Annotated in this window: 47 protein-coding genes and 6 pseudogenes (1 of these 53 cut by a window edge); 28 read left to right on the forward strand and 25 right to left on the reverse strand. The window is 74.6% G+C overall.

Annotated elements, in window-relative coordinates; all coding sequences use genetic code 11:
- Window positions 1-125 precede the first annotated feature (125 nt).
- The gene (locus ACFWMZ_RS22135) at window positions 126-359 is read left to right on the forward strand and encodes a general stress protein (RefSeq protein ID WP_383203625.1); all 234 of its coding nucleotides are present in this window, start codon (window positions 126-128) and stop codon (window positions 357-359) included.
- Window positions 360-566: 207 nt separating this feature from the next.
- The gene (locus ACFWMZ_RS22140) at window positions 567-758 is read left to right on the forward strand and encodes a hypothetical protein (RefSeq protein ID WP_383172068.1); all 192 of its coding nucleotides are present in this window, start codon (window positions 567-569) and stop codon (window positions 756-758) included.
- A 263-nt stretch (window positions 759-1,021) separates the two neighbouring features.
- Here ACFWMZ_RS22140 and ACFWMZ_RS22145 read toward each other — a convergent pair whose 3' ends face one another.
- The 6 genes from ACFWMZ_RS22145 to ACFWMZ_RS22170 form a co-directional block, all read right to left on the reverse strand.
- Entirely contained in the window at window positions 1,022-1,927 is a 906-nt protein-coding gene (locus ACFWMZ_RS22145) for an MBL fold metallo-hydrolase (RefSeq protein ID WP_383203628.1), read from the reverse strand.
- Window positions 1,928-2,089: 162 nt separating this feature from the next.
- A complete protein-coding gene (locus tag ACFWMZ_RS22150) occupies window positions 2,090-2,245 on the reverse strand; it encodes a hypothetical protein (protein WP_383203631.1) in 156 nt (51 codons plus the stop codon).
- A gap of 466 nt (window positions 2,246-2,711) precedes the next feature.
- Entirely contained in the window at window positions 2,712-3,938 is a 1,227-nt protein-coding gene (locus ACFWMZ_RS22155) for a hypothetical protein (protein WP_383203634.1), read from the reverse strand.
- Between the two features lie 282 nt (window positions 3,939-4,220).
- Window positions 4,221-5,576, reverse strand: coding sequence for a radical SAM protein (locus tag ACFWMZ_RS22160; protein ID WP_383172060.1), 1,356 nt, complete (start codon window positions 5,574-5,576; stop codon window positions 4,221-4,223).
- Window positions 5,577-5,737: 161 nt separating this feature from the next.
- On the reverse strand, window positions 5,738-6,397 hold the full coding sequence (locus ACFWMZ_RS22165; protein ID WP_383172058.1) for a response regulator: 660 nt from the start codon (window positions 6,395-6,397) through the stop codon (window positions 5,738-5,740).
- 2 nt (window positions 6,398-6,399) lie between these two features.
- Window positions 6,400-7,440, reverse strand: coding sequence for a HAMP domain-containing sensor histidine kinase (locus tag ACFWMZ_RS22170; protein ID WP_383203680.1), 1,041 nt, complete (start codon window positions 7,438-7,440; stop codon window positions 6,400-6,402).
- Between the two features lie 527 nt (window positions 7,441-7,967).
- On the opposite strand from ACFWMZ_RS22170, the gene ACFWMZ_RS22175 reads away from it, so the two are divergent.
- The 7 genes and pseudogenes from ACFWMZ_RS22175 to ACFWMZ_RS22205 all read left to right on the forward strand — a co-directional run bounded on the left by ACFWMZ_RS22175 (window position 7,968) and on the right by ACFWMZ_RS22205 (window position 14,394).
- Window positions 7,968-8,258, forward strand: coding sequence for a DUF3040 domain-containing protein (locus ACFWMZ_RS22175; protein ID WP_383172056.1), 291 nt, complete (start codon window positions 7,968-7,970; stop codon window positions 8,256-8,258).
- A 708-nt stretch (window positions 8,259-8,966) separates the two neighbouring features.
- Window positions 8,967-9,452 (forward strand): cation:proton antiporter regulatory subunit, encoded by a 486-nt coding sequence (locus ACFWMZ_RS22180; protein WP_383172054.1) that lies wholly within the window; start codon window positions 8,967-8,969, stop codon window positions 9,450-9,452.
- A gap of 6 nt (window positions 9,453-9,458) precedes the next feature.
- Entirely contained in the window at window positions 9,459-10,760 is a 1,302-nt protein-coding gene (locus tag ACFWMZ_RS22185) for a cation:proton antiporter (RefSeq protein ID WP_383203637.1), read from the forward strand.
- 163 nt (window positions 10,761-10,923) lie between these two features.
- Window positions 10,924-11,128, forward strand: a pseudogene (locus tag ACFWMZ_RS22190) (D-Ala-D-Ala carboxypeptidase family metallohydrolase); the annotation flags it as partial.
- 329 nt (window positions 11,129-11,457) lie between these two features.
- Window positions 11,458-11,973, forward strand: a complete 516-nt coding sequence (locus ACFWMZ_RS22195; RefSeq protein ID WP_383172050.1) for a lytic polysaccharide monooxygenase auxiliary activity family 9 protein — start codon at window positions 11,458-11,460, stop codon at window positions 11,971-11,973.
- A gap of 262 nt (window positions 11,974-12,235) precedes the next feature.
- Window positions 12,236-12,958, forward strand: a complete 723-nt coding sequence (locus tag ACFWMZ_RS22200) for a chitinase (protein ID WP_383172048.1) — start codon at window positions 12,236-12,238, stop codon at window positions 12,956-12,958.
- A gap of 256 nt (window positions 12,959-13,214) precedes the next feature.
- Window positions 13,215-14,394: pseudogene (locus tag ACFWMZ_RS22205) on the forward strand (cytochrome P450).
- A gap of 31 nt (window positions 14,395-14,425) precedes the next feature.
- Here the strand turns inward: ACFWMZ_RS22205 and ACFWMZ_RS22210 are convergent.
- Window positions 14,426-15,328 carry an alpha/beta fold hydrolase gene (locus ACFWMZ_RS22210; protein WP_383172046.1) on the reverse strand — a complete coding sequence of 301 codons (903 nt, stop codon included), beginning with the start codon at window positions 15,326-15,328 and terminating at the stop codon, window positions 14,426-14,428.
- Between the two features lie 334 nt (window positions 15,329-15,662).
- Window positions 15,663-16,140: pseudogene (locus ACFWMZ_RS22215) on the reverse strand (rhodanese-like domain-containing protein).
- 341 nt (window positions 16,141-16,481) lie between these two features.
- Here ACFWMZ_RS22215 and ACFWMZ_RS22220 point away from each other — a divergent pair.
- From ACFWMZ_RS22220 to ACFWMZ_RS22230, 3 genes are all read left to right on the forward strand, one after another.
- On the forward strand, window positions 16,482-16,877 hold the full coding sequence (locus ACFWMZ_RS22220) for a hypothetical protein (protein ID WP_383172044.1): 396 nt from the start codon (window positions 16,482-16,484) through the stop codon (window positions 16,875-16,877).
- Window positions 16,878-16,973: 96 nt separating this feature from the next.
- Window positions 16,974-19,004 carry an FAD-dependent oxidoreductase gene (locus ACFWMZ_RS22225; protein ID WP_383203640.1) on the forward strand — a complete coding sequence of 677 codons (2,031 nt, stop codon included), beginning with the start codon at window positions 16,974-16,976 and terminating at the stop codon, window positions 19,002-19,004.
- 89 nt (window positions 19,005-19,093) lie between these two features.
- The gene (locus ACFWMZ_RS22230; RefSeq protein ID WP_383203643.1) at window positions 19,094-19,666 is read left to right on the forward strand and encodes a PadR family transcriptional regulator; all 573 of its coding nucleotides are present in this window, start codon (window positions 19,094-19,096) and stop codon (window positions 19,664-19,666) included.
- 7 nt (window positions 19,667-19,673) lie between these two features.
- Here the strand turns inward: ACFWMZ_RS22230 and ACFWMZ_RS22235 are convergent, their stop codons facing one another.
- From ACFWMZ_RS22235 to ACFWMZ_RS22245, 3 genes are all read right to left on the reverse strand, one after another.
- Window positions 19,674-19,898, reverse strand: a complete 225-nt coding sequence (locus ACFWMZ_RS22235; RefSeq protein WP_383203646.1) for a hypothetical protein — start codon at window positions 19,896-19,898, stop codon at window positions 19,674-19,676.
- Window positions 19,899-20,244: 346 nt separating this feature from the next.
- Window positions 20,245-21,138, reverse strand: coding sequence for a fibronectin type III domain-containing protein (locus tag ACFWMZ_RS22240; RefSeq protein WP_383172348.1), 894 nt, complete (start codon window positions 21,136-21,138; stop codon window positions 20,245-20,247).
- Between the two features lie 334 nt (window positions 21,139-21,472).
- On the reverse strand, window positions 21,473-21,853 hold the full coding sequence (locus ACFWMZ_RS22245) for a hypothetical protein (protein WP_383172038.1): 381 nt from the start codon (window positions 21,851-21,853) through the stop codon (window positions 21,473-21,475).
- Between the two features lie 457 nt (window positions 21,854-22,310).
- On the opposite strand from ACFWMZ_RS22245, the gene ACFWMZ_RS22250 reads away from it, so the two are divergent.
- Window positions 22,311-22,649 (forward strand): RNHCP domain-containing protein, encoded by a 339-nt coding sequence (locus ACFWMZ_RS22250; protein ID WP_383172347.1) that lies wholly within the window; start codon window positions 22,311-22,313, stop codon window positions 22,647-22,649.
- A gap of 11 nt (window positions 22,650-22,660) precedes the next feature.
- On the forward strand, window positions 22,661-23,095 hold the full coding sequence (locus tag ACFWMZ_RS22255; protein WP_383172036.1) for an RNHCP domain-containing protein: 435 nt from the start codon (window positions 22,661-22,663) through the stop codon (window positions 23,093-23,095).
- A 33-nt stretch (window positions 23,096-23,128) separates the two neighbouring features.
- On the opposite strand, the gene ACFWMZ_RS22260 is transcribed toward ACFWMZ_RS22255, so the two are convergent.
- The 6 genes from ACFWMZ_RS22260 to ACFWMZ_RS22285 form a co-directional block, all read right to left on the reverse strand.
- Window positions 23,129-24,151 carry a P1 family peptidase gene (locus ACFWMZ_RS22260; RefSeq protein WP_383172034.1) on the reverse strand — a complete coding sequence of 341 codons (1,023 nt, stop codon included), beginning with the start codon at window positions 24,149-24,151 and terminating at the stop codon, window positions 23,129-23,131.
- Between the two features lie 74 nt (window positions 24,152-24,225).
- Window positions 24,226-25,188, reverse strand: coding sequence for a prolyl aminopeptidase (pip, locus tag ACFWMZ_RS22265; protein ID WP_383172032.1), 963 nt, complete (start codon window positions 25,186-25,188; stop codon window positions 24,226-24,228).
- Window positions 25,189-25,270: 82 nt separating this feature from the next.
- Window positions 25,271-26,290 (reverse strand): hypothetical protein, encoded by a 1,020-nt coding sequence (locus tag ACFWMZ_RS22270; RefSeq protein WP_383172030.1) that lies wholly within the window; start codon window positions 26,288-26,290, stop codon window positions 25,271-25,273.
- 632 nt (window positions 26,291-26,922) lie between these two features.
- A complete protein-coding gene (locus tag ACFWMZ_RS22275) occupies window positions 26,923-27,720 on the reverse strand; it encodes an NAD(P)-dependent oxidoreductase (RefSeq protein WP_383172028.1) in 798 nt (265 codons plus the stop codon).
- A gap of 115 nt (window positions 27,721-27,835) precedes the next feature.
- Window positions 27,836-28,414 (reverse strand): TetR family transcriptional regulator, encoded by a 579-nt coding sequence (locus ACFWMZ_RS22280; RefSeq protein ID WP_383203649.1) that lies wholly within the window; start codon window positions 28,412-28,414, stop codon window positions 27,836-27,838.
- Between the two features lie 222 nt (window positions 28,415-28,636).
- Window positions 28,637-29,647, reverse strand: a complete 1,011-nt coding sequence (locus ACFWMZ_RS22285) for a zinc-binding dehydrogenase (protein ID WP_383203651.1) — start codon at window positions 29,645-29,647, stop codon at window positions 28,637-28,639.
- Window positions 29,648-29,864: 217 nt separating this feature from the next.
- Between ACFWMZ_RS22285 and ACFWMZ_RS22290 the strand changes: the two genes are divergently transcribed.
- Together ACFWMZ_RS22290 and ACFWMZ_RS22295 are read left to right on the forward strand one after the other, a co-directional pair.
- Window positions 29,865-30,509 (forward strand): VanZ family protein, encoded by a 645-nt coding sequence (locus ACFWMZ_RS22290; protein ID WP_383203683.1) that lies wholly within the window; start codon window positions 29,865-29,867, stop codon window positions 30,507-30,509.
- A 60-nt stretch (window positions 30,510-30,569) separates the two neighbouring features.
- Window positions 30,570-31,127: a PrsW family glutamic-type intramembrane protease gene (locus tag ACFWMZ_RS22295; RefSeq protein WP_383182544.1), complete on the forward strand. Its 558-nt coding sequence runs from the start codon at window positions 30,570-30,572 to the stop codon at window positions 31,125-31,127.
- A gap of 45 nt (window positions 31,128-31,172) precedes the next feature.
- On the opposite strand, the gene ACFWMZ_RS22300 is transcribed toward ACFWMZ_RS22295, so the two are convergent.
- Both ACFWMZ_RS22300 and ACFWMZ_RS22305 read right to left on the reverse strand, forming a co-directional pair.
- Window positions 31,173-32,000: an endonuclease I family protein gene (locus tag ACFWMZ_RS22300; protein WP_383182542.1), complete on the reverse strand. Its 828-nt coding sequence runs from the start codon at window positions 31,998-32,000 to the stop codon at window positions 31,173-31,175.
- A gap of 189 nt (window positions 32,001-32,189) precedes the next feature.
- Window positions 32,190-32,678 (reverse strand): annotated as a pseudogene (locus ACFWMZ_RS22305) (nitroreductase family protein); the annotation flags it as partial.
- 126 nt (window positions 32,679-32,804) lie between these two features.
- Between ACFWMZ_RS22305 and ACFWMZ_RS22310 the strand changes: the two are divergent.
- A complete protein-coding gene (locus ACFWMZ_RS22310) occupies window positions 32,805-33,995 on the forward strand; it encodes a methyltransferase (protein ID WP_383182540.1) in 1,191 nt (396 codons plus the stop codon).
- Between the two features lie 30 nt (window positions 33,996-34,025).
- Here the strand turns inward: ACFWMZ_RS22310 and ACFWMZ_RS22315 are convergent, their stop codons facing one another.
- A complete protein-coding gene (locus ACFWMZ_RS22315) occupies window positions 34,026-35,834 on the reverse strand; it encodes a serine hydrolase (protein ID WP_383203654.1) in 1,809 nt (602 codons plus the stop codon).
- A 324-nt stretch (window positions 35,835-36,158) separates the two neighbouring features.
- Here ACFWMZ_RS22315 and ACFWMZ_RS22320 point away from each other — a divergent pair, with 324 nt between their 5' ends.
- From ACFWMZ_RS22320 to ACFWMZ_RS22340, 5 genes are all read left to right on the forward strand, one after another.
- On the forward strand, window positions 36,159-37,046 hold the full coding sequence (locus ACFWMZ_RS22320) for a universal stress protein (RefSeq protein ID WP_383182536.1): 888 nt from the start codon (window positions 36,159-36,161) through the stop codon (window positions 37,044-37,046).
- Window positions 37,047-37,129: 83 nt separating this feature from the next.
- Entirely contained in the window at window positions 37,130-38,623 is a 1,494-nt protein-coding gene (locus tag ACFWMZ_RS22325; RefSeq protein ID WP_383203657.1) for a fatty acyl-CoA synthetase, read from the forward strand.
- 132 nt (window positions 38,624-38,755) lie between these two features.
- Window positions 38,756-39,706, forward strand: coding sequence for a universal stress protein (locus ACFWMZ_RS22330; RefSeq protein WP_383203660.1), 951 nt, complete (start codon window positions 38,756-38,758; stop codon window positions 39,704-39,706).
- 49 nt (window positions 39,707-39,755) lie between these two features.
- Window positions 39,756-40,154, forward strand: a complete 399-nt coding sequence (locus tag ACFWMZ_RS22335) for an ACT domain-containing protein (RefSeq protein ID WP_383203662.1) — start codon at window positions 39,756-39,758, stop codon at window positions 40,152-40,154.
- A gap of 61 nt (window positions 40,155-40,215) precedes the next feature.
- Entirely contained in the window at window positions 40,216-40,716 is a 501-nt protein-coding gene (locus ACFWMZ_RS22340; protein ID WP_383182527.1) for a hypothetical protein, read from the forward strand.
- Window positions 40,717-40,786: 70 nt separating this feature from the next.
- Here ACFWMZ_RS22340 and ACFWMZ_RS22345 read toward each other — a convergent pair whose 3' ends face one another.
- Together ACFWMZ_RS22345 and ACFWMZ_RS22350 are read right to left on the reverse strand one after the other, a co-directional pair.
- Entirely contained in the window at window positions 40,787-42,712 is a 1,926-nt protein-coding gene (locus ACFWMZ_RS22345) for an N-acetylmuramoyl-L-alanine amidase (protein WP_383203686.1), read from the reverse strand.
- 392 nt (window positions 42,713-43,104) lie between these two features.
- A complete protein-coding gene (locus ACFWMZ_RS22350; protein WP_383203665.1) occupies window positions 43,105-44,262 on the reverse strand; it encodes an aminoglycoside phosphotransferase family protein in 1,158 nt (385 codons plus the stop codon).
- A gap of 234 nt (window positions 44,263-44,496) precedes the next feature.
- Here ACFWMZ_RS22350 and ACFWMZ_RS22355 point away from each other — a divergent pair, with 234 nt between their 5' ends.
- The gene (locus ACFWMZ_RS22355) at window positions 44,497-45,978 is read left to right on the forward strand and encodes a hypothetical protein (RefSeq protein ID WP_383182523.1); all 1,482 of its coding nucleotides are present in this window, start codon (window positions 44,497-44,499) and stop codon (window positions 45,976-45,978) included.
- Between the two features lie 134 nt (window positions 45,979-46,112).
- Here the strand turns inward: ACFWMZ_RS22355 and ACFWMZ_RS22360 are convergent, their stop codons facing one another.
- Entirely contained in the window at window positions 46,113-47,414 is a 1,302-nt protein-coding gene (locus ACFWMZ_RS22360; RefSeq protein WP_383203668.1) for a PAS domain-containing protein, read from the reverse strand.
- Window positions 47,415-47,685: 271 nt separating this feature from the next.
- Here ACFWMZ_RS22360 and ACFWMZ_RS22365 point away from each other — a divergent pair.
- The 3 genes and pseudogenes from ACFWMZ_RS22365 (at window position 47,686) to ACFWMZ_RS22375 (ending at window position 50,708) form a co-directional block, all read left to right on the forward strand.
- Window positions 47,686-48,631: pseudogene (locus ACFWMZ_RS22365) on the forward strand (LysR family transcriptional regulator).
- Between the two features lie 397 nt (window positions 48,632-49,028).
- Window positions 49,029-49,430, forward strand: a pseudogene (locus tag ACFWMZ_RS22370) (GAF domain-containing protein); the annotation flags it as partial.
- A 507-nt stretch (window positions 49,431-49,937) separates the two neighbouring features.
- Complete coding sequence (locus ACFWMZ_RS22375; RefSeq protein ID WP_383203689.1) at window positions 49,938-50,708, forward strand: PucR family transcriptional regulator; 771 nt, start codon at window positions 49,938-49,940, stop codon at window positions 50,706-50,708.
- A 36-nt stretch (window positions 50,709-50,744) separates the two neighbouring features.
- Here the strand turns inward: ACFWMZ_RS22375 and ACFWMZ_RS22380 are convergent, their stop codons facing one another.
- A complete protein-coding gene (locus ACFWMZ_RS22380; protein WP_383182517.1) occupies window positions 50,745-52,121 on the reverse strand; it encodes an FAD-binding oxidoreductase in 1,377 nt (458 codons plus the stop codon).
- Between the two features lie 144 nt (window positions 52,122-52,265).
- The gene (locus tag ACFWMZ_RS22385) at window positions 52,266-53,831 is read right to left on the reverse strand and encodes a peptidoglycan-binding protein (RefSeq protein ID WP_383182515.1); all 1,566 of its coding nucleotides are present in this window, start codon (window positions 53,829-53,831) and stop codon (window positions 52,266-52,268) included.
- A 508-nt stretch (window positions 53,832-54,339) separates the two neighbouring features.
- On the opposite strand from ACFWMZ_RS22385, the gene ACFWMZ_RS22390 reads away from it, so the two are divergent.
- Window positions 54,340-55,515, forward strand: a complete 1,176-nt coding sequence (locus ACFWMZ_RS22390; protein WP_383203671.1) for a DUF1996 domain-containing protein — start codon at window positions 54,340-54,342, stop codon at window positions 55,513-55,515.
- Between the two features lie 181 nt (window positions 55,516-55,696).
- On the forward strand, window positions 55,697-56,860 hold the 5' portion of the coding sequence (locus ACFWMZ_RS22395) for a discoidin domain-containing protein (RefSeq protein WP_383203674.1). Its footprint extends 624 nt past the window's final position; the window shows 1,164 of its 1,788 coding nt (coding positions 1-1,164); its start codon is at window positions 55,697-55,699; its stop codon lies off the right edge, out of view.

Raw genomic sequence — 56,860 nt, forward strand, 5'->3', positions numbered from 1 at the left:
ACCTCCGTGCGGTGAAGACTCGACACCTCCACCACACCGGAGGTCTTCGCCATGATCAAGACCCGTCGGCGTTAACAATGCTCGTGGTCAATACAACTAGAGCGACCTGAGGGGAAGGAGCAGTCATGGCTGCGTCCGACAACTCCGGAAACTTCACCAACGACTCGCAGCGCGCTTCGGAGGCCGGCCAGAAGGGCGGCCACGAGAGCGGCGGGAACTTCGCCAACGACTCGCAGCGCGCTTCGGAGGCCGGCCAGAAGGGCGGCCACGAGAGCGGTGGCAACTTCGCCAACGACCCGCAGCGCGCTTCCGAGGCCGACCAGAAGGGCGGTCACGAGAGCGGTGGCGGACATCAGTAGATGTTTCAGGTCGGGTCACCCGGTTGATCCAGCGCAAGAGGGTCCCTCTCTCCCGGAGAGAGGGACCCTCTTGTGGTGCTCGTGTCGGCAGGTCGCGCCGGTCCCGGAAGCCTGTCGTCCGTCGCTGAGTCGGGTCTGCCGAAGAGAGGGGCGAAGCCGGAGGAGAGCTGGGTGGTGATCTGGTTCAGCTCTCCGCCGGAGACCGTTGTGAGGCGTCAGTTCGGTGGAGGGGGCTTCGAGCAGGTCGCCGACCTGCGGGTCGGAAAGAGCCGGGGCCACGTCTGGCCGTCGATGACGGGCAGCCTTCTCACCCGGTGCCCGGTCATCGTGGTCATGATCCCCTCGGTGTCGTCGTCGGCGCCGAGGATGACGGCCTCGCCCTGGGCGCGCCCGCAGTGACGGCGGAGGGGTCCTTGCCCGCGCCGAGCACCTTGACCGCGATGTCGCGCTCGGTGAGCATCCCCTTCGGCTTGTTGTCGCTGCCGCAGATGGCAGGGCACCCACAAACGAAGCCCGCAACGGCGCCTACGCGAATATGGCGACGGCGGCGCCCCAGCCGACCTGGACGCCCGGTCATGCCCGGCGGCGAAAGACCCGCCGCGACAGTCGCCCCGCGCTTGGCGCACCGCGCTCACCGGGCAGGGGGCGGGTGTTCGAGCGCGTCACCACTCGTCCTGGCGCGGGGCGGCGGGCGACGTGGCGCCGGTTGCGTCCAGCAGCACCTGCTCGCCACGCCGGCACCGTACAACCCGGTCGCCGAGACCGTGGTCGTCGGCCGCGGCCAAGAAGTCGCCTAGCGGAGAGCGCATCACTGCGTACTCCTCGTAGTGCACGGGCAGAACCTTGCGCAGCCCCAGAGCTCGGACCATGTCCACGCCTTGGCGTGCGTCCATCGTGACCAGCACTCCTCCGGGCAACGTCGTCCCACCGAGGTGGAGAACGGCCAGATGGACCTCCGGGCAGCGTCGGGCGATCTCGTGAACGCCGGGGAACATCACCGTGTCTCCGGTGATGTACAGACGGACAGCAGGCTCGCGGCCCACCGCGCCGAATTCCCAGAGGCTGCCCATGACCGGCGGCAGCACCACTTGGGCCATGGCGGGGCCGTGGCGGCCGGGAAGGGCTGTCACCCGTACAAGGCTCCCCTCGCGGACGACCGTCTCGGACTGCCAGCTCCGCAACCCCACCGCACGGGAGAAACCGTGCAGACCTTGCAGCCGCCGGGAAGCGTGCGGGGTGGTGAGAATCGGCAGGTCCTTGGCCAGCCCCCGCCGCGCCCGCCGGTCCCAGTGGTCCCCGTGCAGATGGGAGAGGACCACAGCGTCGAGGTCGGGCAGTTCGCTCAGCTCCAGGGCCGGGTCGAGAAGCCGTCGGGAGGAGAGCCCGTTGCCCAGATAGGCCCTCTCGCCCCGGTGCAGGAAGTTGGGGTCGGTGAGAAGCTTCAACGAGCCGTACTCGATGAGCAGGGTCGCGTTACCGATGAAAGTGATCCGCACCGGTCCGTGATCAGGCAGGTCGGGGGTCAATCGTCTCGCCTCGCTCACCAGCGGCTTTGCACGCTCGTACAACGGCCGCGCCACCGTCCGCCGCCGCGGAGGCGCGGCAGCACTCGGAGGACGCGGCCTCCCCCTCCGACTTCGGCGGACCGTGGGCCGGGTCGGCCTTGGTCGGTACCACCGACGCGACCGGCTCCGCCGGCGACGGGGCCACGGTGGCAACACGCCGTGTCCTCACCGGTCGTCAACCTCGTCGTCCCTGTCCCCTTCCGCCTGGGAGGGCGTCGTCCGCGCCGGCTGCTCGCCGCCGTGTCCCGCGGAGTCTCCCGCCCCCCGCGTTTCCTCCTCGTCCCGCTCGCCTTCCGCCTGGCTCGGAGTGGTGTCGCTCATGGAGGCCGTTCCTCTCGTTCGGCGCGCCCTACGTTCCTTCCACCGTGCGCCCGAACCAGCCTCGACGCGAGCCGGGAGACCCGGCGCCGGGTTCGCCTTGGGGGTCAGCCGGCCCCTCGCGTCCACCGGCCGCCGGGACGCCAGCTCCCGCCACCGGCCTCGGAGCCACGGCTGCAGGAGGTGCACAGCTCGGTGTACGGGACCGTCGCCCCCGCTCCGGAGCCCCGGCCGGCGCCTGAGGCCGGGCCGAGAAGCCGAACCCTCAAGAGGGCCCCCTCCAGCCCGGAGAGCGGCCCAAGCCCGTTGTGCCGCACATTGCGCGCCGCGGCACCCACCGACAGGCCCGCGTCATCCCCTCAGGCCGAGGCGCCACCCACTCCCGCGCCTCACCAGGACCCGCCCGAGACGGACCAACCACCGACCCGTCGGCCGGAGTACTGCGAGCCTGCTTGCGCGAATCTCCGACTCAGGTCTGGCCCGGTTGTTGTTCGGCGCGGTCTTCGGCGGCCGCGCGTCGGTCCTGGCGTTCGCGTTCGCGGTCGCTGTAGGCGGCCCGTCGTACGGTCTCCTCGTCGGCGAGGCCGGAGCCGAGAGCGCCGGCGAGCGTCCCGAGACAGGCGGCCAGCCAGGCCAGGGTGGCGAAGTCGGACAGCCCCGCCGGGTGGCCGAGCGTACTGGACAGGTAGCTGGTCGGAATGACGACGCAGGCGCCCAGGAACGTGGCCGCGAACAGCAACATGAACATGATCGCCACGCCGCTGGCGATGGTGAGCAGGGTCGCCGCGTTGTACAGCCGGGAGAAGCGGCGCGTCCGCGCGTCGGCCGAGCGTTCCCACAGGCCGTTGGTCAGTACCAGCCAGGCGGTCATGGCGCTCGTCGAGAGCACCGTGACGAGCGCCAGGCGGGCGATGCTGGAGGCGTCGGAGAGCTGCCAGATGCTCGAATAGAAGATGCCGAAGGCGGCACCGGCCAGGGCACCGGCCAGCGCGGGTGACAGGGACGGCACCAAGCGCCACGGGCGGTTGGCGCGGACCATGCCCGCGAGCAGCCGGGCCCGTCCGCGCCGCTCCGGCAGTGCGTAGTGCAGGCCGGCGCCCCCGAGGTCGACGTTGGTCTCGACGATCTGCCCGGCGTCCCGCTTCCCCTCCTCTTGCTGCTCGCGCTCGTCGACCGTGCGGTAGCCGCGGGGAAGAGCCGCGCGACGCCAAGCCCCGGCGGGCAGGTCACCGGTGTCCGGGCTCGCCGCGGGCGCGAAGTAGGTGGTGATCAGATGGGCCAGCAGTCTCCGCGTCTTCCGGCGGACGCCGAAGGCGCCCAGCGCGGTCAGCGAGACAAGGGCTACGGAGTGCGCGGGCACGCAGTCGGCCAGAATGGGCTGGGTCCCCACCCGGCGAGGCAGCTCGGTCAGTACGACCGCCGCGTCCCAATGGCGACGCCGCTGTTCACGGGCGACCTCAAGGAGCCGAAGGTTTCCCGAGGCGTCCAGCGGCAGCACGTGGCCGACGACCTCCACCCGCCACCCCGCACCGGACGAGCCGTCCCCGCTCGCGCACCGGGGCAACACCTCGGGCAAGTCCTCCGCCACGTCGTGTGCCACATCCTCGGCCACACCCGGCTCGGCGATCAGTCCGATCACCCGCTCACCGGACCTGGCGCACGGGTCCCGCGGGGTGCGCGCCTCCTCCTCGCTCATGCCACCGCCTCGCAAGATTCGGCTCCTTACTGCCTGACCATTGCACGCCTGACCATTGCACGCCTGACCATCGAACCTCGCATAGCAACGGTTCGTTGCCGCAGCGCGGCAAAACGCCGGCCGCCGCGCCCCGGGAGCTCCGACAGCCGCCGCGGCACCGTCGGATTCGCACCCCGCAGCGCACTGCCGATCCGGCCCCCGCCCAGTCGTTCATGACGGGCGACCCTGCCGTCGGCCGGGCCCGGGGCCACCGCGAGTGGCGGCGCCGGGCCCGCTCCGGTGTCAGGTCTTGCGCCCTGACACCGGCTCGGGCGCCTCGGAGCCGGGGCGGAGGCTGTCCATGAAGGAGCTGACCGAGAAGACCGCCCGGCCCGCGCCCGCCGGACCGTAACCGGGCGGGGAGGAGAGGCCGAACTCCTCCATCGTCGCCCGGTAGGAGTCGAGCAGCCGGATGTGGTACTCCAGCGGCGCGCCCAGCGGCTGCGCCTTGCCCAGCGGGGTGGTGGGCTCGGGGCACCAGGTGGTGAAGCGCGGGGTGATGCCGCGCGACATGAAGTACCGCAGCCCCTCGGTGGTCGAGTCGATCGCCTCGGAGACGTCGGTGAAGCCGAACGGCTCCGCCATCTCCACGCCTGCCACGAAGTTGGGGATGACGTTGCGCGCGCCGAAGACCTCCGCCGAGTCCAGGATGCGGCGGTGCCATTCGTCCCGGCCGACGTAGCGCTCCTTGCCCGGGCAGTACAGCTCGAAGAGCCGGCGGTCCCACACCTCGTAGTTCGGGTGGTAGATCCGCACGCCGTAGTCGTAGAAGCGCTGCACGTCCTCCTTGGGCAGCGCCTGGGCGACGACCTTGCCGATCCAGCGGCCGGGGAAGCGGTCCTCGATGGCCTTGGCGTACTGCCCGTAGAAGTCCGCCTCGTCCTTCCCCTGCACCTGCGAGGTGATCGACCCGCCGGTCAGCGTGTACGCCGTCGAGGCGCGGGCGGTGTCGTACCTGTCGATGATCTCCAGCGCCTCCAGCACCTCCTCGACCGGCTTGACCCCGGTGTAGGGGCGGCCCGCCGCCTTGTGCTGGCGCCAGTTGTGGTTGATGTCGCAGTACTGGCACTCCTCCTTGGCGCCGAAGTACTGGCAGACCCGGAAGACCGTCAGGTAGACGAGGTAGCCCCACTGGATGGTGGGCGCCACCTCCATCACCGACTTGCCGTTGGCCAGCGTGTGCCGGTAGTAGTCCGGCATCGGCGGCAGGCCCACGTCGGCGATCCGGCGCCCGTCCAGGTACAGGCCCAGCACGCCGTCCGCGTCCGCCGCCACCCGGTACGGAGAGGCCGGGTTGACGCGGACCGAGACGACGGTGCGCCGCAGGTCGTAGGGGCCGCCGGTGAGGACGATCTCCTCGGGCGGGCGGCGCAGCGCGGCCTCGCCCAGCTCGGGAAGGGTGCCGTGGTCGAAGGAGAAGATGAAGTACGACTTCGGCTTGACCTCGCCGCCCTCGTTGTCGCTGAGCGCGGACGGGTCGAACGCCATACCACCGCGGAGCAGGTCCTCCTTGATGACCGCTTCCCGTGGCACGTGCGGATACCGCTCCATGAGCTGCTCGACCAGCTCGGTGCGTCGGGTCTCGGTCGGGCTCGTCATGCCAAGGCTCCTCGGGTCGGACGGATCGGGCGGCGGGTCGGGCGGGTACCCGGACCCACGGTAATGCGGACGTATCACCTCCGGATCGGCCGGGGGGCGTATCCGGCACCAGTCCCTGGGCGGGGTGGCGTCCGGAGGCCGCGGCGTACGGAGGGCGGGCGTCAGGGCTCGATCAGGCCCGCTCTGATCGCGTACCGGGTCAGCTCCAGCCGGTCGCGCAGGCCCAGCTTGTGCAGGAGGTTGGCGCGGTGGCGCTCCACCGTCTTGACGCTGATCACCAGCATGTCGGCGATCTCCTTCGACGAATGGCCCTCGGCGACGAGCTTCAGGATCTCCTCCTCGCGGTCGGTGATGGCCTTCGGCGGCAGCTCCCCGCCGTCCTTGGCCCGCTCCAGGTAGTTGCGGATCAGCGCGGTGATCGCCCCGGGATAGAGGAACGGCTCGTCGCGCATGGCCGCCCGGCACGCCTCCACCAGGTCCCGGTCGGCCACCGACTTCAGCACGTACCCCGCCGCGCCCGCCTTCAGCGCCTCGAAGAAATACTGCTCGTTGTCGTACATGGTGAGGATGAGGATGCGCAGCTGCGGCTGGAGGCGGGAGAGCTCACGGGCCGCCTGGAGACCGGTCAGCCGGGGCATGGCGATGTCCAGGATGGCCAGGTCGGGCTGTTCGGCGCGGGCCAGTTCGATGGCCTCGGCGCCGTCCCCGGCCTCGCCGACCACGGTCAGGTCGGGCTCGCTGTCGAGGATCAGCCGCACCCCCCGGCGGACCAGCGCGTGGTCGTCGGCGAGCAGAATGCGGGTCTTCGGTGACTCGGACATGATCAGGGGCTTCCGTCGCTTCCGTCGGGGCGTGCGGGGCTGGTCGGGTCGGCGGCGGCGGCCGCGGGGGCCCGCGTCCGGTCCGGCCCGGCGGGCGCCGGCAGGCCGGTGGGGACGGACAGCCGGATCTCCGTGCCGCCGCCCGGCGGGCGCCCGACCTGGAGACCGGCGCCGATCAGCAGGGCGCGCTCGCGCATCCCGCGCAGCCCGGCGCCCTCGGGGCTGTCACCCACGCCCCGGCCGTCGTCGCGGATGCGCAGCTCCACCCCGCGCCGGGTCCTGGCGAGCCGCAGCTCCAGCCGGGAGGCCGCGGCGTGCCGGACGGTGTTGGTGAACGCCTCCTGGGCGACCCGGTAGACCACCAGCTCGGCCTCCTGCCCCAGCTGCGGCAGGTCGGGCTCCAGGTGGTGCCTGATGACCAGCCCGTCCGGCGTGGGTGTCTCGGTGGTCAGCGACTTCAGGGCGCTGACCAGGCCCAGCTCCTCCAGGACCCCGGGCCGCAGCCGGCGGGCGATGCGCCGGATCTCGTCCAGGCTGCCCCGGGTGATCTCCTGCACCGTCAGCAGCTCGTCGCGGACCGGCCCCGGGGCCTGGTCGGCCACCCGCTTCAGCTCCAGCAGCACGGCGGTGAGGGTCTGGCCCACCTCGTCGTGGAGTTCCTGGGCGATCCGGCGCCGCTCGCCCTCCTGCGCGGAGAGGGCACGGGCGCTCGACGCGGCGCGTTCCGCCTCCAGCCGGTCGAGCATGGTGTTGAAGGTACGGATCAGGTCGGCGATCTCGCCGTGCCCGACCACCTCGGTGCGGGGGACCGGGCGCAGCAGGTCGATCGTGGTCATCGCCCGGGTCACCCGCTGGAGCGGCGCCAGGCCGATCCGCAGCATCGCCGCGTTGGCGGTGAGCATGAAGGCGATCCCGCCGGTGAGGATCAGCGCCTCGGTGAGCAGCACCGGGGTGGAGATGGTGATGGGGCCCAGCAGCAGGAGCGCGGCCGCCGCCACCAGGACCGCCGCGTTCAGCAGGAAGATCCGCCAGAACAGCGACAGGACCGCCTCGCGGCCCTCGTTCCTGTCATGCGTCACGTCGCTCGCACCCTTCCGTTCGTGCCCCCACTATCGCCGGTCCACGCCCCGGCCGGGCCACGGGCCCCCACGCGTGCCGCCGGGCCGGCGGTGCGGCCTGCCGCGTGGACGCCGGCCCCCGCCACGGTGAGTGGTGGCACCCACGCACCCGGGGCGCCACCCGCCCCGACTGCACGTTGCGGACCCGTGGATATGGGTGCCGGACCCGATGGCCGCCGGAGCCCCCGCCGACGATCATGGAATCCGGACCGGAACCCTCTCGACCGGGACCGGTCCGGAACCACCGGAATCGCTCCGGCAGGGCGGTGACGGCCCACCCGGCGGCCACGAGGACCGGACGTGCGAGTGACGGCGCACGGGCCGGACCAGGACGGCCGTACGGAGGCGGGCGGCGCGGGCGGGCGCCGTCGGCGGTCCACGGACCGGGGTGGCGCACGGACGCGAGAGCCGGGCGGCGGAGCGGCCCGCGAGGAAGCGGGGGAGGAGTACCGATGGCACACGGCATGGCCCACGACGCGCAACTGCGCGCACTGGAGGACGGTCTGCGCGCCCAGGACCCCCGTTTCAGCGAGGCGATGGACGCCGGAGAGCCCTGCACACCCCGTGAGTACCGCCGGGGACGCGCCTGGCTGCTCCTCCTGGCGGGACTGACCGCCCTCGGCGTGGGCATCGGGATCGGGCACGGCCTGCTGCTCGCCACCGGGCTGGTCGTGGCGGGCATCGCGGCCCACCTCTTCGACCCCGACCGACCGCGCCCGCGCGGCCTGTTCAGCCCCCGCTGACCTGAGCCGGCCGGGGCTCAGCCCTGGCCCCGCGCAAGCGGGGCGCACGGGACGGCCCCCGGCCGACGGCTGGGGGAGCGGGGCGTACGCAGGCCGTGGCGGCCCGAGGGCCGGACCCGGGCGGCCGGGTGACGGGCCGTCGGCCGGTCTGCGGCCGGGTGCCCCACTCGGGGCATTTCCCCATCGAGTTTCTCCCGTATTATCCGCATGTATTTCCTTTGCGCATTTTTCCTTGCGCTACAATCCTTTACCGAGTCGTTGCGCACCGTTGAGCGGGCAATTGCTCACTCCACAAGGGCCCCTTTTCTCCAGGGAAATGCGCGCCCCGTTCCACAGCACGGCGAGGGGGGACCATGAGGTGCGCCAGTCACCGCCTCACGTCGCCGCCCGTCGCCGCCGACGCGCCCTGTGCCCCGTGTCCTCCCAGGTCACACCGGGTCGACAACGCGCCGCGCGACAGCGTCCCGGATCGCTGCGGCGGCCCGGCGCGCGTATCCCGTTATTGACACAGCGTCGCCTCTGACCGCGCGCGCCGCCCGGTGCGCCAGGTCCCCCGAACCCGGACCCGGTCCGGCGAATTCGGGGCTGACGTGTTCTGACCCCCGCGGGTGATACACAATCCCCTTCGGAAACCGCCGTCGCACCGCCCTGCCCGGACGCGCCGACGGAATCCGCGTTCCGTCACCCGCGCCTCATCTGGAGCCCGCCATGGAGCCCACCGCCCACACCCGCCGCACCGCCCTGCCCGGCGTCGGTACCCGCTACGACCTGGAGACGGAGGCGGGCCGTCACCTCTCCGTCGTCGTCCACCACGACGGCCGCCGCATCCTCGCGTTCCACGACCCCGAGGACGACGACAACTGCCGCGACGCCGCCCCGCTCGAACCCCACGAGGCGGCCGCGCTCGTACCGCTGCTCACCCCCGGCCCTGTCGCCCACCTCCAGCACCACATGGAGATCGACCTGGTCACCGAGCACATCCCCGTCACCAAGCGCTCTCCGTACGCGGGCCGCACCCTCGGCGACACGCAGGCCCGCACCCGGACCGGGGCCTCCATCGTCGCCGTGCTGCGCCGCACCGCCGCCGTGCCCTCGCCGACCCCCGACTTCCGCTTCGCGATCGGCGACAGCCTCGTCGTCGTCGGGACCCGCGAAGGTGTGGACGCCGTCGCCGAACTGATCACCGGAGGATAGAAGCCCGTGCACAACACCACTGCCATGCTCATCGAACTCGGGGCGATCATCCTCGCTCTCGGGATCCTCGGACGCCTCGCGGGGCGGGTGGGCTTCTCTCCGATCCCCCTCTACCTCCTGGCCGGACTCGCCTTCGGCCACGGGGGGATCCTCCCGCTCCAGGCCAGCGAGGAGTTCGTCGCCACCGGGGCGGAGATCGGGGTGATCCTGCTCCTGCTCCTGCTGGGGCTGGAATACAGCGCCTCGGAGCTGGTCACCAACCTGAAGACGCAGTACCCGTCCGGCGCGGTCGACTTCGCCCTCAACGCGCTGCCCGGCGCCGCCGCCGCGCTCCTGCTCGGCTGGGGCCCCGTCGCCGCCGTCGCCCTCGCCGGGGTCACCTGGATCTCCTCCTCGGGCGTCATCGCCAAGGTCCTCGGCGACCTCGGCAGGCTCGGCAACCGTGAGACCCCGGTGATCCTCGGCGTCCTGGTCATCGAGGACCTGGCGATGGCGGTCTACCTGCCGATCCTCACCGCCCTGCTGGCCGGTGTCAGCTTCGCCGGCGGCAGCGTCACCCTGCTCATCTCACTCGGCACGGTCGGCGCCGTCCTGTACGTCGCCCTGCGGCACGGCCGCCTGATCAGCCGCGCGGTCTCCTCCGACAACGCCGAGATGCTGCTTCTCGTGGTGCTCGGCCTGACGCTGCTGGTCGCCGGTATCGCCCAGGAGCTCCAGGTCTCCGCCGCCGTCGGCGCCTTCCTCGTCGGCATCGCCCTCTCCGGTGAGGTCGCCGAGGGTGCGAGCAGCCTCCTCACCCCGCTGCGCGACCTGTTCGCCGCCGTCTTCTTCGTCTTCTTCGGCCTGAGCACCGACCCGGCCGCGATCCCGCCGGTCATCGTGCCCGCGCTGATCCTCGCCGTCGTCACCACCCTCACCAAGATCGGCACCGGCTACTACGCCGCCCGCCGGGCCGGTATCAAGCCCGCAGGACGCTGGCGGGCCGGCGGCACCCTGGTCGCACGCGGCGAGTTCTCCATCGTCATCGCCGGTCTCGCCGTCGGCGTCGAGCCGCGCATCGGCCCGCTCGCCACCGCGTACGTGCTGATCCTGGTCATCGTCGGCCCGCTCGCCGCCCGCTGGACCGAGCCGATCGCCCGCCGGTTCTCGCCCGCCCGCAAGGCCGGAGCTCCGCTCCCGGCCCCGGCGGCACCCGTCGAGGCGGCCGCGCAGGAGGCTCCCGCCGACCGCGCGGACGCCGCCGAGTCCGACGGCACCGCGGGCCGGCCTTCCGAAGCCGCCCCGGACGCCGCCCGTACCAGCGGCTGACACCCCGGCGTACGGCGCCGCACCTCTCGGGCCCGGCCTGCCCCGCGCAGGCCGGGCCCGCGGCGTTGCTCCGTGGGCCTGCGGTGGGCCCATCCGGGCCCCGGCCTCGTGACGGATCACCCCGGTGTCGTCACGCTCAAGCCCAACTTTCGCCCGGGCGCGCAACGCCGCCGCCGGCGGGGCGAGCGACAGCCGCCACCTTTACGGCGACTCCGCCGACCTGGGCGTGAGCCCGCCCTCCCTGTGCACCCTCGCCACGCAGGCCCCCCACCACGGCTTCAACGGCATCCTCGGCCCGGGCCACCCCGGCCACACCCCACGTCGGCCACCGTTCCTCCCGCTTCTGGTCGGACGCCACCTGCAGCGTCCGACCGCGCTTTCGGCCCCGGCCCGCTCCCCAGCCGCACCCACGGCGGGGCCGGGCGGCGGGCCCGTCGCGTTCCCGGGCCGAACCGGTGGCCGCCGACGGGGGAGAGGCGCTCGTTCCGCATCGCCCTTGACGCGTACGTGACGGCCTGTATGGTCTAGTCCAAGTGGTGAATTCCCCTCCGCCGGGGGCCAGTTGGCCCCTGCCTGCAAAAGGGAATTCCCACCGGCCTTGCACTTCCAGGTCCCCACACCCGTCGCCGGAGAAGCGCGCCAGGGATTCCCCCACGAATCAGGTGCGCCCAACCGGACGAAGTGAAGGAGTTTCTTCATGCGTGGTCTCAAGAAGCGCGCCGCATTCGTCGGCGCGATCGTCGCCCCCGCCCTCGCGCTCAGCCTCCCGGCCGGAACGGCCAGCGCCCACGGCTACATCTCCGACCCGCCGAGCCGCCAGGCCCAGTGCGCCGCCGGAACGGTGAGCTGTGGTGACATCACCTACGAGCCCCAGTCGGTGGAAGGCCCCAAGGGCCTCACCTCGTGCAGCGGCGGCAACTCCCGCTTCTCGGAGCTCGACGACGACTCCAAGGGCTGGACGGTCACCCCGGTCTCCTCCAACACCACCTTCCAGTGGACGCTGACCGCGCAGCACGCCACCACCACCTGGCAGTACTTCGTGGGCGGCGAGAAGATCGCCGAGGTCGACGACGGCGGCGCCAAGCCCGGAGCCACCGTCACCCACCAGGTGGACTTCGGCGGCCTGAAGGGCCAGCAGAAGGTGCTCGCCGTGTGGAACGTCGCCGACACCGCGCAGGCCTTCTACGCCTGCATCGACGTCAACGTCAGCTGACGTGCGCAGCCCCGGTCACCCGTGCCGCACGGCCGGGGGCCGGGGCTCCTCGGGACCGGGGACCCCATGGGCGTACGCGGCGGGCGGACACGCGCCGTCCGCCGCGGTGGGGCACCCGCACCGTCCGCAGGTCCGTACGCCCGAGGGCGTACCCACGGCCCGCCCGGCCCCTCCTCGCCGCGGCCGGCTCTCCTCTCCCCCCGCTTGATCCCCCGGGCCGCCGCCGATGGCGCGGCGGCGGCCGGACCAAGGAGTGACCCCCATGCGTACCCGCCTCATCGGGCTGCTGACCGCGGCCGCCTCCGCGCTGACGCTCTCCGTCCTCGCCCTCGGGCCCACCGCGCAGGCGGAGCCCCGCGCGGCCGACGACTTCGTCGTCAGCGAGGCGCAGTTCGACTCGATGTTCCCCAACCGGAACTCCTTCTACAGCTACTCCGGTCTGACCGACGCGCTCAGCGCCTACCCGGACTTCACCGGCTCCGGCAGCGACACCGTGCGCAAGCAGGAGGCCGCGGCGTTCCTCGCCAACGTCAGCCACGAGACCGGCGGGCTCGTCCACATCGTCGAGCAGAACGAGGCGAACTACCCGCACTACTGCGACAGCACCCAGCCCTACGGCTGCCCGGCCGGCAACGACAAGTACTACGGGCGCGGCCCGGTCCAGCTCAGCTGGAACTTCAACTACAAGGCCGCGGGCGACGCCCTCGGAATCGATCTCCTGAACAATCCCGATCTCGTCCAGAATGACGCATCCGTCGCCTGGAAAACCGGACTCTGGTACTGGAACACCCAGTCCGGACCCGGCTCCATGACGCCGCACGACGCCATGGTGAACGGCGCCGGATTCGGCGAGACCATTCGCGCGATCAACGGCAGCCTGGAATGCGACGGCGGAAATCCCGGCCAGGTCCAGAGCCGTATCGACCTCTACGAGAGCTTCACCGACGTCCTCGGTGTCGAGCCCGGCGACAACCTGAGCTGCTGACCCCGTAAGGCGACGCTCCGTCACGGCCCGCCCGGTGTCCACCGACACCGGGCGGGCCGCCGCGCGTCCGGGGGTGGGACCTCCCGAAGCGCTGACGGGCGGTTCGCGCCCGCGTAGGGTGGTGCCCCCTCGACCGTCCCTCGGCCGACGCAGCGCCACGGCCGGCCCGGACGGCGCCCGGCCGGACGAGACGCACACGGTGGCCACCGACCCCACTTTCCGACAGGACGGCGCCCCGGCCCCCGAGCCCTACCGGATGAGGCCCGGGGCGGCTGCCCGCACGCCGACAACGCCGCGCTCCTCGCCCGGGGGGCCGTGGTACCTGCCGGGGGAGATCGCGGGCGTGGCCGTCCTCGGCCACGAGGAGCTGCGTGCCTTCCTCGCCCACCCCGAGGTCGCCAAGGATCCCCGCCACTTCACCGACCTCCAGGAAGGGCGGGTGCCCGACGGCTGGCCGCTGCGCACCTTCGCCACCGTCCCCGGCATGACCACGGCCGACGGCGCCGACCACCGCCGGCTGCGCGGACCGGTCGCCGCCGCCTTCACCCCGCCCCGCGTCGAGGTGCTGCGCCCCCGGATCGTCGCGCTGACCGACAGCCTGCTCGACGCGGTGGAGGCGGCGGCCAAGGCCGACGGCACCGCCGACCTGCGACGCCACTTCGCCCCGCCCCTGCCGATGGCCGTCATCGGAGCACTCCTCGGCGCCGACCCGGCACACCACGCCCGGCTGCACGCCCTCTCCGAGCGCGTGGTCGCCACCGGTGCCGGACCCGAGGAGACCCTCGCCGCCAACCGCGAACTCCTCGCGCTGCTCGGCGAGGTCGTCGCCGCCCGGACCGCCGACCCCGGCGACGACCTCACCAGCGCCCTGATCGCCGCCCGGGACGAAGGCGGCGGACGGCTGGACTCCGCCGAACTCCTCGGCATCCTGCTCCTGATGGTCGTCGCGGGCCATGAGACCACCCTCAACCTCGTCACCAACGCCGTCCGCGCCCTCTGCACCCACCGCGACCAGCTCGACCTCGTCCTCGGCGGGCGGGCCACCTGGGCGCAGGCCGTCGAGGAGACCCTGCGCTGGGACAGCCCGGTCAGCGCCTTCCCGTTCCGCTACGCCACCAGGGAGTTCACCCTCGGGCCGACGGTGATCCCCGCCGGTGCTCGCCGGGTACGCCGCGGCCGGCCGCGACCCCGCCGCGCACGGCCCGGACGCCGACCGCTTCGACGTCACCCGCACCGGCCCCCGCCACCTCTCGGTCGGCCACGGCCCCCACTACTGCCTCGGCGCGCCTTTGGCCAGGCTGGAGGCGACCGTCGCCCTGGAGCGCCTCTTCGCCCGGTTTCCCACGCTGGCGCTCGCCGAGCCGGACGAGGCGCTGCCGCCCATCGCCGGGTTCGTCGGCAACAGCGTCCGGAGCCTGCCCGTCCGGCTGCGCTGAGGCGGGCGGCGAAGCCACGCTCTCGGGGCCCTCAGGCTCCCGCGCGCGCGGTGTGCTCCTCGATCGCGCGGGCCAGCGGGAGCCAGACGGCCGGGGGCAGGGCATGGCCGAGATCCGGGATCTCCTCCAGCCGGGCGCCGCCGACCACCTGGCTCAGGTGGGCGGCGTGCTCGGGCGGGTACACCGGGTCGGCCGGGGCCGAGAGCACCAGGAACGGCACCTCGTTGCGGGCCAGTTCGTCCGTGCGCACCAGATGGGACTGGTCGGCCAGGGCGTGGGCCTGGCTGGCACCGCTGTGGCCCGTGTGGCGGATGACGCGTTGCTCCTGGTCGCGGAAGAATGCCTCGTCGAAGGGGATCCGGTCGCCGTTGAGCAGCTTCCAGTGGCGCAGCCGGTGCTCGATCTCGGCCTCCTCGTCCCGCTCCTCGAAAGGCCGGGACCACTCCTCCAGGAGCCGCGGGTCGACGGGTGGCAGGTCGGCGGGAGAGACCCGCGTCCCGTCCGGCCTGGTCCAGGGCGCCTCGCTGGCCGCACAGGTGCCGAAGACGGTGGCGCTCAGCAGGCGGTCCGGGTGGTCGGCGGCCAGCAACTGGACCAGGATCCCGCCCAGCGACATGCCGATCGCGTGCGCCCGCTCCACCCCGAGGCCGTCGAGGACCGCCACCGCGTCCCGCGCCAGGTCGGCCACCGCGTACGGCTGCTCGGCGTAGGACCAGGTCGACCGGCCGGTGTCCCGGTGGTCGTAGCGGATCACCCGGTGGCGCTGGGCCAGACCGTGCACGAGGGGGTCGGGCCAGGCGAGCCCCGAACTGGCTGCGCCCATCACCAGAAGGAGGGCGGGCGCGTCCGGTTCACCGTGCTCCTCCACCCAGAGGCGGACCCCCGGCGCGGTCTCGACCCAGTGGCTGCGGGCGGCCGGTGCTGTCGGTGTCATACGTACTCCCTGGGTCGGCTGAACGGAGCGTTGCCCCCGATGGCAAGCGCAACGATACGTATCGTCTCGCCTGGCTCGGAACCTGTCAAGGGCACGCGAAAGGCCCGCCCCCAGTGGGGCGGGCCACGAAACGGTGCTCGGCGACGGCCCCGCCCGCGCCACCCCGCGGACGAACGCGATCCCCAGAGCCTGGCCGGCGATGAAGGCCGTCCGTGACCGGCACGGTCGAGACGGTCAGAAGCCAAAACCCGGCCCGGCCAGCGCTTGAGGCCGTCTTGGGCCGCCACGGTCGAGCCGTGGCGCAGCCGAACCCCGGGGCGGGCGAGGGGACCGGTCAGCCGCGCAGGCCCTCGCGAGCCGCGTCCAGACCCCCGGGCCCCGGCCGGTTGAAGGGCAGCCTGCCCAGCAGTGCCGCTATCCCGCAGGTGTTGCCGAGGCCGGAGTGGACGAGACCGGCCGCCACCCCGGCCGACAGCAGCCGGCCCTCGGAGCGCGGCGTCCCGGGCCGAGCCCGAGCAGGACCAGGGGTCCGGCGGCGAGGCGGACCTGCCGGTCCATCGCCCACGTCGCGCGCCGGAGCGGGCCCGGACTCCACCGGCAGCCCGGCGGCGGTCCAGCCGCTGGTGCCACCCTCGACGCCGGTCGCCGCTGTCCCGGCGACGGCGGCCGGCGGCGCACGCCACGAACAGCTCGCGCCGCCCGGCGGCGTCGGCCAGTTCGGGCGGCAGTGCCGGAACGCTGTCGAGCGGCAGGTTCACCGCACCGGGCAGGTGCCCGGCCGCGAACTCGCCCGGCGCCCGGACGTCGAGCACGAGCGTCTTCGACGCCTCACGGGCGGGGAGGCCCGGCGGGGGAGATGATCACGGGAGCCTCCTCCTGGAGCATGGTGGGGAAGGTGCGCGCGGGCGGGCAGAGTCTCGCCCTCCCGGCGGAAGCGCCGGACGCCCTCCGGAAGCGGAGCGGGCGCCCTCCTGGCGGAGAGGCCGGCCGGAACGGAACTCTCCTATACCCCCCCCCGTATGAAGGGGGCGCGGCTCTCCCTCCGGGCCCACCTGCCCCGGGCCGCCCCGCCCGCCACCCCTTCCGGGTGTCGGGCCTGCGCCCCTCTCCGTGCCGCGCCCGGCGAGGGCGCCCCGGCCACTAGCCTTGCGGCATGAGTGAGATGAGCGAGAACCCCCGCCGGTACACCGTCGTCCTGAAGCCGCAGCTCGCCGACGCCGAAGGGCATCCGGAACACGGCTCCCCGATCCGTGAGGCCCGCGTCGAGGCCACGGGCGACCTCGGCGCCAGCGGCTACCCGCGCTACGCGGGCTCCGGCGTCGAGGCCGACATCGACCCCGAGACCGGCGCCGTCGAGGCCATCACCGTCGACGACGGCGAACTCCCCCTCGGCTACGTGGCGCAACTCCGTGACGAACGTGACGGGAGTGAAGGGGGTGAAGAAGGTGGTGAGGGCCGGCGCGGTGCCTCCGGCGAGCCCGGGCGATTCGGGTTCGAGACCCCCGGAGACCAGGGCGAGAGCGGTGACACCGGCGCCCACCGCGCATAGCGCGTGACCGCCGCCACTCCCTTCTGCAACTAGTTGCACAACGGGGCGGCCGTCCTTTAGAACTGTCCGTACGACATCGCCGTACGGAGGGCCGCCATGAGCAGCGCCAGTGACTACCCGCATCTGCTGAACCCGCTCGACCTCGGGTTCACCACCCTGCGCAACCGCGTCCTCATGGGCTCCATGCACACCGGCCTTGAGGAGGCCCCCGGCGGCCTGGAGCGGATGGCGGAGTTCTACGCGGCCCGCGCCCGCGGCGGCGTCGGCCTCATCGTCACCGGCGGCATCGCCCCCAACGACCGGGGCCGCTCCGCCGAGGGCGGCGCCCGGCTCACCACCGGGGCCGAGGCCGCCGAACACCGTGTGATCACCGACGCCGTCCACCGCGAGGGCGGGAAGATCGCCCTCCAGATCCTCCACTTCGGCCGCTACGCCTACCACCAGGACCTCGTCGCCCCCAGCGCCCTCCAGGCCCCCATCAACCCCTTCGTCCCGCACGCCCTCACCGACGAGGAGGTCGAGGAGACCATCGAGGACTTCGTCCGGGCCGCCGACCTCGCCCGCTCCGCCGGGTACGACGGCGTCGAGATCATGGGCTCCGAGGGCTACCTCATCAACGAGTTCATCGCCGCCCGCACCAACCACCGCGAGGACCGCTGGGGCGGCTCCTACGAGAACCGCGTCCGCTTCCCCCTGGAGATCGTCCGCCGGGTCCGCGAGCGCGTCGGCGACGACTTCATCCTCGTCTACCGCCTCTCCATGCTCGACCTGGTCCCCGGTGGTTCCTCGCTGGAGGAGGTCGTCACCCTCGCCAAGCTGGTCGAGGAGGCCGGCGCCACCCTCATCAACACCGGCATCGGCTGGCACGAGGCCCGCGTCCCCACCATCGCCACCCAGGTCCCGCGCGCCGCCTTCACCTGGGTCACCCGCAGGCTGATGGGCGCGGTCACGGTCCCGCTCGTCACGGGCAACCGCGTCAACACCCCCGAGACCGCCGAGGAACTCCTCGCCGAGGGGCGCGCCGACATGGTCTCCATGGCCCGGCCCTTCCTCGCCGACCCCGACTTCGTCGCCAAGGCCGCGCGCGGCCGCGCCGACACCATCAACACCTGCATCGGCTGCAACCAGGCCTGCCTCGACCACACCTTCAGCGGCCGGATCAGCAGCTGCCTGGTCAACCCGCGCGCCTGCCACGAGACCGAACTGGTGCTCGCCCCGACCCGGCTGCGCAAACGGATCGCCGTCGTCGGCGCCGGACCCGCCGGGCTCGCCTGCGCCGTCTCCGCCGCCGAGCGCGGCCATGCCGTCACCCTCCTCGACGCCGCCGAGGAGATAGGCGGCCAGCTCGACGTCGCCCGCCGCGTCCCCGGCAAGGAGGAGTTCGAGGAGACCGTCCGCTACTTCCGCGTCCAGCTCGCCGAGCACGGCGTCGACGTCCGGCTCGGCAAGCCCGTCACCGCCGCCGACCTGCCCGAGGACGCGTACGACGAGGTGGTCCTCGCCACCGGCGTCACCCCGCGCGTCCCCGCCATCCCCGGCGTGGACCACCCGGCCGTCGTCGGCTACCTCGACGTGCTGCGCGGTCAGGTCCCCGTCGGCCGCCGCGTCGCCGTGATCGGCGCGGGCGGCATCGGCTTCGACGTCGCCGCCCACCTCACCGACAGCGGCGACGGCGCCTCCCGTGACGCCGCCACGTACTTCCGCCACTGGGGCGTCGACACGGAGTACGCCACCCCCGGCGGTCTGCGCGACCCCGAACTCCCCGTCACCGAGCGGACCGTCCACCTCATCCAGCGCAAGACCGGCAAGGTCGGCGCGGGGCTCGGCAGGACCACCGGGTGGATCCACCGCACCGAACTCCGCCACCGGGGCGTCACCACCGTCGCCGGGGCGGCCTACGACCGCATCGACGACGAGGGCCTGCACCTCACCGTCGACGGCGAGCGGCGGACCCTCCCGGTCGACACCGTCGTCCTCTGCGCCGGCCAGGAACCCCGCCGCGACCTGTACGAGGAGCTGTGCGCGGCGGGCCGCACCCCGCATCTGATCGGCGGCGCCGACGTCGCCGCCGAACTCGACGCCAAACGCGCCATCAAGCAGGGCACCGAACTGGCGGCAACACTCTGACCTGCGGCGTCCGCCCGCTCCCGGGCCGCCTGCCGGGCGCGGGCGGCCGTCCGGCCGGGACGGCCTCGCGTACTCCCTAGAATTGGCCCATGTCCCTGCCGCACGCGATCCTCACGGCCCTGCTCGAACGGCCCTCCTCGGGACTGGAGCTGACCCGCCGCTTCGACAAGTCGATCGGCTACTTCTGGTCCGCCACCCACCAGCAGATCTACCGTGAGCTCGGCCGTCTGGAGCGCGAGGGACTCATCCGCGCCCTTCCCTCCGAGAAACCCACCCGGGGCCGCCGCAAGGAGTACGAGGTGCTCCCGGCGGGCGGCGACGAACTGGCCCGCTGGGCGGCCGAACCCCAGGACCCCCGCACCGTCCGCGACCCGCTGCTGCTGAAACTGCGCGCCGCCGCCGTGGTCGGCGGGGTCGGGCTGGAGGAGGAGCTGCGCCGTCATCTGGCGCTGCACCGGGCGCAGCTCGCCGAGTACGACGCGATCGAGCGCCGCGACTTCCCGCCCGCGCTGGACCGGGCGCGCGAGGACCGGCTGCGCCACATCGTCCTGCGTGCCGGGATCGAGCTGGAGACCTTCTGGACGACGTGGCTCACCGAGGCGCTGGACGAACTCGCCGGCGCGCCGGAGGAGGCCGGACCCGCGGGCGCCGCCGCACCCTGACGCCCGCTCACTCCCGCGCGTCCGCCGTTCCCCGCCGCCACAGCCACCACGCGCCGCCCAGCGCCGCCGCCACCAGGGCTCCGCCGCCCACGGTGGTGACCGTGCCCCACTCCTCGACCCCCCCGCCGATCCCGCCCCGGACCCCGTGCGAGGGCAGCGGGGAGGCCGGGACGTGCGGGACGGCCGAGGCCTCCGCCGACGCCGATGCGGAGGCCGAGGGCGCCGGACCCATCGTCGAGGAGGTCGTGGCTGCGAGCCGTCCTCCCCGTCGGCCTCGCCCGGCGCGGACCAGGCCGGTGGCGGAGGGGCCGCCACGGCGACGGCCTGCGGAACCACCGCGAGCGCGGTCGCCAGGGCGGCCGTCACCGCCAGAGGCGCCGAGGGCCGGACGGGGGCGGCGGGGGAGGGGCATCGCGGACGACTCCCGGAGGCGCGGCACCGGGCGGGGCGCCCGACGCGCCGCCGGTCACGGACCCTGTGCCGCCTTCGAGCCAACGGCCGGTCCGCCATTCCCGCATCCGCCCCCGCACCCCCCATGCCGCTGGGCGGGCGGCCCCCTCATCCGTACGGCGCCGCCCTCACTCCTCGCCGGTCACCACGGTCCGCTCCGGCGAGAACCCGCCCCAGGTGCCGTCGGGCAGCTTGGCCCGCAGCTTCACCCGGTGCTTCACACCGGCCTCCTTGCCGACGAAGAAGCTGTACTTCGCCTCCTCGGGCACCTTGCCGCCCCAGACGAGGCTGGTGTCCTGCTTCCCGTCCAGCCGTATCTGGTACTCGGTGACCTCGCCGCCGGTCCTGGGCGCCACCCACGTCAGGTCGATGTAGTGGCCCTCGTCGGTGCGCCGCGCGGCCGCGACCAGCTCCGTCGGCGCCGCGCCCGCCTCCGACGAGCCCTTCCCGGACGTGGTGAGGCGGGCCTCGGGGGAGGCGGGGGAGACGTTGCCCGCGGCGTCCCGCGCCTTGACGGTGAACCGGTAGGCCGTGCCCGGACGCAGCCCCGTCACCACCGCCGACGTGCTGTCACCGCCGACACTGTGGATCTTCGAGCTCCCCTGGTAGATGTCGTACGAGGCGACCGCGTCGTCGTCCTCGGCGGCCTTCCAGGTCAGGGTGGCGGCCCGGCTGCCCCCGGCCTCGGCGGTGAGGCCGGAGGGGGCGGCCGGCGGCCGGGTGTCCTCGGTGCCCTGCTTCGGCGTCGTCACCGCCACCCGCTTGCTTGCCGGGCCCTCGTTGCCCGCGCTGTCCAGCGCCCGCACGGTGAAGGCATGGGCGGTGCCGGGGCGCAGGCCGGTGATGTCGACCATGTGCCGCTCGGCCGGGACCTCCTTGACCTTCTTGCCGTCGAGCAGCACGTCGTACCGCCGTACGCCCTGGTCGTCGGTGGACTGGTTCCACATCACGTGGACCGAGGTGGCGCTGCCGGCCACGGCGGTCACCCCGGTGGGCGCGCTCGGCGGGCGGTCGGGCTCCACCGTCTTCCCGCCCAGCGAGCATCCGGCGAGGGTCACGGCCGCGGCCACGGCCAGCAGCGGACCCCGGCCGGCTCGCCGAGCCTGCCCGGCACGCCGTGCGGGCCCCTGAGGCAGGAGCGTCCCGGGAGCCCCGGTGGCCGTGGGAGCTGGGGGTTCTGGAGTTCCACGCACGAGGGCAGCCTTCCACCGGAGTTATTGGTCTGGACCTGTATGGCACAGCAGGACCTCCCTCCTCAAGAGGTGACGGCAGACCGGTGGAGGCCGGACGTCCGTTGCCCGCACGTTTCGGCGGAATGATTCTCCGGGCGCGGGCAGCGGGTGGGGTGAGTCCGTGTCAGGGCTTGCGGGCGGCCCCGCGCCGGACCGAGGCCGCCCACAGCACCAGCGGGAGCTGGAGCGGCAGCCGGGCGTAGGCCGCCGCGCGCTGCGGAGCCGGGCGGTCGCGCCAGTCGGCGGCCATCTGCACATTGGCCGGGAAGACGGCGACGAAGAAGGCGCCGGTGAGCCCGGCCGCCAGCCGCCGGGTGCGCGGGTGGGCGACCCCGGCCGCCAGCGCCAGTTCCGCGACGCCGCTCGCCCGCGTCCAGTGGCGGGGCTCGCCGGGCAGCGCCTTCGGCACGATCGCGTCGAACCCCTTCGGCGCCATGAAGTGCGCGGCGCCCGCGGCGGCGAGCAGGCCGGAGAGGAGCAGGGCGGGGCGGGGCGGAGTGGACACGATTCCTCCTGAGGTGCGGCGACGGAACAGGGTGAGGCTACGGGGAGGGCCCGCCCGGGTGGCAGGGCGACGTGGTGCAGGAGGTCGCCGGGGTCGAGGTGGTGGCGGCCGCGCCCGGGACACGGCCGCCGTTCTGGAACGAGCCGTGGGCGGAGGCGGCCACGGTGACGCGGGGCGCGGCCGCCCGGCGCCACCATGCACGAGGCGTAAATCCGGTGGCGGCCGCTCCGGCCCCGTTGCTACGTTCACCGCTGTCCCCGACCGCACGGCCGCCTCCGGTGGCCGCGCTCCGAACCGATCCGAGCAGGTGTTGATGAACCGGACCGCGCCGAGCGCGCCTCACCGCCAGGCGGACTCCCCGTCCGCCGACCGGCCCACCGCCCCCTGAACCAGGCTTCCGAGGCCCGCTCGGCCTGCTCCCGCCGTTCACGCGACCACCACCGCACCGGCCAGGAGTATCCGGGTGTCCCACCCCACCACGTACCGCACCGACCCGACCGCCTTCGACTGCCCGTCCTGCGGGACGTCCACCACCGGCGACCCGCGCGACCACTGCCCCCAGTGCCTGCACACCCGGCACCAGGACCCCGGCGACCCCTGCGGAGCCACCATGGCCCCGCTGGCCGTCGCCGTCCACGGCCCCGGCGACTGGCGGCTCATCCACCGCTGCACCGGCTGCGCCACCCTCACCTCGGCGCCCGTCCGCCCCGACGACCACCGGGTGCTGCTGATGGCCCTGGCGGTACGGCCCCTCGCCCAGCCGCCGTTCCCGCTCGACCTCCTCGGCCGGATCTGAGGAGCGCCGGCATGCCCCGCAGACACGGCGGACGATCCGGTGCCAGCACCGGCCGCCGCGCCCAGCGGCCCAAGGACGTCCTGCACGGGCGCCACGGCCACCGCGGCGACGCGTTCCGCTGCCTCGGCTGCCGCCGGGACGTCCCCGTACGCGCCCCGGGCACCGCCCACCGCAACCACTGCCCGTACTGCCTGACCAGCCGTCACGTCGACGGGCGCGCCCCCGGCGACCGGGGTGAGGAGTGCCGGGCCCCGATGCACGCCCTCGCCCTCGCCGTCCGCGACGACGGGGAGTGGCTGCTGATCCACCGGTGCCGGGCCTGCGGCACCCTCAAGGCCAACCGCCCGGCCGGGGACGACCACCCCCTGGCCCTGGTCCGGCTCGCCCTCAGGCCTCTGGCCGACCCGGCGCTGGCGGGCCTCGCGGGGGTGGTGCCCGGTACGTGATCCGGGGCGGCGGGCCCTCGTACCCGCCCCGGGTCAGCCCAGCAGCACCGAGTGGGGCAGGGCATGGGCGGTGCGGCCGCCGGGCGTCCGCACCGTCCGCGCCGCCAGCAGCGCGTCGACCACCGCCTCCTCCACGCTGTCCAGGACCGCGGTGAAGACCAGGTTCAGATCGGCCGAGGAGAGCACCACCGGCGCCTCGGCGACCCGGGTGGAGAGGGCCAGCCCGTAGTCGCCGCTGCCGTGGCTGAACGCCGCGCCGACCCGGCCCAGCGCCAGCACCCCGCGCGCCGCGATCCGCTCCAACTGGCGGCCGGTGCACGGCACGTCCAGCGCCACGACCACCACGCACGACCCGCGCGCCGAGGTGTACCCGGCGCGCGCGAGCCCCAGCCCCTCGGGGAGCACCGTCCGCCCCGCCACCCGCAGATCCCCGTCCATGTTGGCCTGCACCAGCACCCCCACGGTCGCCGGGCCGCCTTCCAGCGGCACCAGCCGGGAGGCCGAGCCGATGCCCGCCTTGAAGCCCAGCGCGCACGCCCCGGTGCCGCCCCCGGCGTTGCCCATCGCCACCGGGCCCGGGTCGGCGCCCTCCAGCGCCGCCCGTACGTGCGCCTCGGTCACCGGCCGCCGCTCCGCCGACAGCCAGGAGTCGTTGATCTCGCCCACCACCGGGTTGAGCGAGGTCACCGGCGTGGTCGCCCGGCCCAGCACCCACCCCACCATGGCGTCCGCCGCGCGGAACGCCGACAGCGTCGAGGTGAGCAACACCGGCGTCTCCAGCTCCGCCAACTCCGTCAACTGGGTGGCGCCGACGAACTTCCCGTACCCGTTGACCATGTGGAACCCGGCCGGGACCGCGCCCGCCTCCTCCAGTGCCACCGGCACCAGGGCGGTCACGCCCGAGTACACGCCCCGCTCGTCGTCGACCAGTGTGGTCTGGCCCACCAGCAGCCCCGGCACGTCGGTGACCGCGTTGAGCGGCCCCGGTGCCATCCGGCCCACCGTCCGCCCGGTCTCCCGCAGCCGCAGCGCTCGTCCCCGTCCGTGGCCCGCCATCCGTCCGCCCTCCGCCCGGCCGCGCGGACCGTCCGCACGGCCGCCCGCACTCTACGGCCCGTGCGGACGGGGCGTCAGGCCGCGAACCGGTCCAGGGCGGCCCGCGCCACCGCGAGCGTCTCCTCGCCGCCCAGATGCCCGGACGACTCCACCACCGTCAGCCGCGACCCCGGCCAGGCCCGCGCCAGCTCCCACGCGGTGTGCACGGGCCCGCCCATGTCGAGCCGCCCGTGGACCAGTTCGCCGGGGACGGAGGCGAGCAGGTGCGCGTCCCGGATGAGGGCGCCCTCCTCCAGCCAGACGCCGTGCGAGAAGTACCAGGCGCACAGACGCACCAGGGCCGTCTGCGCGGCGGACGGCCGCCCTCCGTACGGCGTGCCCTGCCCCTCCGCCGACACCACCGCGTCCTCCCAGGCGCACCAGTCGGCCACCGCCCGCTCCCGCACCGCCGGATCGGCGTCCTCCACCAACCGCGCGTACGCACCGACCAGATCACCGTCCGGCCCCACGCCTCCGGCGCCCGCCACGAACCGCTCCCACGCCTCCGGGAAGAACCGCCCCACGCCCCGGTAGAGCCACTCCGTCTCGCTGCGGCGGGTCGTCGTCACCGACGGGATCACGATCTCGGTGACCCGCTCCGGGTGGCGCTCGGCGTAGGCGAGCAGCAGCGTCGACCCCCACGAACCGCCGTACAGCAGCCACCGCCCGATGCCCAGATGGCGCCGGAGTCGCTCCATGTCCGCGACCAGGTGGTCGGTCGTGTTGTGCCGCAGCGACACCGACGGGTCGGCGGCGTGCGGGGTGCTGCGCCCGCAGTTGCGCTGGTCGAAGAGGACGACGCGGTACCGGCTGAGGTCGAACGCCCGCGGCGCGCGCGGTGGGCATCCCGAGCCGGGCCCGCCGTGCACCACCACCGCCGGTCTGCCCCGGGGGTTGCCGCGCACCTCCCAGTACAGCCGCTGCCCGTCACCGACATCCAGCATTCCGGAGTCGTACGGCTCCGCCCCGGCCGGCGGGGGAGAAGGGGAAGGGGACACGGCGGCACTCCCGGAGGTCGACGGCACACAAACCGGTGACCCCACCCGCGGCGCCCGGCCCGCGAAGGCCGATCGACCGGAGTCACTGGAGCGCGCCCAGTATCCACGGCAGGTCCTCCTTGGCGGCCACCACGAGCACCTTCCGCTCCCCGTCGCGGCACTCCACCACCCAGTCGCCCGCCCGGCCGTGCCACCCGCCCCGGGCCTCCGAGCGCGCCAGCGGCCGCACCCGGCCCGCCGTCACCGAGCGGGGCACCCGGCGGCGGGCCGAGCCCGCGCTCCCGTCCGCCGCCACCGCCAGCCCTCCGGGCCCCGCCACCAGCGTCCCGAACCCCTCCACGCTGTACGGCACCGTGCCGAGCACCGCTCCGGGGAAGCACCGCTCGCGCCCGGGCAGCCTCGGCAGCACATCCGGCGGACCCGCGGGCCGGGCCAGCCGCCACCTGGTCAGCCACACCCCCGCCGCCAGCACGGGCACCGCGGCGCCCGAACTCAGCAGCAGGGCGTCCAGCAGCCCGTCGGTGACCAGCGGCCCGAAGAACCCCACCGCCGCCAGGACCAGCCCGCAGCACATCGGCACCGACACCAGCCAGGACGCCCGCGCTGCCCGCTCCGGACGCCGCGCCCACCCGTACGCCACCCACCCGAACACCCCGCCCAGCGGCACCAGTCCGAGCCCGACCGCGTACGGCAGCCGGTGCCCGTCCACCGGCGTGGCCGTGGTCTCCTGCCGCAGCGGGCCCGCCAGCACCGCGCGCTCCTCGCCGCGCCACCGCACCACCCGCACCCGGTCGCCCGGCGCCAGCGACGAGAAGAGCGGGCCTTCCTCCTCCAGCCGCAGCCACCGCCGCTCGGCGCCCCCGTCGGGCGTCCACCGCACCCGGGGCAGCCGCGTACCCCGCCCGCCACTCGCCTCCTTGGCGACCACCGTCCCCGCCACCGCGTCCAGGCACTCCCGCGCGCCCGCCCCCTCCCGGCTCCCGGAGCAGGACGGCGCCGAGCGGTACGCCGCCTCGGCCGCCAGCGCCCGGGGCACGCACCAGCCCAGCAGGCACCCGGCGACGACCAGCAGCCCCAGCGACAGCGCCACCGGCGTCGCCACCGCCGCCGACGGCCCCCGACCCCGGCCTCCGACCCACCCCGGCCACCGCCTCCGGCCGCCCGCCCCTGTCCTCATGAGCGCATTCTTCCCACGGCGCGCCCCCTCCCACCCCGCCCTGCCGCAACCCCACCGGACCGCCGCCGGAATGGTCAGCCCCCCTTCGGCGGGAGCCGCCGCCTTGCGCACCCGCACCGGACGGGGCCCCGGGCAGACAGGAGAGACCACGCCCGCTCGAACCCGCGCTTCCAGGACCGGCGAGTCGCCGCCCTCGGTGTCCGCCTCGCCGAACCGGGATCACCGGCCTGAATCTGTCCGGCCGAGACCCGTGGACGTCGGTGCGGCGGTGCGTACTCGTGCCGCGGTGCCGCCCGGACACCGCAGTACGAGGGGAGCAACATGGCCGAGGTGCTGGTCTTCCACCATGGACACGGGCTGACCGCCGGCGTTCCCTCGGCCCCGCCGGTCGCCCTCGTCGAGCGCCTGCCCCCGCCCCCGCACCGCGCCCGCATCGCCGCCGCCCGCCCGGCCCCGGACGACGCCGCACGCGCCCTCACCCTGGCGGCGTCGGCCGGAGCCACAGGAGCCGCCGGGGGTGCGAACCAGGGAGCGCGTCGCGGGCTGAGCGGATGCGCCTACGCGGGCGGATTGCGCAGCGCCGACAGGTCCTGCCCGGCCAGGTCGTCCCGGGAGCGCAACTCCTCCCCGACGGCCCGCAGCACGGGCAGCTCCGCGGCGCCGGTCGCCAGGGACACGTCCTTGGCGGCCAGTTCCACGGTGTAGTGCGCGGAGTCCGTGAGGGTCCGCCGGACCGCGCCGCCCATCGGCCCGGCGGCCAGCGCCTCCCGCGCCCCCGCCGGGTCGACGCAGAGGGTGTCCGCCAGCCGCAGGGCCTCCGCGACGACGGCGACACCGCCGATCATCGCGTTGATGAGGACCACCTTGAGCGCGGCCCCCGACCCGGACGGCCCGCACCGGCGCACCGAGCCCAAACGCTCCAGGAGCTCCGCCACCGGGCCCTCCACGTCACCGCCCGCCAGCACCTGGAGGGAGCCGGAGGCGGCTGCGTCGACGCTGCCCATCACCGGGGCGTCGACCAGCGTCACGCCCTCGGGGAGCCGGTCGCGCAGGGCGGCCACGGCGTCCGGGCCGACCGTCGACATCTCCACCCAGACCGTTCCCTGCGCCAGCGCCGGCAGCATCTCCTCCGCCACGGCGTCCAACGCCTCGGGCCCGGCGAGCATGGTGACGACGGTTCCGGCGCCGAGGACCGCCTCGGCGGGCGACCGGGCCACCTGCGCGCCCTCCGCCCGCAGGGGCTCGGCCTTGGCGGGCGTCCGGTTCCAGACCATGAGCGGGTGTCCGGCCGCCAGCAGCCGGCGGGCCATCGGCGTCCCCATCGAGCCGAGGCCGAGAAAGGCGATGCGTTCCATGCCCGCGACGGTAGGGGGTCCCGGGCGATTGTGCGCGTCCGGACGCGCGGACGCCCGCGGCCCGCACGGAATCCGTGCGGGCCGCGGGCTGCGGGACGGCGTTCGGGGGAGGGACTCAGGCGTCGGCGAGGCCGAGCGTCCGGCGGGTCAGCAGCCCCAGCATCGCGGTGGCCCCGGTGACCTCCGGCGGGACGGGGCCGGCGCTGTACGCCATGTAGTAGGTGCGCTCCACCGTCCACCACAGGGCGACCACCAGCGTGTGGGCGTCGCCCGCCGCGGGCAGCGCGCCGCGCTCCCGGTCGCGGGTGACGACGGGGGCGAGCGCGTCACCGAGCGAGACGGAGGCTGCCCGCCAGGCGTCCCGGGTCTCGTCGTCCTCGCCGATGAACTCGCATGCGGCCACCAGCAGTTGACCCTGGTCGTGCCAGACGTCGCGGGTCGCGTCGAGGAAGACCGCCAGGACCTCCTCGGTGCGGGCGCCCTCGGCCCCGGCGGCGCGCCGGACCGGGGTCAGCACCCGCTCGGTCAGCACGCGCAGCGCGGTGTCGATCACCGCGTGCTCGTTGCCGCAGTAGAAGTACATCGACGGGCGGTACGGGTCGAGAGGACCCTCGCTGCGACCGGCCGCGCGAGGCTCGGTACGTCCGCCGCCGAGCTGTCCCGCTTGGCTCGGCTGCCGTTCCCTGGCCAGCATCTCAAGTCTCCGTAATCCGGTCCGTGGGCTGGGCGAAGACGGCCGACAGAGGGCCGACTGCGCTGAGAACAGTACACGGGGTCCGGGCCCCCTCACCCCGCCTGTCCCCGTCCCTCCGCGACCGGCCCGCGCGGCCCGCCCGCCAGCCCTGCTGACGCGTCGTCGAAAGGCGCCGGTGCGCGGCTCCGCGGAGCCGCGCACCGGCGCGTGAGGAGCCTGCGGTCAGGGGCGCAGGAGCAGCCGGACCGGGTCGCCCTCCTTGGTCTCCGTACGCCGCACCGCCTCGGCGGCCTCCTCCAGCGGCAGCACCCCGGAGACGGAGCGGGAGAAGTCGAGCCGTCCGCCACCGGTCAGCGCCACCAGCTGCGGCACGTGGTGCTCGTCCGACCCGTAGTGGCCGCGGATCTGCTGCTGGAGGTAGCTGAAGAGGGTGCCGTCGGTCACGGTGAGCGGGTGGGCGGTGAGCCCGACCAGGACCAGCCGCCCCTTCGGGCCGAGCACCGTCAAGGCCTGCTCGCGCACGGCCGGGACGCCCGCGAAGTCGAACGCGGCCGCCAGTCCGGCCCCGCCGGTCAGCGTCAGCACCTTCGCCCGCAGCTCCGGGTCGGCCGAGTCGAAGGCCGCGTCGGCGCCGAAGGCGAGCGCCCGCTCGCGGGCGGCCGGCGCCGGGTCGACGGCCACCACCGGGTACGCGCCGACCGCGCGCAGCAACTGCACGCCGTGCGCGCCGAGACCGCCGACGCCCCAGACGCCGACCGGCTCCCCGGCCCGCACGTCACCGGTGCCGGTGATCGCGGCCCACGGGGTCGACACCGCGTCCGGGATGATCGCCGCCTGGTCGAAGGAGATGGTGTCGGGGAGGGGGACCAGCGTGGCGGCGGTCGCCAGCGCGTACTCGGCCCAGCCGCCGTCGTAGTCGACCCCGCGGGTGTGCGTGGTGCCCTCCCGCGACTCCCCGGCCTGGAGCACCACCCGGTCGCCCGGCTCCCAGCCGGCCACGTCCTCGCCGACCAGGTCGACCGTGCCGGCCACCTCGTGGCCCAGCGTCACCGACTCGCCTTCGAGGTAGAGCGGGCTCAGCGTCCCGTCGATCAGGTGCACGTCCGACAGGCAGACGCCCGCCGCCTCGACCTTCACCCGGACCTGTCCAGGACCCGGATCGGGCTTCGCCACCTCCTCCACGGTCAGCGTGCGGGAGGGTACGTGCAGGCGCGCGGCGCGCATGGTGTCCATGGTCAGGGGGCCTTCCTCGCGGTACGGCGGACGCCCGCCGCCGGACGGCGCGACGCCCACCGCCCAACGTACTCCCGCCCCACCGGCACCACCTCGCGGGGACGCGCTCCCGCCCGCCGTGCGCGGGGCGTATGGCCCCGGCCCGGTGGGGAATCCGGTGTCCATGACAGCCGGAGCGCACGACCGCGGCCCGCGCCGCGCCGCATGGGTCCGCGCCATGGTGCGCACCCTGATCCTGATGGTGGCCTTCGTCGCCATGGTCGCCTTCTCGATCGTCCTGGCCCAGGTGACGCTCACCCCGTCACCCGCCTCGTCCGACCTGGTCCACGCCAACCTCACCCCCGGCCGCTCGCTGCGCAGCTACGCCGAGGACTACACCTTCCTCGCCGCGCTCAAGCAGGCCGGCGGCAACCTCCTCCTCGGCTTCCCCTTCGGCCTGCTGCTGCCGGTCCTGGTCGCCCGCCGGATGCGGCTGCTGCGGGTGGTCGGGCTGACCGCCGTCGTCATGGTGCTGGTGGAGCTGGCGCAGGGGTCGGTGGTGGAGGGCCGCGCCTTCGACATCGACGACGTCCTCCTCAACACCGGCGGCGCCCTGCTCGCCTACCTGCTGCTCGGCCGCCGCATCGGCCACCGGTACCACACGCTCGCCGACACCCCCGCCGACCGGGCGGCCCGCCCGGAGCCCGGGCCCGCCGGACCCGCTCCGGCGAAGCCATCCCCCGCGAAGCCCGCGCCCGCCGCGGGGACGGGGCCGGCGGCGGGCCGCACAGGGCGCCTGGCCGGGCTGCGGAACCGGTTCCGGCGCGGCGGGGAGAAGGCCCGCCCCAGGGCCGGGCGGACCGAGAAGGCCCCGCCCGCCTGACCGGCGTACCGCTCACACCGCCGGACCCGGCCCGCTGGCGGAGGACTCGTCGAGGAGGGCGTGAAAATCGCCGCGCTCTGGCTGATGGCGGCCCGGCTGCGCCCGCACCGCCCACGCGACGGCATGGTCCTCGCCGCCGCCGTCGGCTTCGCCGCCCTGGAATCCCCCGGATACGCCCTGACCGCCCTGCTCACCGTGAAGGGCCTGTCGCTGACCGACCTGGTGCGGACCGAGGTCCTGCGCGGACTGCTCGCCCCCTTCGGCCACGGGCTGTGGACGGCCGTCGCGGGCGGCGTGCTCTTCGCCGCCTCGGCCCGCTCCGGGTGGCTGCGCCTGACCGGATGGGTGGTCGCGGCCCGGCTCGGCCTCTCCGTGCTGCACGCGCTCTGGGACGCCATGCACTCGGTCGCCGCCGCCCTCGCCCCGCTGTCCACCGAACCGCCTGGCAGCGGGACCTGCTGGAGACGGGGTACGTGCCGCGCCCCACCTCGGCGCAGGCCGGCCTCATCACCGGCCTCCAGTGGGGCGGCCGGGTGGTGGTCTCCCTCGTCGCGCTCGGCTGGCTGCGTGAGCGGCCCCGAGCCCCACGCCCTGTGGCGGGACCGGCACGGCCGCTGAGCCCCGCCCGCACCGGGCGGGGCTCAGCGACCGGGGCCTGAGGGCCTACCAGATCTCGCCGACCCACTCCGGGTGGTCCACGAACGGGTTCCGGTTGTGCTGGTACTGCTCGAAGATCACGTCGTTGCGCCGCTGCTCGAAGCTGTCCGGCGGGTCCTCCTGGCTCCACGCCTTGAGCACCGACAGCCGCCCCATGTAGGGCTGCGAGCCGTTGTCGACCTCGTCGTTGGGCTCCAGGTCGGCGAAGGAGTCGGTGCCCTCGTACCGCACCGCCATGTACAGGATCATGCGCGCCACGTCGCCCTTGACCTCGTCGCGGGGCTCGAACGAGTCGTCGTCGGTGCGGTTGCCGGGCGCGTCGGAGAGCTCGGCGCCGCCCTCGTCGAAGTCCTTGTTGCCCCGCTCCGAGTTGACCTGGACGTCCGTGGGGCGCAGGTGGTGGATGTCGGTGCCGGGTCCGGTGGACGTACCGAAGTCGCCGTGGGACTTGGCCCAGACGTGCTCGCGGTTCCACTGGCCGTTGCCGCCGCCGTTGCTGTCCTTGGACTGCGAGCGGCCGGTGTAGAGGAGGACCACGTTCGAGGAGTTCGCGGGGTCCTCGTCGGTGTCCTTCAGCGCCTCCCAGACCTCGCTGTACGACAGCTTGGTCTGGTCGCTGATGATGGTGTGCAGCGCCGACTTCAGTTCCTCGCCCGACTTGCCGAGCGCGTCCTGGTAGTACGTGTCGTCCAGTACGGCGGCGGTGGCGGTCGCGGTGGGCGTGGTGACGGGGTCGCCGGTCACCGGCCCGGCGGCGCCGAGCGTGCCGATCAGCGCGCCGGCCGCCACGGCCGCCAGCAGGGGCCTGCGGCCGGGAAATTGACGACGGGACATGTGGGGTGTCCTCTCGGTACGGACACCGCTCGGCCGCCGGAGTGGGGGAGGGGCCGGGCGGTGGGCCTGTGGAGCTCTCCGGTCTGCCGGAGCCTTCCACAGCGCCCGCCGCACCGTATGAACACCCTGTATCCATCATGTGCAGGTCAAGTGTCGGGTGAGGTGCGCCGGAGCACTGCTGATCCGCCGTCACCACCCGTCGCGGCGGATCACGCTCTCCACCGGGCGGCGGCGCACCGGCCCGAACCGCCCGCGCGGCCACCCCACCGGGATCACCGCGAAGGTCTTCACCTCCTTCGGGATCGCCAGCGCCTCCTTCCACTCCTGCTCCAGCATCAGGTGCCAGATGGTGATGTTGGCCGCCAGGCCGAGCCCGCGCGCCGCCAGCAGCAGGTTCTGCACCCCCGGATACACGCTCGACGCCTCGGTCAGCGACATGATCCGCTTCTGCCGCCGCGCCAGCCGCAGTGAGGCCGCTGCCCCCAGCGCCGCCGCCGACTCCTTCAGCCCGGCCGCCTTCGGCCGCGGCGCCGGGTAGCGGTAGCAGGGAATGACCAGCGCGGGCGTCCGGGCGAAATGATCCCGCTGGTGGCGGATGGCGGCCACCATCCGCTCGTACGCCCCCGGGTCCATCCCCTCCGGCACCTCGCCGCCGGCCGTCGCCATGCAGGCGTCCACGCGGCTCCGGCCGAAAGCCCAGGTACGCCCAGTACCGGGACTTTCGGCCGGTACTGCGGGAGCACACACCGGACGCCGCTCCTCACGGGCGGACCTCGCCCGCCGAGGCACTAGCCTGGACGGACGATGAACCGTCTGACCACAGCGTGGGGCACGCACGACCTCACCCGCTTCCCCGAGGACCCCCGCGACCCGTTCCGCGCCTGGGACGCCGCCGACGCCTACCTCCTGCGCCACCTGGCGGAGACCGGCGCCCTGACCGGCACCGACGGCCGGGCCCGGCCGGACGGCGGCGCGCTCGTCGTCGCCCAGGACCGCTGGGGGGCTCTGACCACCGCCCTCGCCGCGCACCGGCCCGTCCAGATCAGCGACTCCCACCTCGCCCGCTCCGCCACCCGCGCCAATCTCGCCCGCGCCGGGATGGAGGACCCGGAGGCCGCGGGGGTGCGCCTGCTCACCACCCGGGACACCCCGCCCGAGCGGATCGACGTCCTCCTCGTCCGCGTCCCCAAGAGCCTGGCCCTCCTGGAGGACCAGCTCCACCGCCTCGCCCCGGCCCTGCACCCCGGCACCCTCGTCGTCGGCAGCGGCATGGTCAAGGAGATCCACACCTCCACCCTCCGCCTCTTCGAGCGGATCGTCGGCCCCACCCGCACCTCCCTGGCCGAGCAGAAGGCCCGCCTCATCCACGCCACCCCGGCCCGCCGGAGCACCCGCCCTCCGAGCCCCTGGCCGCTGCGGTACGCGCTGCCCGACGGCATCGGCCCCATGTCCGGCCGCACCGTCACCAACCACGCCGGGATCTTCTGCGCCGACCGCCTCGACATCGGCACCCGCTTCTTCCTGGGGCAGCTGCCCGCCCCCACCGGGCCCGCCCGGGTGGTCGACCTCGGCTGCGGCAACGGCGTCGTCGGCACCGCCGTCGCCCGCACCAGCCCCGAGGCCGAGATCGTCTTCGTCGACGAGTCCCACCAGGCCGTCGCCTCCGCCGAGCAGACCTTCCGCGACAACGCCCCCGATCCGGAGCGCGGCACCTTCGTGGTCACCGACGGCCTCGACGACCCGGCCGCCGTCCCCGACGGCTCCGTCGACCTGGTCCTGACCAACCCGCCCTTCCACTCCCACCAGGCCGTCACCGACGCCACCGCCCGCCGCATGTTCGCCGGCGCCCGGCGCGCGCTGCGGCCCGGCGGCGAGCTGTGGGTCGTCGCCAACCGGCACCTCGGCCACCACCGGGCGCTGCGGCGCCTCTTCGGCAACTGCGCCACCGTCGCCTCCGACCCGAAGTTCGTCGTCCTGCGGGCCGTCAAACGCTGACCGCCCCGGGCGGCGCCTGCCCGGGCGCGGTCAGTCCCGCGAGCGGACCCAGCCGTCCGCCTCGATCCGGGCCGCGTCCCGGGCCCGCCGCTCGTCGAAGAGGGTGCGGCGGCCCTCGGTCACCCGCACCGCGTCGACGTAGACCCCGCGGCCCACGTACAGCGGGTCGGTGGTGTACCGCCACCGCAGCCGCACCCGTCCGCCGCGCCACGCGCCCAGCTCCGCGCTCAGCTCGTGCCAGACCCGGCCCGACCAGCCGCCCGCCGTCCCCTCGGGGTGCTCGACCGCCTCCTCGCCGGGGCGGCGGGTGGTGAACGGCACCGGCCGCCATTCCTCGCCGCCGGCCGAGGCTTCCAGCACCAGCGGGTCGGCGCCCGGCTCGGTGTCCCACCACAGGCCGCAGCGCAGCCGGGCCGTGCCCCCGGACAGCCGCAGCGGCGGCAGGGCCAGGGTCGCGGTGGTGTCCGAGGCCATCTGCGAGAACCAGGCGGCCCGCCCCTCGCGCGGCGCCACCGGCACGGCCCGCGCCATCCGGTCGGCCGCCGCCACCCGGGGCGCGCTGCCGGAGCGCCAGGTACGCACCGGGTGGACCGAGTTGCCGAGCACCACCAGGAACGAGTCGGTACTCGGGTCCAGGACCAGGCTCGTCCCGGTGAAACCGGTGTGCCCCGCCGACCGGGGCGTCGCCATCGCCCCCATGTACCAGTGCTGGTACAGCTCGAACCCCAGGCCGTGGGCGTCCCCGGGGAACTCCGGGGTGAAGTCCCGGAACATCAGCTCCACCGACTCCTCGCGCAGGATCCTCCTCCCGCCGTACACGCCCCCGCTGAGCAGTGTCCGCCCCAGCACCGCCAGGTCCCACGCGCAGGAGAAGACCCCCGCGTGGCCCGCCACCCCGCCCATCGCGAAGGCGTTCTCGTCGTGCACCTCGCCCCAGACCAGCCCCCGGTCCAGCCCCGACCAGGGCAGCCGGGAGTCCTCCGTGGCCGCGATCCGGGGCCGCCACGAGGCGGGCGGGTTGTAGCGGGTCCGCGCCATGCCGAGGGGCCCGGTGATCTCCTCGCGCAGCAGCACGTCCAGCGGAGTCCCCGTGACCTCCTCCAGCAGCAACTGCAGCGTGATCAGGTTCAGGTCCGAGTAGAGGTACGCGGTGCCCGGCTCCGCCACCAGCTCCTGCGCCCAGATCCGCGCCAGCCGCGCCTCGTGCGTCGGCTCCTCGTACAGCGGGACCCACGACGGGAACCCCGAGGTGTGCGTCAGCAACTGCACCACCGTCACCGCGCCCTTGCCGCCGCCCGCGAACCGCGGCAGGTACGAGGCGACCGGCGCCCCCAGCTCCAGCTCCCCGCGCTCGATCCGGCCCACCGCCAGCAGCGAGGTGAACAGCTTGGAGACCGACGCCAGGTCGAAGACGGTGTCCTCGGCCATCGGGATCCGCCGCTCCGGCGGCAGTTCCACCCCGGTGTCACTCGCCTCGTCGTACCCCTCGTAGCGCACCGCGTGCCCGATCGGCTCGTGCAGCGCCACCGTCCCGCCGCGCCCGGCCAGCAGCACCGCACCGGCGTACCAGGGGTGCGCGGGGGAGGGCTCCAGGAACCGTTCGGCCTCGGTGACCAGCTGGCGCAACTGCCCCGGGAGCAACCCGGCCCGCCGGGCGCTGCCGCGCCGCAGCGTGACCCCGCCGCCCGCCCGCGGCCCCGGCTCCGCCGGGGCGGCCGCGGCCGGACCCGCCGGGAACGGCACCAGCGCCAGCGCCCCGCCGAGCGCCAGCGCCGCCGTCCCCAGCCGCCGCCGGGAGACCCCGTCCGCCCGCTGCCCGTCCCCCGGCTCCTCGGCCATGAACCGCACCCCCTGGAAGAATCTTTCGAGATGACGTTCGACCCGTGAAACTTTTGTGTCATGACGGGCTCGTGTCAACCCTCCCCGTCGTCTCCCGTCAGACCGCCAGGCCCGCCCGTTCCCGCGCCCCCGGCAACCGGCCCACCCCACAACCCCTCGAAAGGACGAAGGTCCTGCCCCTACGGGACCAGTGGCCCAGTCACCGGCCGCGCACCCGGGCAAGGCTGGAACCAAGGAGGTCCCCATGCCGCAGCCCGCCACCCCCGCCGGACCGGCCCCCGGCCCGCGCACCGCCCCGACCGCACCCGCGCCCAGGAGTACCGCATGACCAGGCCCGTACTCGTCGGCATCGACGGCTCCGACGAGAGCCTCGACGCGGTCGCCGCCGCCGCCCGTGAGGCGGCCGACCGGGGCTGCCCGCTGCGCATCGTCCACGCCTTCATCTGGCCGATGCTCCACGTCCAGCTCACCGCCTCCGCCCTCGGCCCCACCGAGGGCGGCCTCCTCAACCAGGCCAGGACCTTCCTCGACGAGGCGGTCGCCCGCGCCGAGGCCACCGTGCCGGGCCTGGAGACCGACCCCGAACTCGTCACCGGCGAGGCCCTCTCCGTCCTCGCCGCCGAATCCCGCGACGCCGTCCTCACCGTCGTCGCCAGCCGCGGCCTCGGCGGCTTCAGCAGCCTCCTCCTCGGCTCCACCGCCGTCCACCTCGCCGCCCACGGCGAGAGCCCGGTCCTCGTCCTGCGCGGCCGCCCCGACCCCCAGGGCCCCGTCGTCCTCGGCCTCGACGGCTCCCCGCAGGCGGACGGCGCCGTCGGCTTCGCCTTCGCCACCGCCTCCCGCCGCGCCGCACCCCTGGTCGCCCTCCACGCCTGGAGCAACTGGACCCAGCCCGCCCACCGCAACCCCGGCGAACCGATGCCCCTCGTCACCGACCTGGACCGGCTCCAGGACGACGAGCAGCGCCTGCTCGCCGAGGCCCTCGCCGGCTGGCAGGCCCGCTACCCCGAGGTCAAGGTCGAACGCCGCCTGCTGCGCTCCCGCACCCGCCCCGCCCTCATCGAGGCCAGCCGCACCGCCCAGCTGATGGTGGTCGGTGCCCGCGGCCGCGGCGGTTTCGCCGGACTGCTCCTCGGCTCCGCCAGCCAGGCCCTCCTCCACCACGCCGACTGCCCCGTCGCCCTCATCCGCGACGTCCCCGCGGACAGCTGAGCCCGCGCGGCGCGCCCCCCCGCCTCCGGGAACGCGCCGCGCCGCTCTTGACCCACCCGCCCGGGCGGGCCGAGGATCACGCCATGACGGCACCCCACGGCAACACCGTCGACGGAGTCCTGCGCCGCAGCGCCCGCCGCACCCCGCGCGCCACCGCCCTGCGCTACGCCGACCGCGTCTGGAGCTACGCGGAACTCGACGGCGCCGTCTCGGCCGCCGCGCACGTCCTCGCCGCCCGCGGCCTCGCCCCGGGCGACCGTGTCGCCGCCTACGGCCACAACTCCGACGCGTACCTCATCGGCTTCCTCGCCTGCTCCCGCGCCGGACTCGTCCACGTGCCCGTCAACCAGAATTTCACCGGCGCCGACCTCACCCACATCCTCACCAGCTCCGGCAGCCGCACCGTCCTGGCCGACCCCGCCCTCGCCGGGCGCCTCCCCGACGGCACCGACGTCCTGCCGCTGCGCGACACCGGCGACTCGCTGCTCGCCCTGCTCGCCGAGGCACCCCCGTACGACGGCCCCGAACCCGGCCCGGACGCCGTCGCGCAGCTCCTCTACACCTCCGGCACCACCGCCCTGCCCAAGGGGGCGATGATGAGCCACCGCGCCCTCGTCCACGCCTACACCAGCGCCCTGCACACCCTCGGCCTGAGTTCCGAGGACCGGCCCCTGCACACGCTGCCGCTCTACCACTCGGCGCAGATGCACGTCTTCCTCCTGCCCTACCTGGCCGTGGGAGCCGACAACACCGTCCTCGACGCCCCCGACCCCGAGACCGTCCTCGGCCTGGTCGAAGCGGGCCGCGCCGACTCCCTCTTCGCCCCGCCCACGGTCTGGATCGCCCTCTCCCAGCACCCGAGCTTCGCCACCCGCGACCTGACCGTCCTGCGCAAGGCCTTCTACGGCGCGTCGATCATGCCGGTCCCCGTCCTGGAGCGGCTCCGCGCCCGCCTGCCGGAGCTCGCCTTCTTCAACTGCTTCGGGCAGAGCGAGATCGGCCCGCTCGCCCTGGTCCTCGGTCCCGACGAGCACGAGGGGCGCATGGACTCCTGCGGCAGGCCCGTCCTCTTCGTGGAGGCCCGCGTCGTGGACGAGGAGGGCGAAGAGGTCCCCGACGGCACCCCCGGCGAGATCGTCTACCGCTCCCCGCAGCTCTGCGACGGCTACTGGGGCCTGCCCGAGGAGAGCGCGGAGGCCTTCCGCGGCGGCTGGTTCCACTCCGGCGATCTCGCCGTCCGCGACGAGGACGGCTACTTCACCGTCGTCGACCGGCTCAAGGACGTCATCAACTCCGGCGGCGTCCTGGTCGCCTCCCGCCAGGTCGAGGACGCCCTCTACACCCACCCCGCCGTCGCCGAGACCGCCGTCGTCGGCCTCCCCGACGAGAAGTGGATCGAGGCCGTCACCGCCGTCGTCGTCACCCGCGCCGACACCACCGAGGCCGAACTCCTCGCCCACACCCGCGCACGCCTCGCCGCCTTTCAGACACCCAAGCGGATCGTCTTCACCGACACCCTCCCGCGCAACGCCAGCGGCAAGATCCTCAAACGCGAACTCCGCGACCGCCTCGGCTGACCACCGGGCCCCCGTCCCCGGGGCCACTCGGCGGCGACACGGGACCAAGGACCCTGCCTTCCGGCCCCCGACTGCGCGAAGCTGGCAGCGGAACCAGCCGCACCACCGCTGCGCCCCGGAGGCGAGAGAACCATGAGCACCCTGCCTGTCATCGCGGCCGTCGACGGATCGGAGGACAGCACCCGGGCCCTGGAGTGGGCCCTCACCGAGGCCCGCCTGCGCGAGGCGCCCCTGCGCGTCGTCCACGCCGTCCGCACCGCCGCCCCGCGCGGCGCCGAACCCCCCGCCGGAGCCGACGCCCCCGACAGTTCCGTCATCGTCCAGACTCGCGAAGCCCTCGCCGGACGCACCGGACTGCCGGAGCTCTCCTTCGCCACCCTCGACTCCAGCGCCGCCTCGATCCTGCCCGGCCTCGGCGCCGAGGCCCAGCTCCTCGTCCTCGGCTCACGCGGCCGCGGCGGCTTCGCCAGCCTCCTCCTCGGCTCCAACGGCATGGCCTGCGCCCGCGACGCCGACAGCCCCGTCGTCGTCGTGCCCCGCCCCGGCCGCGAGGTCCACACCGACGCACCGGAACCCGCGCCCGGCGCCCGCGTCGTCCTCGGCATGTCCGCCGAGTTCCCCGACCCCGAGGACCCGGGCCCCGACCCGGCCCTCGCCTTCGCCTCCCGCGAGGCCGCGCTGCGCTCCGCCCGGCTGCACGTCGTCTGCGCCTACCCCTGGCCCCTCGTCGCCTGGGCCGCCGCCGGAGAGTTCGTGCCCACCGCCGCCGACCAGGAGGCCGCCGAGGCCGAGTGCCGCCAGCTGGTCGCCGAGCGCATCGCCACCCTGAAGGAGACCTTTCCCCAGGTGACCGTGGACGCCGAGGTCGCCGCGGGCGACGCCGCCGGCCACCTGGTCGCCGCGGCCCGCGGCGCCGAACTGGTGGTCGTCGGCCGCCACCGCCCCCGCGCCTTCTCCCCCGTACGGATGCTCGGCTCCGTCACCCACGCCGTCCTCCTGCACGCCCCCGCACCGGTCGCCGTGGTGCCCACCGCGCAGGAGCTGGCGGAGGCCGCCGCGGCCTCCGGCGAGGACGCCGCCTGAACCCCGGCCCGCGCCCGGCCCGGCGGGGCGCGGGCCCTATCCTCCCGCCATGCACCCCGAACACGACCTCGGCCGCCTCCTCGCGGGCCTGAGCCCCGAACGCCACCCGGGCGCCTACGTCTACGCCACCCTCCCCGAGGACCAGCCCCTGCCCGCCGGACTCGACCCCGTCGTCACCGTCCGCGAACCGGAAGGGCGCACCCTCGTCGTCACCCGCGAGGAGGCCCACGCCCACGGCCTCACCTCCACCTACCCGGCCGGGTGGATCACCCTGCGCGTCCACTCCGCGCTGGACGCCGTCGGCCTCACCGCCGCCGTCTCCGCCCTCCTGGCCGACGCCGGGATGAGCTGCAACGTCGTCGCCGGTTTCCACCACGACCACCTCTTCGTCCCCGAGGCCCGGGCCGACGAGGCCGTCACCCTGCTGCGCACGGCCGCCGCCCGCTGAGCGGCCCGTGCCCCCCGGCACCGCCCGCCGCGCGGCGCCGCCGTGCACGTACCATGGCGGCATGTCCTTCCTCCGCCGCCGCAGCGCCGCCACACCAGCGGGCCCGGACTTCGACGTCCTGGCCATGGACCCCGAGGACTGGCCGGGCAATCTCGGCGCGGGGCTGCTGCCCGCGCCCGACGGCTCCTGTCAGGGCGTCTTCCTGCGGTACGACCTGTTCGGCGGCCGCGGACCCGCGATGATCATCGGCAACCTCCCGCAGGGATCGCCCGCCCGCGATCTTGCCGACAAGCAGCCCCCGTTCGAGGTCTCCCAGCTCCTCCTCGCCCTGGACAACGAGGAGGAGGTCGAGGTCGTCGACACCGAGGACGTCCCCGTGATGCAGGGCGACAACCTCCTGATCGTGCGCCGCGTCAAGCTTTCGGAGAGCCGCGTCTCCTGCGTCCAGTTCGACCGCAGCGACAACGTCCTGGTCACCGTCGCCGCCTGGGACCGCCCCATCAGCGACGACCTGTACGCCCTCCTCAAGCCGCTGCCCGCCGAACTCTTCCAGCAGGGCTGAGCCACCCGCACACCACACCGGCCGGGAACCGCAGCGGCGGTCCCCGGCCGGAGCCGTCTCGCGGTACGCCTCAGCGCCGCGCCGCCCGCACCACCACGTCGGCCGCCCGCACATAACCGACCCGGTGCCCGTACTGGACCTGGTAGTACTGCTCCGCACCCCGCACCACCGTGTGACCGGCGGTGTCGAAGGCCGGCGCGAAGTAGTACTCGCCCGGCACGCGCCCGCCGGACACGTATCGCTGGCCCGCCGCGATCGTGTACGGCAGCGGCACGATCTCCTGCGGGGTGACGCCCGCCGGGTACGCCTCCTTCTCCGGGTACGCCCTGCCGTACACCGGGGCCTCCGCCAGGCCCGGCCTCGGCGTCAGCACCCGGCCCGCGGTCGGCACCGCCACCGGCGCCCTGCGCGGGTTCTTGAACCAGGCCTTCTGCCCGAGGTACCAGATGGCAGTCCACTCGCCCCGCCGCTCCGCCACCGCGTAGCTCTGACCGGCCGAGACCCGCGACCCCAGGTCGTTGACGTCGATGGTCGACGGCGAACCGTCCGGGCGCAGCCCGATGTCCTGGACCAGCGGCGCGTCCTCGCGCGGCTCGGTGTGGACCCGCACCGCGCTGGAGCCGTGCGGCGCGCACGGCTCGCCGGCCTTCTCGCAGCCGGTGAACTCCGGGCGGTTCCTCGCGTAGTCGGGCGCGATGGTGACCAGTTCGGCGTTCTTCCCCGCCGACGCCTTCAGCGGCGCCCCGAGCAGCGCGAAGTAGTGCTGCCAGTCCCAGTACGGGCCCGGGTCGGTGTGCATCCCCGGGATCGTCTCGGGAGTGGTCCCCGGCACCGTGTCGTGCCCGAGGACGTGCTGCCGGTCCAGCGGAATGTCGTACTTCTTCGCCAGGTACGACACCAGCCGCGCCGAGGTCCGGTACATCGCCTCCGTGTACCAGGCGTCCGGGTCGGCGAGGAAGCCTTCGTGCTCCAACCCGATCGACTTGGCGTTGGTGTACCAGTTGCCCGCGTGCCAGCCCACGTCCTTGGCCCGCAGATGCTGGGCGATGTGGCCGTCCGTGGATCGCAGCGAGTAGTGCCACGACACGTACTCCGGGTCCTGCACCAGCTCCAGCGTGGTGTCCCAGGTCGCCTCGGTGTCATGGATGACGATCGAGTCGATCCGGGAACTGCGCGGCCGGTCCGCCTTGTCGTGGTTGCCGTAGTCACCCTCCCCGAACTTCTCGTACGGCGCGGGCAGCCACTCGCACGAGACGGTACGCGGGCACTCCACCGCGCCCTGCCCGCCACCCTCGCGCAGACCGAGCCCGGCCGTCTGCGCGGCGTCCGGCACCGCCCCCGGCTGCGGAGCGAGAACCACTCGCAGGCCGCTGTCGGTGGTCCGGGCCTCGCCGGAGCGCAGCACCGAGAAGACCTCGTCGGCGTAGGCGGCGGCGGTCCGCCGGTCCTCCGCTCCGGAGAACGCCGCCACCGCGCCGTACCAGTCGGCCGGGTCCTCGCCCGCCCGCGCCCCGCGCTCCCGCTGGGCCTCGGCCAGCAGCGCGGCACCACCGCGGATGTTGGCGGCCGGGTCGCTCCGCAGCCGCTCGGCGGGCAGCCCGCTCAGGCGCGCCGCCTCCCGCAGCGTCGTCAGCCGCTCCGGCAGCTCCTCGGCGGCCGAGGGCAGCACCGGCTCGGGGGTGCGGGCCGGACGGGAGGCGTCGCCGCGGGCGTCCTCGCCGTGCTCCCCGTGGTGGCCCGTCGACCGGGCCAGCGCCGTGCGGGCGTCGGTCAGGTGCATCGGCCCGTAGCCGCCGGTGACGCTCGGCCTGCCCTGGTGCGTGTCCCACCGCGACTGGAGGTAGGCCACGCCCAGCAGCACGCTCTCGGGCACCCGGTACTCGCGGGCCGCCGCCGCGAACGCGCCCTGGAGACCGTCGGCGGGGTCGCCAGGGGCGGGAGCGGGGGCGGCGCCCAGCAGCGGCAGGACCAGCGCTGCGCCGGCCAGCGCCGTCAGCCCGGTCCTGCGGGCTCTGCGCCCGCCCGCGCCGACGAGAGCAGGGACGTTTCTTCGCACAGGGCCTCCTGGGAAGGGGCCGCGCGTCGCCCGGGACGCGCGGAACAGCGGGAGCCCGGACCGGGGCGCGTACGTGATCACCGAGGCGGGGCGTGGACCAGTGGTACCGGCTTGACGATGATCCGTCAACAGCCCTGTGGTGGCGCCGGTTCGGCGGATGGCGCGCCCTCGCCGTCACCCTCCCGCACCCTTTCCGGGCCCTCCCCCTCCCGCCGGGGGCGCGTCACGGGAATAGACCTCTGCCGCTCGGTACCCGGCGTTCCGTCGCCCGGGAAGCACCGACTCGGTCCGCCCCTGCCCCGGGGCGGACCGCGCTCGGTCGCGAGGCCCGGTCAGCGGGTCCCGACCGCCGCCCGCACCGCACGGCGGACCATCGCCCAGTCGTCGTGCAGGCGGCGCAGCAGCAGCCGCTGCTCCTCGCCGGCCGGAGCGGCACCCGCACGGGCCGGGCCCGCCGGAGTCTCCCGCATGCTCCGCTGCACCGCCGACTCGCAGGCCCGGATCTCCCGGGTCAGCACCAGCATGAGGTTGACCAGGAAGGCGTCGCGCGCCGCCGGGCCGCTGCTCTGGGCGAGGTGGCTGATCTGCTGACGTGCCATCGGGGCGTCCCCGACCACCGTCCACAGCGTCGCCAGGTCGTACCCGGGCAGGTACCAGCCGGCCTGCTCCCAGTCGACCAGGACCGGGCCGGCGGGGGAGAGGAGGATGTTGGACAGCAGGGCGTCCCCGTGGCAGAACTCGCGGGTGCCGACCCGGCCCGCGGAGCGGGCGATGCCGTGCAGCAGCTTCTGGAGGTCACCGAGGTCGCGGTCGGTGAGCAGCCCCAGCGCGTGGAAACGCGAGATCCGCTCCGCGTAGTCCAGCGGCGCGCCGAACATCCTGGTCGGCGGGCGCCACTGGTTGAGGCGGCGCACCGCGCCGAGCACGGCCCGCAGGTCGGCCGCGGGCGGTGCCTCCACCGGGTGGCGCTGGAGCGCCGCCGCCCGGCCGGCCATCCGCTCGATCACCAGCGTCCCGTTGTCCGGGTCGGCCGCGACCAGCCGCGGGACCCGCACCGGCGGGCGGTGCCGGACGAACGAACGGTACGTCGCTATCTCGTGCCTGATCCGCTCCGCGCGTTCGGCCGACTGATCCACCGAACACTTGGCGACCGCGGTGGTGCGCCCGCTCGTCCCGACCAGCAGGACGGAACGCGGGCTGCGCCGCAGCACCTGGACGGGGTGGAACTCCGGGCAGACGCGGTGTACGGCGGCGACGGCCGCCCGCAACTGCGCTCCCTGCGGGCCGGACAGGTCCAGCCTTCCGCTGAGAGGTGGTGTGCCGAGCCCCGGTACGCGTCGGGTCCGACCGGAGGCGAGCACTGTGGCCGCAGGGCGCGCGGGGTCGAGGTACGGGCCGCCGCCCGGCGGGTTGGCTTCCCTCGCCCGAGGCGGGCGGGTGCTGAGCGGCGGCCGGGACGGGGCGGACACGGAGGACGATGCTGCGTACATGAGCCTGACAGATCCCTTCGTGTGCCTGTGAGGTACGCGCCCACCCGGCCCGGTCACCGGGCCGCACCCTGGGGAGTGCGGGGGACGGCCACCGGGTCGGGGAGGCGCATATCTACCTGACACCCGCCAGCCGGTGGCACACCATCTGGCGCACCCTGGCGAACCCTGGCGAATAGTCGCTCAGCAACTGACAGGGGGCTACTGTCAACTCAGCCGAGAACCTGGGGGCTTGACGTGAGCGGACAGACCAACACCCGCCTTGCGGACCACTTCGGCCTGACCGGCTGGTCCAAGGGGGAACTCGCCCGGCTCGTGAACCGGCAGGCGGCGGCCATGGGCCACCCCCAGCTGGCGACCGACACCTCGCGGGTCCGGCGCTGGATCGACATGGGAGAGATCCCGCGCGACCCGGTGCCCACGGTGCTGGCGGCCCTGTTCACCGAGCAACTCGGCCGTGTCGTGACCATCGAGGATCTCGGTCTGGTTCGACGCGGGCGCACGGGGAAAAGACGGCCCGGTGGGAGCGCGGAGCGCTCCGACGGCGTGCCATGGGCGCCCGAGCGAACGGCTGCGGTCCTCACCGAATTCACGGGAATGGACCTCATGCTCAACCGACGAGGCTTGATGGGCGCGAGCGCCGCGCTCACCGCGGGCTCCGTGCTCACCACCGCCATGTACGACTGGATCCAGGCCGATCCGGCACCCCCCTCCACCCTCCCGGGCCCGCGCGGCGGCTACGCCGACCAGGCCGGCTTCGACCGGTACGAGGCGGCCCCCGTCGGCTCGCAGGAGGTCGCCGAACTCGAACACTCCGTCGACATCTTCCGCGCCTGGGACGCCTCCCGGGGCGGCGGCCTCCAGCGCAAGGCCGTGGTCGGCCAGCTCAACGAGGTGGGCGGGATGCTCTCCTACCGCCACCCCGACCACCTCCAACGCCGCCTGTGGGGCGTGGCCGCCAACCTGGCCGTGCTGGCCGGGTGGATGTCGCACGACGTGGGCCTGGAGCCCACCGCGCAGAAGTACTTCGTGATCGCCACCCACGCCGCCCGTGAGGGCGGTGACCGTCCCCGCGCCGGCGAAGCGCTCTCCCGCGCCGCCCGCCAGATGGTCCACCTGGGCCGCCCCGACGAGGCGCTCGACCTGATGAAGCTCGCCAAGACCGGCTCCGGCGAGGAGGCCCTGCCCCGCACCCGCGCCATGTTCCACACCATCGAGGCGTGGGCGCAGGCGGCGATGGGGCGCGGCCAGGCCATGCGCCGCACCCTCGGCGAGGCGGAGACCCTCTTCGTCTCGGACCGCGGCGGCACGGAGCCGCCCAACTGGATGCAGATGTTCGACGAGGCCGACCTCCACGGCATGCAGGCGCTCGCCTACCGCACTCTGGCCGAGCACGAGCCGGCGGCGGCCCAGCAGGCCGAGCACCACGCCAAGGTCGCCCTGGAGCTGCGCGCGGAGCAGCGCGAGCGGTCGAAGATCTTCGACCACCTCTCCCTAGCCTCCGCCTGCTTCATCGCCGACGACCCGGAGCAGGCCGACCGGTACGCCCGGCTGGCGCTGGCGTCGATGAGCGACAACTCCTCCCACCGCACCTGGGACCGGCTGCGGGAGATGTACCGGCTCACCGCGCAGTACGCGGGTTACCCGAAGATCGAGACCCTCCGCGAGGAGATCAAGATGGTCATGCCGAGCCCGAGCCGGCGCGCCGCCCCGGCCTGACCGCCCCGCTCAGCGCGGCGACCCCGCCAACACCCCGTCGTTCCACCCGCCCTGACGGCGTGGCGGACCGGGGGGTCTCACCGGTGCCCGGCTCGTACGGGTGCCCGGACGCCGCTCCGGCATGCCCCGGAAGCTCAGCCGTTCCCGGCTGCCTGGGAACCGGCGCCGGTCCGGAGGGTGACCACCCGTGCTGCTCCGCGCCGCCCGTCTCCGGCGTGGTCCGCGGCGCCGGCGAGCGCCTGGACCGCCAGCTCCGCGCAGGCGTCGGCGTCGAGGTGCGGTCCGAGGCCGGGGGAGAGGCCCAACAGTGCGCCGGTGGCCCGGTCGTGCTCCGCAGACGGGTCTGCCTCAGGGTGGCCGCCCGTGGTGTGCAGGAGCAGCAGGTCCCCGGGGAGCAGCCGCTCCTGAAGGCCGCCGGGATCCAGCGGAAGGACCGCGCCGCCACGGTGGAGCAGGGGGGCGGGGTGGCTGCCGGTGCGGCCCCAGGCCAGGGTGGAGCTCACCGGGTCGTGGACGCAGCACAGGGCGGGGCCGATCCGGTCCGGCCCTTCGGCGCAGAGCAGCGCGGCCGCCAGCTCCAGCGCGTCACCGGGCTCCTCACCCCCGGCGACCAGGCCGCGCAGGGTTCCCACCAGGAGGTCGCGGCCGACCGGCGGCCGGCGGTCACCCGTCGCCAGCAGGGTGCGGCCGTCCGGCAGGGACAGAACGTCGCACCAGGTGCCGTCCTCCTCCGCACCGGGACCCGGCGGCAGATGCCGTATCGCCGTCGTGGTCCTCCTGCCTGGGACGGCGTCGGCCGGCGGCGGGGGAACGGGGGCGACGACGCCGGTGCGTCCGACCGGTGTCCCGGCGCCGGTGACGTCGCGGAGCACCGCCCGCATGGAGGCGGTGGAGCCGTGCGCGTCGAGGACCGGGGCCCCGCTCATGTGCAGGGTGCGGACGGTGCCGTCTCCGCCCACCACCCGGAAGGCGCCGTCCAGCGGCCGGCCGTCGATCAGGCAGTCGGTCACCATCGCGGTGAGCAGCGGCTGGTCCTCGGGAAGAAGTAAGGAGGGAAGTTCGTCCAGCGACAGGGCACGCGACCCCTCGTCCCGGCCGAGGACCCGGTACAGCTCCGGCGACCAGCACACCGCGTCGGTGAGCAGGTCCCACTCGGCGCTGCCCTCGGTGGCCTCCCGGCCCTCGGGGGCAGCCGGCTGCTCCGGCTCGGGCAGACCCCCGCTGAGCCGCCCGAGATGCCCGCCGACATCGTCCAGCTGCCGCAGCGCCAGGTCGTAGAGTGCCCGGCGGCGCGGCGGATCGGGCTCGCCGCCCCCCGCGTCCTGCCGTACGGCGTCCAGGGCGCCCCGCAGCCGCCGCGTCCCGTCGATCAGCGCCCGTACCGAGCCGTGCACGGACGGCTCGGGTGCGGGGTGGACCGAGGAGCGCGAGGACATACGGACTCCGATACGAGGGCGGCACGGCCGGCGGCCGACGGTGGGGCCGGGTACGACTGTCGCACAGGGCCCGCCGACCCGTGAGCGATTCGGCAATACTCGATGCGATGGTGCTCCTGGCATATGCCGGAAGCCCGACGAGGGGCACCGAGCGCCGTTCGCGCGGCCGCGCGCGGCCCGCGCCACCGCCGGCGGCCGCCGGACGTCGCGGTCGCCTCCGACGTATGGCCGCAACCGCCCGCCGCCCATAACTTCCTGGTATGGCCTGGAGTTGCGTCACCTGCGGACCGTACGGGCCATCGCCGACGAAGGCAGCCTCACCCGCGCGGCCGCCGCCCTCGGCCTCGCCCAGCCCGCCCTCTCCAGCCAGTTGGGGCGCATCGAGAAGGCCCTCGGCGGTTCCCTCTTCGACCGCGACCCCACCGGGGCCCGCCCCACCCTGCTCGGCGAACTCGTCCTGGAACGCGCCCGCGTCGTCCTCCCCGCCATGCGCGGACTCCAGGAGGACGCCGTCCGCTTCGCCGACTCCTGGAACCGCATCCGCCGTTTCCGCCTCGGCGCCACCCACGGACCGCTCCTCGGCGCCCTCGTCGACCGCCTCGCCGCCGCCGAACCCACCGCCCCGTCTCCACCCACACCTCCTGGTCGGTGGAGGAGATCAGCTCCCTGCTCGTCGCGGGCCGCCTCGACCACGCCCTCATCGGCGTCTGCGGCGAGAGCAGCCCGCCACGCGAGGCCGACCTCGTCTGGCAGGTCGTCGGCGTCGACCCCGTCTTCGTCAGGCTCCCCGAGGGCCACCCCCTCGCCGACGAGGACGAGATCCCCCTCGCCCGCCTCTCCCGCGAGGCCTGGACCGACGTCCCCGGCGACGGCTGCTTCGCCGACTGCTTCGCCGCCGCCTGCGCCCGCGCCGGATTCACCCCGCTCTCCGTCTTCGAGACCGACACCGCCTCCTGCGTCCACCTCGTCCAGGTCGGCCGCGCCGTCGGCCTCTGCCGCGCCACCTTCCCGCCCACCCCCGGCCTCGTCACCCGTCCCCTGGCCGGAGCCCCGCTGAGCTGGCGCCACCTCCTGGGCCTCCACCCCGGTTCACCCGCCGCCGGGGCCGCGGCGCCGTCCTCGGCCACGCCCGCGCCGCCTACCGCGAGGCCGCCGCACACAGCGACAGCTACCGCGCCTGGCTCGCCGCCCACCCCCGCTTCGGATCGCCCCCCTGACCCCCGCACCGCGCCCCGCCGCCGCGTATGGTCCGACCAGTACCAGCCGTGCCCGGCCCGCCACGCCGGACACACCGCACGACCGGCCGGGCACCGCCGCCCGGCCACGGAAGGGACCCCCATGCCGGAGCCCGCCGGCACCGCCCCGGACGCGGCCACCGCCAGCCCCTGGCTGAAGCTGCTCGCCGAAGGCGCCCCGCTCGCCGCCCTGGAAGCGTGCCGCCACCGCCTCGTCGCGGCCGGACCGCCCGAGACCCACCCGGCCGTCGAGGCCGAGGCACGGCGCGCCCTGCACGTCCACGCCCTCCTGGAGGCCCGCACCCGGCAGGCCGCCGAGACCGCCGTCCTCAACGACCTGGCCCGCCGCCTCGCCGCCCTGCACGCACCCCAGGACGTCCTCGACGAGGTCGCCGCCCAGGCCCGCCGCCTCCTCGGCACCGACCTCTCCTACATCATGCTCGCCCAGGACGACGCGGCCCTGCGCATCGAAGTGGTCGACGGCTCCATCGGCTCCGCCCTGCGCGGCGTCGAACTCGCCCGCGGCGTCGGCCTCGGCGGCCTCGTCGTCCGTACCGGACAGCCCCACTGGTGCGCCGACTACCTCCACGACGACCACCTCACCCACGCTGCCACCGTCGACGCCGCCGCCGCGGGCGAACAGCTCCGCGGCATCCTCGGCGTCCCCCTGCGCGTCGGCGAGGAGACCATCGGCGTCCTCCTCGTCGCCCAGCGCGTCCCCCGCACCTGGACCGACCACCAGACCGGGCTGCTCACCGCGCTCGCCGCGCACGCCGCCCTCGCCCTGCACAACGCCGAACTCTTCGACCGCCACCAGCGCACCACCGCCGAACTGCGCCGCCGCGCCGAGGCCGACCGCCGCGCCGTCGCCCTCCACCAGCGGCTCACCCACATCGTCCTCGGCGGCGCCGGGCTCCACGCCGTCACCGACGCGCTCCGTGACGCCCTCGGCGCCGGGATCACCGTCCTGGACGCCCACGACACCGCCCTGCCCACCGGCGCCGCCGACCCCGGCCCGCACGCCCTCGCCACCGCCCTGGCCGCCGACACCGGCCCGCCCGCCTCCTGCTTCACCGGCCCCGCCGACCGCGCCACCCGGCTGCGCGACACCCCCGACGGCCACTGGGCCCTCGCCCCCGTCGTCGTCGCCGACGAGTACGCGGGCTGCGTCGTCGCCCGCCACCACCGGCCCTTCGACGCCAACACCGTCCGCTCCCTGGAGACCGGCGCCACCGTCATCGGCCTCGTCCTCGCCTCCGAACGCGCCGCCACCGAGGCCGAGCGCCGCGTGAGAGGCGAGTACCTCACCGCCCTCCTCGACGGCACCACCGACGACGCCGTCCTCACACGCCGCGCCCGCTCCGGCGGCATCGACCCGGCCGCCGTCCGCACCGTCCTGGTCCTCGACGGCCCGCACGCCGGAACCGCCGCCGCCCGCGCCGCCCGGCACGGCCACGGCTGGTCGCTCGAGTACGCGGGCCTCGGCGTCGCCCTGCTCCCCGCCACCCCCGCCGACGCCCGCGACCGCGCCGCCCGCGAACCCGCCACCGCCGTCGCCGCCCGCGCCGACGGCACCGTCGCGTCCATCCGCGCCGCGCACCGCCGCGCCCGCTCCGGCATCCGCCTGCTGCACGCCCTCGGCCGCACCGGCGCCAGCGCCGACAGCGACGAACTCGGCATCTACGAAGCCCTCTTCGGCGGCGCCGGGGACGGCACCCTCGACCGCTTCGTCACCGCCACCATCGGCCCCCTCGCCGCCCACGACCGGGACCACGGCACCCGCCTCACCGAGACCCTCGACGCCTACCTCGCCCACACCGCCCGGCACACCGCCACCGCCGAGGCCCTGCACATCCACCCCAACACCCTCTACCAGCGGCTCGCCCGGATCAGCACCGTCCTCGGCGACGACTGGAAGGAGCCCGGCCGCGCCGTCGAGGTCCAGTGGGCCCTGCGCCTGCACCGCCTCAGCGACCGTCTCGCCGCCTCCGGCCCGGACCCCGAGCAGGACCGGACCCCTGGCCCCGGCACGCCGACGGGGGCCCGCGGCCAGGACTGACCGGCCCCCGCGGACCCCCGTACGCACCGCCGCGGCTCACCCCTGCCGGTCGGCCACCACCTTGCCCGGATTGAAGATCCCCGCCGGGTCGAGCGCCGACTTCACCGCGTGGTGCATGCCGAGCACCGCCTCGCCCAGCTCCTTGTCCATCCCGCGCATCTTCAGCAGCCCCACACCGTGCTCACCCGTCACGGTGCCGCCCAGCGCGATCGCCTCGTCCAGGATCTCGTCGAAGACCAGCTGCGCCCGGGCCTTCGCCGCCTCGTCCCCGGCCTTCGTGATGATCAGCGGGTGCAGGTTGCCGTCGCCGGCGTGCGCCACGTTGGCCACGTGGACGTCGTGCCGCTCGGAGATCTCCTCGATCCGGCGCAGCATCTCCGGCAGCGCCATCCGGGGCACGCACACGTCCTCCGTCAGCAGCGGACCCAGGCGCTCCAGCGCCGGGTAGGCCAGCCGCCGCGCCTGGAACAGCGCGTCCGCCTCCTGCTGGTCGGTGGAGACCACCGCCCACCCGGCCCCGGCCTTCTCGAAGCACTCCCGCATCCGCTCCGCCTCGGCGTCGCCCTCCGCGCCGGGAGTGTCGACCCGGCCCAGCAGCACCACGTTGGCGTCGGCCGACAGCCCCATGTTCTTCCACGCGTCCACCGCCGCCAGGCAGTGCCGGTCCACCAGCTCCAGCGCCGAGGGGATGATCCCGGCCGCCGTCACCGCGCTGACCGCCTCCCCGGCGTCCACCACCGAGTCGAAGTACCCGGCGACCGTCCGCTCCAGGGGACGCGACGGGCGCAGCCGCACCGTGATCTCCGTGATCACGCCGAGCGTCCCCTCGGAGCCCACCATGAGCCCCGCCAGGTCGTACCCGGCCACGCCCTTCGCGGTCCTGCGGCCCACCCGCACCAGCTCGCCTTGGCCGTTGACCATCTCCAGCTCCAGGACGTAGTCCCGGGTCACGCCGTACTTCACGCAGCACATGCCGCCGGCGTTGGTGGCGACGTTCCCGCCGATCGTCGACCACGGCGAGCTGGCCGGGTCCGGCGGGTACCACAGGCCGTGCTCGGCGCAGGCGGCCCGCAGATCGTCGTTGACCACGCCGGGCTGCACCACGGCGTACCGCTCGTCGGTGTCGATGCGCAGGACCTGGTCCATCTCCTCGAAGGAGAGGATGACCGCGCCGTCCACGGCGTTGGCGCCGCCCGACAGGCCGGTGCCCGCACCCCGGGCGATCACCGGCACCCGGTGTTCGAGGCAGAACCGCACCACGTCCCGGACCTCATCGGCGGAGCGCGGACGGACCACGGCGAGCGGCATGCCGTACGGCGCCCACTCCGCCTCGTCGTGCTGGTAGCGGCCGAGAGCGGCCGGGTCGGTGATGACCTTCGCGGCCGGTATGCGGTCGACTGGTGCGTTCGCCACGCCGTGGCACCTCCCTGAAGAACGGAACCCCTCCATTCTCCGCCCGGTGCCCACGTCGCCCGCATGGAGGAATCTCACATGATCGCGGCCCGGTGGTGGAGAAGACCCCCACCGCCGGGCCGCACGTGTGCGCCGGTCCTCCGGTCAGCTTCCCGACTGGAGCGCCTGCCAGGTCGCCGGGCCCACGACGCCGTCCGCCTCCAGCGACTGCGCGCCCTGGTAGGCGCGGACCGCCTCCGCCGTGCCGGAACCGAAGCTGCCGTCCACGGCGACGGTCTTCCCCGAGGCCGCCGTCAGCGCCCGCTGCAGCCTGCTCACCGCCTCACCCGAGGAGCCGGAGCGCAGCGTCGGCGCGGTACCCGCCGAGAGCAGCGCGGTCCACGTGGCCCTCCCCACGATTCCGTCGGCCTCCAGGCCCTGGTCCTCCTGGAACGCGCGGACCGCCGACTGCGTCGACGCGCCGAAGGACCCGTCCACCGCGCCGGGCTGGTAATCCTGCTCGGTCAGCAGCCGCTGCACCGCCTTGACCTGCGGCCCGCTGGAGCCGCTGAGCTGCGTCGCGTACGAGGCGAAGGTCAGCTCGTCCACCGCCCCGCTCTCCCCGCCGACCAGCTCCATGTAATGGGTCCAGTCCCAGTTGGGGCCGGGGTCGGTGTGGTCGTTGCCGGGCACCTCGACATGGCCGAGGATGTGCGCCCGGTCCTTCGGGATGCCGTACTGGTCGCACAGGTACGCGGTGAGCGCCGCCGACGAGCGGTACATCGCCTCGGTGAACCACGCCGGGTCGTCCACGAACCCCTCGTGCTCGATGCCGAGCGACGAGGCGTTGGCGCTCCGCGCGTGGTACGCGGTGTCGGCGTCCTTGACCATCTGGGTCACCTCGCCGTCCGAGGACCGGATCACGTAGTGCGAGCTGACCTGCGCGGTCGGGTTCTGGAACCAGCTGATCGACCCCGCGTACGAGCCCTGGGTGACGTGCACGACCACCTGGCTGATCGCGGCCGAGCGCCCGGAGGCGAAGTTGCCCGCGGCGGCGGGGACCCAGCGGGCCGACGGGTAGTCCTGGCTGACCGCGGCGGGGCCGACCTCCGGCGCCTCGGGGATCTCCGGGGCCACGTCGCGGGCGGCCACCTCGACCGGCTCGCCGCCGTCGACCGAGGTACGCAGGCCGTCGGCGAGGAAGCGGTAGACGGTGTCGGCGTAGAGCCGCGCGGTGGCGGCCTCGGCGCCGCTGTACTGGGCGACCGCCGCGTACCAGGCGTCGACGTCGTCCCGCTCGGCCGCGCTCAGCCCGAGGGCGTCGGCACGGGCCCGCAGCACGGCGGCGCCGCCCAGGAGGTTGGCGCCGGTGTCGCGGCGCAGCTCGGCCGGGGACTGGCCGGTGATCCGGGCCGCCTCCTCCAGCGTGCGCAGGTCCGGGTTGCTGACCAGGTGCATCACGCCGTAGCCGTTGGCCTGGCTGGGCTGCCCGTCGTGATCGTCGAGGCGGCTCTCGCCGTATCCGACGGCGGCCAGCAGGTCGCGCGGCACGTCGTAGGTGGCGGCGGCGTGGTCGAGGGCCTCGTTGAACGGCCGGTCGGCGGGGGCGGCGAAGGCCGCCGGGGCGACGCCGGTCAGCGCCCCCGAGGCCAGCACGGTGAAGGCGGCGAGGGCCGCGGAGCGGACCCCTCGGCCCGGAACGCTGCGGCGGGGCTGCTGGCCTGCGGTCATGTGGGGGTGTCCTTCTCGTCTTCCGGGCTGCTCCGGTCCGGACGTTGTACCGGCCGCGGTGGGGGCGGGACCGGTGGACACACCGGTCCGTGCGGCGGACGGGGGGTGAGCGTGCGGCAACTGGGCTCCTCGGTCCAGGGGCGGCGGCAGTCGAACGGGTGGGGCCGTCCGGCGGCTCGCGGAGGGGCCAGCGTAGTGGCGTGATCGAGCCATGACAATGACTCCCCTGCCGTCCAACCGGGCCGCTGTATACGCGCGTTGATTCCGGCGCGGCGGCTCGGTCCCCGGACCTCAGCCGGAAGCCGGCTCGGTCGGCGCCGGAGGCCGCATCTCCACCCGGGCCGGCATGCGAGGCCGCCGCCCGTCGGTCCCCGACAAGCTCGGGACGGCCGCCCGGTCAGCCCCCCCCGGACCGCGCACAGCGCATACGCGAGAAGTGTTGACAGCACGTTACGGGCCCTGGAAACTCCGTGGGAGAGCGCTCTCCCGACAACTCACGGAGGTTGTGATGGAAAAGAGGGCAGCCCCCCGCACTCGCCGGCCCCGGGCCCTGTTACGGACCCGAGCCGCCACCCCCGACCCCACACGTCACCACCGCCCCCGCCGCCGCAGGGGCCCCCTACTCCTCTCCGTCCTGCTGGTCGCGGCCTCCCTCGGCGCCGCCGGAGCCGCGGCCGCCGTGGCTCAGGGCGCCGGCAGCCCCACCGAGGCGACGGTCCAGGCCGGCCACTCCGGCCACGCCGCCCACGCCCAGGGCCGGCCCCGCGCCGGAGGCGACGACCCCGACGGCGACGGCTACATACCGGCCCAGCCGCCGGTCACCGGCGTGGAGCCCTCCGAAGCCGAGCCGCCCCACCGGTACTTCCACGAGTTCCAGGCCAACTGCTCGGTCACCCACACCGCCCCCGACGACCCGATCGTCTTCCCGGGGCAGCCCGGGGCCTCCCACGACCACACCTTCATGGGCAACGACACCACCGACGCCCACTCCACCACCGCCTCCCTCCAGGCGGGCAACACCGCCTGCAAGGCGCCGGGGGACCGGTCCGCGTACTGGATGCCGACCCTGCTCCAGGCGGGCGAGCCCAAGATGCCCGTCGGCCCGCAGACCATCTACTACAAGTCCGGTGTCACCGACTACACGAGCGTCCGGCCCTTTCCCACCGGGCTGCGCTACGTGGTCGGCAGCCCCCTGCAGACCAAGGAGGAGTTCCGCAACCACCCCGGTTTCGTCGAGGGCTGGGAGTGCGGAGAGAGCTACTTCAACGACAACATCCCCGACCACTGCCCGAGCTACAGCCAGCTCGACATCCGCTTCCAGGCCCCGAGCTGCTGGGACGGACAGCACCTCGACACCCCCGACCACCAGGCCCACATGGCCTATCCGCTGGTGAAGGCGGGCACCAACAACAACGTCTGCCCCACCAGCCACCCGGTGGCCCTGCCGATGATCGAGTTCAAGATGGCCTTCCCGGTCAACGGTGATCTCACCGACGTCGAACTCGCCAGTGGAGAGGGCTACTCCTTCCACTACGACTTCTTCAACGCCTGGGACGAGCCCACCCTCAAGGCGATGGTCGACCACTGCATCGTCGGCGCCCTCCAGTGCGACGCACGCGGCTACGACGAGACCAACCCCGACCAGGGCGCCGTCCTCGACGAGGAGTACGAACTCCCCGCCTGACCCGGCCGGGCCGCACGCTCCCGCCCGGGAACGCGCGCGCCCACCTGATGGAGCGCTCTCCCGCAGCGCCCCGCCCCATACGCGACACGGGGGCGGCAGCCCCACCCCCGCCCCACGGCGGCGGGCACGCACCGCGCCCGCCGCCGCCACCCGCACCGAGCCCAGTCCCAGGAGGACCCGCATGCCCCCCACCCCCCGGCCGACGGCGCCACGGCGCCCCCGTCGCGCCTCGTCCCCGCTGCGCCGCCTCGTGGCCCCCGCCGGAGCGGGCCTGCTCGCCGTCGGCCTGCTCACCCTCCCCGCCCAGCAGGCGGCCGCCGCGGACGACGTGGTCGCCGTCACCGGGAGCCAGGGCGACTGGGAACTCACCGTCAACGGCGCCCCCTACCAGGTCAAGGGCCTCACCTGGGGCCCGTCTGCCGCCGAGGCCGCCGAGAAGCTCCCCGACGTCGCCTCGATGGGCGTCAACACCATCCGCACCTGGGGCACCGACGCCAGCAGCAAGCCCCTGCTCGACGCCGCCGCCGACAACGGCCTGCGCGTCGTCGCCGGGTTCTGGCTCCAGCCCGGCGGCGGCCCCGGCTCCGGCGGCTGCGTCGACTACCTCACCGACACCGCGTACAAGAACGAGATGCTCACCGAGTTCCCCAAGTGGGTCGACACCTACAAGAGCCACCCCGGTGTGCTGATGTGGAACGTCGGCAACGAATCCGTCCTCGGCCTCCAGAACTGCTACAGCGGCGACGCCCTGGAGCAGCAGCGCGACGCCTACACCAGCTTCGTCAACGACGTCGCCAAGAAGATCCACGAGGTCGACCCCAACCACCCCGTCACCTCCACCGACGCGTGGACCGGCGCCTGGCCCTACTACCAGCGCAACGCCCCCGACCTCGACCTGTACGCCGTCAACGCCTACAAGGACGTCTGCGGCGTCCGCTCCGCCTGGGAGCAGGGCGGCTACGACAAGCCGTACATCATCACCGAGGCCGGACCGGCGGGGGAGTGGGAGGTACCCGACGACGCCAACGGGCGGCCCGAGGAGCCCACCGACCAGGAGAAGGCCGAGGGCTACACCGACGCCTGGGACTGCGTCACCGGCCACGACGGCGTCGCCCTCGGAGCGACCCTCTTCCACTACGGCGAGGAGGACGACTTCGGCGGCGTCTGGTTCAACCTGCTGCCCGGCGGTGAGAAGCGCCTCTCCTACTACGCCGTCAAGGGCGCCTACGGCGGCGACACCTCCGGCGACAACACCCCGCCGGTCATCTCCGCCCTCGACGTCGACGGCGACGCCACCGCCGTCCCCGGCGGCCGCGAGCTGACCATCGAGGCCCCGGCCACCGAC

Source organism: Streptomyces sp. NPDC058373, from assembly GCF_042723275.1.
Taxonomy (GTDB): Bacteria; Actinomycetota; Actinomycetes; order Streptomycetales; family Streptomycetaceae; genus Streptomyces.

Coding starts and splice junctions, on each gene's coding strand:
- ACFWMZ_RS22290 (WP_383203683.1), top strand. CDS start 29,865: ATGGTGCGCACCCTGATCCTGATGGTGGCCTTCGTCGCCATGGTCGCC.
- ACFWMZ_RS22165 (WP_383172058.1), bottom strand. CDS start 6,397: ATGTCCGAGTCACCGAAGACCCGCATTCTGCTCGCCGACGACCACGCG.
- ACFWMZ_RS22360 (WP_383203668.1), bottom strand. CDS start 47,414: ATGTCCTCGCGCTCCTCGGTCCACCCCGCACCCGAGCCGTCCGTGCAC.
- ACFWMZ_RS22235 (WP_383203646.1), bottom strand. CDS start 19,898: ATGGGTCCGGCGCCCTCGGCCTCCGCATCGGCGTCGGCGGAGGCCTCG.
- ACFWMZ_RS22225 (WP_383203640.1), top strand. CDS start 16,974: ATGAGCAGCGCCAGTGACTACCCGCATCTGCTGAACCCGCTCGACCTC.
- ACFWMZ_RS22275 (WP_383172028.1), bottom strand. CDS start 27,720: ATGGAACGCATCGCCTTTCTCGGCCTCGGCTCGATGGGGACGCCGATG.
- ACFWMZ_RS22320 (WP_383182536.1), top strand. CDS start 36,159: ATGACCAGGCCCGTACTCGTCGGCATCGACGGCTCCGACGAGAGCCTC.
- ACFWMZ_RS22300 (WP_383182542.1), bottom strand. CDS start 32,000: ATGTCCCGTCGTCAATTTCCCGGCCGCAGGCCCCTGCTGGCGGCCGTG.
- ACFWMZ_RS22195 (WP_383172050.1), top strand. CDS start 11,458: ATGCGTGGTCTCAAGAAGCGCGCCGCATTCGTCGGCGCGATCGTCGCC.
- ACFWMZ_RS22315 (WP_383203654.1), bottom strand. CDS start 35,834: ATGGCCGAGGAGCCGGGGGACGGGCAGCGGGCGGACGGGGTCTCCCGG.
- ACFWMZ_RS22330 (WP_383203660.1), top strand. CDS start 38,756: ATGAGCACCCTGCCTGTCATCGCGGCCGTCGACGGATCGGAGGACAGC.
- ACFWMZ_RS22135 (WP_383203625.1), top strand. CDS start 126: ATGGCTGCGTCCGACAACTCCGGAAACTTCACCAACGACTCGCAGCGC.
- ACFWMZ_RS22325 (WP_383203657.1), top strand. CDS start 37,130: ATGACGGCACCCCACGGCAACACCGTCGACGGAGTCCTGCGCCGCAGC.
- ACFWMZ_RS22200 (WP_383172048.1), top strand. CDS start 12,236: ATGCGTACCCGCCTCATCGGGCTGCTGACCGCGGCCGCCTCCGCGCTG.
- ACFWMZ_RS22230 (WP_383203643.1), top strand. CDS start 19,094: ATGTCCCTGCCGCACGCGATCCTCACGGCCCTGCTCGAACGGCCCTCC.
- ACFWMZ_RS22350 (WP_383203665.1), bottom strand. CDS start 44,262: ATGTACGCAGCATCGTCCTCCGTGTCCGCCCCGTCCCGGCCGCCGCTC.
- ACFWMZ_RS22310 (WP_383182540.1), top strand. CDS start 32,805: ATGAACCGTCTGACCACAGCGTGGGGCACGCACGACCTCACCCGCTTC.
- ACFWMZ_RS22335 (WP_383203662.1), top strand. CDS start 39,756: ATGCACCCCGAACACGACCTCGGCCGCCTCCTCGCGGGCCTGAGCCCC.
- ACFWMZ_RS22280 (WP_383203649.1), bottom strand. CDS start 28,414: ATGCTGGCCAGGGAACGGCAGCCGAGCCAAGCGGGACAGCTCGGCGGC.
- ACFWMZ_RS22255 (WP_383172036.1), top strand. CDS start 22,661: ATGCCCCGCAGACACGGCGGACGATCCGGTGCCAGCACCGGCCGCCGC.
- ACFWMZ_RS22150 (WP_383203631.1), bottom strand. CDS start 2,245: ATGAGCGACACCACTCCGAGCCAGGCGGAAGGCGAGCGGGACGAGGAG.
- ACFWMZ_RS22175 (WP_383172056.1), top strand. CDS start 7,968: ATGGCACACGGCATGGCCCACGACGCGCAACTGCGCGCACTGGAGGAC.
- ACFWMZ_RS22220 (WP_383172044.1), top strand. CDS start 16,482: ATGAGTGAGATGAGCGAGAACCCCCGCCGGTACACCGTCGTCCTGAAG.
- ACFWMZ_RS22155 (WP_383203634.1), bottom strand. CDS start 3,938: ATGAGCGAGGAGGAGGCGCGCACCCCGCGGGACCCGTGCGCCAGGTCC.
- ACFWMZ_RS22285 (WP_383203651.1), bottom strand. CDS start 29,647: ATGGACACCATGCGCGCCGCGCGCCTGCACGTACCCTCCCGCACGCTG.
- ACFWMZ_RS22340 (WP_383182527.1), top strand. CDS start 40,216: ATGTCCTTCCTCCGCCGCCGCAGCGCCGCCACACCAGCGGGCCCGGAC.
- ACFWMZ_RS22160 (WP_383172060.1), bottom strand. CDS start 5,576: ATGACGAGCCCGACCGAGACCCGACGCACCGAGCTGGTCGAGCAGCTC.
- ACFWMZ_RS22390 (WP_383203671.1), top strand. CDS start 54,340: ATGGAAAAGAGGGCAGCCCCCCGCACTCGCCGGCCCCGGGCCCTGTTA.
- ACFWMZ_RS22210 (WP_383172046.1), bottom strand. CDS start 15,328: ATGACACCGACAGCACCGGCCGCCCGCAGCCACTGGGTCGAGACCGCG.
- ACFWMZ_RS22385 (WP_383182515.1), bottom strand. CDS start 53,831: ATGACCGCAGGCCAGCAGCCCCGCCGCAGCGTTCCGGGCCGAGGGGTC.
- ACFWMZ_RS22180 (WP_383172054.1), top strand. CDS start 8,967: ATGGAGCCCACCGCCCACACCCGCCGCACCGCCCTGCCCGGCGTCGGT.
- ACFWMZ_RS22260 (WP_383172034.1), bottom strand. CDS start 24,151: ATGGCGGGCCACGGACGGGGACGAGCGCTGCGGCTGCGGGAGACCGGG.